This window comes from uncultured Ruminococcus sp. (assembly GCF_937915125.1).
Taxonomy (GTDB): Bacteria; Bacillota; Clostridia; order Oscillospirales; family Ruminococcaceae; genus Ruminococcus_C.
In genome coordinates this window covers 1-57,671 of record NZ_CALDMP010000042.1, presented here as the reverse complement: position 1 = coordinate 57,671, position 57,671 = coordinate 1, and the positions used below count along the sequence as shown (strand labels likewise).

Genomic DNA, 57,671 nt, shown 5'->3' with positions numbered 1-57,671 from the left:
TACTGCGCTGTGCGGAAAGCAGAGCGATGCCCATGAAGTATTCGTCCCAGGTGAGATAGTCCTTACGTTTCATTGGCAATGACCTCACTGAGGAAATGCATCGATGGCTTTGGAGAGTACCTGACGATAAAGTGCCAGGTCGATGCCGTTTACAATGCCATCTCCGTTGACATCCCCAGCCTGGATGTTTCCATCATCCGTTTTCTGCCCCAGCAGGAACTTGAGAAGCTGGATCAGATCTGCCATATCTGTGGTGCCATCCTGAGTAATATCCCCGATGACAGCCGGCTTTTCCGATGTTGTTACGGTAGTAGTGGTTTCTTCCTTTCCAGTGGTGGTGGAAACTCCTGTACCAGTTTCAACAGGCTTTGAAGATCCGGTTTTGCCATCCCAGATGGTTCCGCCGTCCAGGTTACTGCCTTCTTTGGAAGCGTAGGAACTGTAGAATTCGCTCAGAGAAATGCTGGAGCCATTTGTACCCAGTGCACGCTGGTGATCCAGGCTGATATATTTTCCGGTTTCCAGAGTCTGCCACAGGGATTCCTCAAACATATTGTATTTCTCATCATCCCATGTCGCAAAGTCATATCCCAGCAATCCGCCGGTATCGCCGGAGTTGGGGTTCAGTCCCCAGAAGGTGTGGTTGATGTGGTTGTTGATCATATAATCCCGGAGCAGCGTCATCCACTTTTCGTTGTCGCCGCCGTCCATATGACCGCCCCATTCGCCGATCAACAGCGGAGCAATTTCCTGGTCGTTGATATATGCCCAGGTGTCATACCAATAGTCATCCAGCAGTGTCTGGGTGGTGAAGTCCTTGTCAAACCAGGTCTGGTTATAAACGGACGGGCCGTAGTCGTGAGGAGAGTAAACGATCTGACTGGTGCCGGAATCCGGTTCGATGGGATAATCCTTTACACCACGCAGATTGCCGCCCCACCATGCACCATACCAGGGAGAAACATCTGCAGATGCCTGCCAGATATCCGGTGTATCATAGGTGTAACCCTTTTCTGTTTTGGGATACTGTTCTACGCCTTCGATAAAGATCAGTGCGTTGGGGTTGACGCTCAGCACAGAATTTGCGCATTCTGTTGCGGAATATGCCCAGTTATTCTGATCGGTAGAGTTGTCCCATTTTGCAATATCAGAGGGACAGGATGAACCGCTGTAGCCTCGTTTTCCGTGAGGCTCATTTTTCAGATCGTAGCCGATAATGGTATCGTCATTGCTGTATTTATCTGCCAGCCAGGTAATGGAATCCTTCCACATATCCCACGTGATCTGTTCGGAGGAGTAGAAACCCGTTGCCATATTGTCAGCATCTGCGGCGGAGCTTTCATAGTACCACAAATTGTAGTTATGACCGGAGTTATGAGAAGCCGGGCTGTGAACGTCAACCATGACCTTCAGACCGTATTTTTTCATTTTCTGCATGATAACATCGAAGATTTCCATGCTGTTTTTCAGAGTCTTGCCGTCCTCCAGGACAAAATCCGGGTTCACGACAAAGTATGGCGGATCGTTTCCGGCATTGACGCTGGAAACATCCAGCGGTTTACCCTCCATCCAGGACACCAGAAGCTCTGTGGAGATGGGCATACGGATCAGATTGATACCATGATTGGATACATTTTCCAGGAAGTCATCGACATCAGCAGCATAAAGTCCGTGGGCACAGTTTTCTGTGCAGTTGAAACCGAACCAGTTTGCGCCGGTGAGCCAGACTTCATGTCCTTCCGAGTCGTAGAGCCGGCTGCCTTCTGCATGAAGCCAGTCATCGTTGTTATCGTCTGCGGCAACAGCGTTCAGACTTGTCTGCACCGCAGGAATGCTTGCGGAAAAGCAGGTGATTGTCATCATCCCTGAGACAGCAAGTGCCATCATTTTTTTTCGTATTTTCATAGATATACGATCCCCTTTCCGGTGGAAATACCGTTTCTGACGATATTTCTTCGTTTTTTCTGCAATCAGCAGAATCTATTCTATATTATTATAGTATATTGTATCTAAAAAGTCAAGGGATTTTGCAAAAATTCTAGGCAATACAGTGTGACATTTTCATACGAATCCAGAATCCATACCAGCTGTACCAAAAACAATACAAAAATAACCGGAAACTGGAGAAAATTACATTCCCGGTTTCCGGTTGAATTACGTTAAAGAGAACAATTCGTTCAGATAGTGAATTCCTGTCTCTGTTCGGAAAATTTTATCCCGAAATGCCTGAATGTTACGCTTAGGCAGTCCGTCTTCATAAGCATTGACCATAAAATCTGCCTCAATCAGAATTTGCAAATCTACATCGTCGATCTGGTCATAGGTGTGGTGATGTGCCACCAGTTCGCAAACACGGTTAATGAGTGCCGGTTGAAATTCCAGCGCCATCAGCATGGCACGTGCAATAGGCGGTCCCTCGATCTCCTGATATTCACCAGCAGCAGACCGATATTTTTTCTCTGCCGCGTGGATGCCAATATCATGCACCAGTGCCGCTGCTTCGATCACCTCACGCTGCTTTGCACCGAGCTGTTCCTCTTCGGCGATCATTTTTGCAAACGCATACACCTTCATAAAATGCTGGATCCGCTTGGGGTCTCCGCTGTACAATGTGATCATAGCCATCGTCAGTTGACTCATGGATGCCATAATACTGCTCCTTTCACCGCACGGTTCTCTTTACCCTACTTATTTTCAGATCTGGTCAGCAATGTCATAGATCAGCCGTTCAGACTTTTCCCATCCCAGGCACGGATCTGTAATGGATTTACCATAGCAACCCTCGCCGATCTTCTGCGCACCGTCCTCAATATAGCTCTCTACCATGAAGCCCTTCACCAAAGAAGCGATTTCATTGCTGTGACGGCAGCTGTGGAGTACTTCATTGCAGATACGGATCTGTTCCAGATATTTCTTTCCGGAGTTTGCGTGATTTGCATCTACAATCACAGCTGGATTCTGGAAGTTTTTCTTCTGATACAGCTCATAAAGGGTAATCAGATCCTCATAGTGATAATTGGGGATGGTTCTGCCCAGAGGATCCACTGCACCGCGCAGAATTGCATGGGCATAAGGATTGCCTGTTGTCTGTACTTCCCAGCCACGGTACAGGAACACATGAGATGCCTGTGCTGCGACCAGGGAATTCATCATAACAGAAAGATCACCGCCGGTAGGATTTTTCATACCCACGGGAATGTCCAGACCACTAGCCGTCAGGCGGTGCTGCTGATTCTCCACAGAACGCGCACCCACTGCCACATAGGAAAGCAGATCAGACAGATACCGGTGATTTTCGGGATAGAGCATTTCATCTGCACAGGTCAGCCCGGTCTGTTCAATGGCACGGGTGTGCAGCTCACGAATGGAGATCAGACCCTGGAGCATATCCTCTTTTTTCTCCGGATCCGGCTGATGTACCATACCCTTATAGCCTTCGCCGGTTGTCCGAGGCTTATTGGTATAGATGCGAGGAATAATGATCAGCTTGTCTTTGACCTGCTCCTGAACTTTTGCCAGGCGTGCAGTATAATCCAGCACAGCATCCTCCCGGTCAGCGGAGCACGGTCCGATAATCAGCAGTTTTTTCTGGGACTCTCCGGTGAAAACGCTTTTGATTTCAGCATCTCGTTTTGCCTTTACTTCTGCCAATTTCTCTGACAGAGAAAACTGTTCTTTCAGCTCTTTTGGAATCGGGAGCTTTCGAATAAAATTCATATTCATTCTTTGCCATGTCCTTCCTTCTGAGAAACCTTTTTCACAAAAGATGTTTGCAAACATCCATGAAAACAGATTTCGGAGTTATCATATTAAGTATACTACATTTTTCGACAAATTGCAAGCCACATTCGGGAAATCATGAAAAGTTTACCGGTGTTGCCACAGGCGGCGAGGCAGAACCGGTGTGTTTATTCGGTATAGAAGGTGTCGTTTCTGATGCCGCATTTTCTTCTGTACTTGTCTCTGTCTCCTTCACTTTCGGTGTAACCAACTGAATGGTAAGATCTCCCTGAGAGGTATATGTGGTCAGCAGTGCCTTGGTCTGGGGCAATACTAGAACCCGTTCCACTTCCGCTTCATCCAATCCCAGATCATCCCAGGTGTAAAGCAGTTCCGGCGCAGCATTTTTTTCGGAGACACGGTACAGACTGTTTTCATCCCAGAAGCCATAGCAAATGCTTTCTTCTGTTTCTTCTGCCAGGACGCTGGCAGAGGTCAGAAGGTCTGAGGCTGAAATCTCTGTTTTCCACAGTGTATTATCTGCGATCACAAGACGAGACAACTGCGGTGTTTCTTCAGTATCCTTTTCCCAGAGCAGCATTCCGTCATCACCAAAACGAACCCACTGATAATCCGATTCCAGCGGTAGAATATTGAAGTCATTGCCCTGAATGGGAAGGAGATTGCCGCGGTCATCCAGGGTCATGAGACATTCCTGTTCATCAATGGTTGCTGTCAGATAAACATGATCCGATGCATCACTGCGGATACCAGTAAAAGCCATAGTCTGTCTTGCGGATTCATCCAGATCCAACAACGTAGACAGTCCCATTTTCCGGGTGATTTCACCATCGGCACTATACCACACCAGTCGATACTGGGTAGCGTAATTTTCATAATAGGATTCCCAGTCGAACTGTTCCGGATCAAAGGTCGGGTCTTCATAGGGGACGGCATTTGAATTTTCACATACCAATCCGCAGATCGTACCGTCAGATAAAATATCAAAATCCGTCAGTCCAATAAAATTTGTTTCGTCAGCAGCATGGAACAGCGGTGTGAAAACCGGTTCATCTTCTGCAGATGCACGAAAGAGAATGCTCTTTTGCTGCTGTGTTTCATCCTGCTGTATTCCAAGCAGATATACATCCCCATCGTAGACACGAACTGCCTGCAATGTTCCCAACTCCTCCGGCAATTTCCAGGCAGTCACATCTGCCTCAAATGCCGGTTCCGGTAAATCGGTTTCAGCAGAAAGCGTTGTTTCAGCAGTTGTCTGTGATGTTTCTGTCTGCAAATCTGTCACAAGCGGCGGCAGATCTGTCAGTGCAGATTGTTCTGGTTCATGATTTCCGCGACTGGCAGCACATCCCGTTGTACAAATACATATCCCCAATGCCAAAGCATACATCCGATACCTTCGATTTGATCGCATCGCACAGCCTCCATTCTCGGAACCTGTCTGACAGAATACATACCAACATCTATCAGACAGGTTTTTAAAATCTCTGTTCATTATAATACGAAATCTGCAAAAAGTCAAGCCCTGTTCAAAAATTGGATGGAATGCCTGCAAATGTCATGTTTTGTCTTTTTTCTTGACTGCCTGGAGAAGTTGTTCTGGTATCATAGGATCTGTAATGCAAAGATTCCCAGAGATGCCGGTACCCAGAGCGATATCCGGTTTGACCCCGGGACCATGAAAGTCTGAGCCGCAAGTATAGAGCAAATCGTATTTCTTTGCCAATGCCAGATAACACGCTGTCTGCTGGGGTGTATGACGGCTGTAATACGCTTCGATACCTTGCAAGCCCATTTCTTTCAACTGAACCAGCAGTGCATCCAAAGCCGGTTCCTCCAGTTTCAACTGATAGGGATGTGCCAGCACAGCAACGCCGCCGGCTTCTCGGATAACCCGGATCCCGTCAGCTGGCAGGGGCTTTGGCCGCTCCACCCGGTCATAAAATTCCGGTGTCGTCAGATAACGGTCAAACGCATCCTGTACAGAGGAAGCATAGTCCTTTGCTACTAGTGCACGTGCAAAATGGGGTCTTCCTGTTGTTTTCCCATTATTACAGCGGCGCACATCCTCCAGCGTTATCATTATGCCCCGTTCCTGGAGATATGCCAACATCTTGCTGCAGCGCACACTACGGTCTCTGGCATGCTTTGCACAAAAGTCCAGCAGTCCAGGGCTTGCCGGATCAATGCCATATCCTAAGATATGCAGTTCCTTTCCACCCTGTACACTGATCTCAATACCTGGAAAAAACAGTATACCAAATGCTGCCGCTGTTTTTGACGCTGAAGCAATACCGGAAACTGTGTCATGATCTGTGACAGCTGCCACTGTGATACCCGCCTCATATGCCATCCGGAGTGTTTCCTCCGGGGAAAACTCTCCATCAGAACAATTGGTATGAATATGCAGATCAATCATGCTTCTTCTCCTCTCCATTCTGGATGCCTTTAAAATATTTCGGTTCGGCAAAGGTATCGGCATCACAGAGCACAAGCACCTGAGTGTAGTCTGAGATTTCTGTCAATTCTTCTAAAGTATGTTCCATACATGTCACATCGATGATGCAGATCTCACTGTAATGCTGGAGCAAAAATGGAACCATACAGTCTGCATAGGAATCCTTGAGGAGCAGCAGTTTTTTCTGATTATCCAGATTCGTACGGATCACCAGTTTCTCGCAGTCCTCTCCCAGATAAAAGGCATATGGGTCTGTCTGGCTGTTCGTTGGTGTTTCATACAGCTGACGTTCCTCCTCTGTGCCGTCTCCCAGATATGCTGTCATTTCTGTGACGCTGCTGCCGGACTCACAGGTGTACACATCCAGAATATCCGGCGTGACTTGTTCATAGAGGCAATCATTGTACAAACTGCCCCGGAAAGAATCCACATGGATGACAGAATACTGGTCATAAGCAATGGGTGCAAATCCCATTTTCTGAATCGTGTTCCGATAGACGCAGTATGCGCCGTAGCCGCTCCATCTGGGATCGGTACGGTTATAAATATAATCCTTTGTTGCCGTAAACAATACATTGTATACATCGATTTTCCGAATAGAAGAGATGATCTGCTGATAGAACGCATCGATCTCAGGTCTCTGTGAAGGATAGGACATTCCCTCCAGAAGGGTATCCGCATAGAATTCTCCTGCTGACGGCACGGCAATGACACATGTAGGTATCTCATAGGCTGCATAGAACTGGTTCAAAAGCGCTGCCGTTTCGGACAACTGTTCAGCGTCCAGCTGTTCGGGGCACTCCAGAAGCCGTTCCTCTGTCAGATAAACATCCCCTACCCGGTTTCCGCCGGCTGCCGCAGTGCAGTTCGTCACAGTCCGCACCAGCGTATTCCGTCCGGGGACACGGTGGGAAAGTACATTGTCTGCCGCCTGTTGCAAAGACGGAGAACAGGTTTTCGGCATTGTATACGAACCGCTGCGTTGCCCGGAAAAGCAGGCGCATAGCAGCGCTGCAATGCCAAAAACAAAAAGAATCACCCAGAGGATACCCCCGATTATGCGCTGCGCAGCAGTCAGCTGCTGGGCGTTGGTCTGTTTCTTCCAGCGGCGAGATTGTTTGACTTTCATAAGCACACCGCCTTTCTCATAACATCAGCTGCATCTGAGCCGTACCGCTGGTACTGATCAGTACGGCAGTACAGCCTAACAGCAGCAACAGCACTGCTGCCACGGTCAACGGAATCCGCATCACCCGGAACCAGGGCTTTTCTTCGACGAAATGCAGTACCGTGCGCCAGTTGCCGGATGCGCAATAGACTGACACGAAAAGAATCAGACCATAGCTAAGCAGCAGATTCCTGTCTGCTTCACCAGGTGTAAAATGTCCCATTCCAAACATCACTCTCAGGTATTCCCACGCCGATGCCAGATCAGGCTGGATCAGAAGTACTGCGCAAACAGAGAGCAGCAGAACTGTGACGCCATAGCGAATGCCAATATACCGTCTTCCCTGTCCCATCAGATGTTCCATCCAGATACAGAATCCGATGCCTAGCCCGAAGATCAGAGTCGGCAAACGGAATCCGTACCACAAGCCCACACAGCCCCATGTAATCGTTACAGCAAACAGATGCAAGAATTTACTTTTCCCATGAAAACGTGTCCCCACATAGTGGGAAAACCACTGTACCACTGTACGGTTCCACTGGTCGGCAAATTTTGTGACAGAAGGGAAAAACAAGGATTTTCCATAGCTTTCCGGCAGACGTACTCCATAACAGAGCGCAAGGCCGATCGCCATATCTGCATAGCCGGATAATTCCAGATACAGGGATACCAGCTGTGCCAGTGCCCCAAGCCATACTGTGATGATGGAATAGCCTGAGGGATCCGCCTGGTTCACTGTCTGGAACAGCATTCCCACATTGTCTGCCAGGAGCAGTTTCTTTCCCAGTCCCACCAGAAACCGAGTCATGCCTGCGCCGATATGCTGCATGGAAAAAGTGGGGTTACAGAGAGATCTCAGTGCCACAGGATACGGCACCACAGGTCCCATGATCAGACGAGGATAAAACAGCATATACAGAGACAGCTGCCGCCAGTTTCGTTCTGCGCCATATTTTCCACGACGAACATCGGCACAGTAGCCGATTGCCTGCAGGACAAAGAATGCCAGTCCCAGAGGGAAGAGATCCTTGCCGTGCAGAAGAGAAAATTCCCACGACTGCATCCAGTCACTGCGCAGGAGGGTCAATGCTCCCAGATACACAAGAACCGTGCTCAGCAGCACCAGCCCGGACAATTTTCTTCGGGTATGCAGATGTTCCAGCAGGAGTCCGATGCCATATGTGGCTGCAGTGAGCACGAGCAGCACCAACGCCCCAAGCCATCCGCCGCTCAGCAAAAATAACATGCTGATAGCCAGCATGACTTCTCGTTTCCAACGCTGCGGCGTCAGGTGATAGATCCCAAGGGTTATGGGAAAAAATAAAAAAAGAAAGGTGAAAGATGCAAATTGCATGGATAATCTCCTGTGTTATATGGTTTCCAACAACTGTGACAATTCCTGTTTTGTCATCATAGTATTGAGTACTTCCAACAGCGAAGCCGCCGAAAGCAGATCCGGCAGTCCAAGCTTTTTCTGGAGTGCTTTCCGGCGGGATTTGCTGTCTGCGCTGCCGGAAAGACCCAGTTCATACAAATCGTAACGAGTGATGGGGTCTGTTTTTTCCGGTACCTCATTGGTCAGCACACCTGCCTTTGCAAAGGCATCCAGCAGACGTTTTTTGTCGATACCCTCGACTCCCAGCTTACCCTCCGCAGAAGGCTTTTCCTTGCGGCGTTCCTTGCCATAGATATCGGGAATGTATACATGAGAAATCGTCCCGTCATGGATAGCGCCTTTGAGGTAATTGCGGATCTTAAATCCGGCGGTGTCGGAATCCGTCAGGATAATGACACCTGTTGTCTTGGCATAATACCGAATCAGCGCCATTTTTTCCGGGTCGTGAAAGATACGGAATCCGTTTGTGACAAGGATCACGGCGTCCAGGATCGACGACAGCTTGATCTTGTCATATTTTCCCTCCACAATAATTGCCTGTGCGATGTGTATCATGTCAACCTCCTGCAATGGCAAGCATTTTTACAATTGTCGCCTCCAGCAAAGTGCGCTCCTCTGCGGAAGTGGAATTCAGTTCCACCTCCAGATCCCGGAGCACCCGGATACAGGCACGAAGCCGTTCCGGCGGCAGACGGCGGCAGTCCCGAAAGGCATTCTGCACCATAAAATCAAAGCGGTAGCCGAAATCCTGCTTCATATCCCCCGGCTGTTTTCCGGCACGCATTGCCGCCGATGCCCGATACAAGTCCAAAAAGGATGAGGCAATGGCATGGACAATAAACGTGCGGTTGGTACGCATGGCGTAGAGCTTGTCCAACTCTTCCATTGCCGCCTTGGGTCGCTGGGAAACGACAGCTCTGGCGAGATTAAAGACGGTAGTCTCCAGCTGCGGCGAAGTGACCTCCCGCACCATGGCAACTGTAATAGTATTTCCCTTGTCTGCATAAGCGCAGAGTTTTTCCAGTTCGCTGCGCAGAATCAGGGTATTTCCCATACAGAGCCGCACCAGTTCTTCCGCACTGTCCAGCGGTAGGATACAGCCTCGTTTTTCTGCCAGTCCAGAGAGTTCCTTTGCCAATACCAATGGTGTTCGTTGTACCGCTTCACAGACTGTGCCATGTTTCGCAATACAGTCTATGAGCTTTTTATTTTTGCCTTGAGGTGTTTTTTTGCCGTCCTTCGGGTCAAAACCGGTGATGTCGAAAATCAGCACCGTAGCACCGCCGATCTCCGGCAGCAGTTCCAGCAACTGCTTCATCTGATCCTCCCGGAGTGAATCGGCGTTCAAGTCATGTACCTGAATACAGTTATACGCCGCAAACATGGAAAACTGCCGGGAAGCATCCTCCAGTTCTTTCAGTTCCAGCTTCTGCCCATCAAATTTCGTCAGAGCCATATCCGCATTGCCGCCGGTGGCTTTTTTGATAAGTGCTGTCGTCAGCTGGCGCACCTGCACCAGATCCGCACCGTAGATGTAGTAGAGATTTTGCAGTTCCCCTTTGCGAATCTGGGCAGCAAGCTGTTTCGGGTCACAGGTTGGCATGGTGAATGCTCCTTTCTAAATAACATATGTTGTTTCTATCCCAGTTTCTCCGCATTCCAAGAGCCATCTTCCCTCACCCGGATACACAAAGATGTCTCCTTGCTATACGTCTCTTCCGGCAGTGTATCCGCCTCAACGTTCCACGCAGTACAGATGACACCATCCCATGTACCCTCGGGCAACTCCGACAGCTTCGTGCCAATGCAAAATCGCAGCGTTCCATACTCGATTTCCACAACGCCGTTTTCCAGCGTAATCGCATATTGCATATCCCTGAGCACCAGCGCATCTGTCTGCTGGGGTATCGTCCCCATCAAATCTGTATCCGGTGGAATCCAGCAGCCTGTGGGGACTGCCGTTTCCTCTGCTTCTACAAATCCCAGCGTCGTGGGATAGGCAAGGCGCATCTGGTCGGCACGTTTGGTCAGGCAGAGAGAATCCAGATGGCGAATGCCACGCTCCGACAGATACGCCTGCACATAATCCGGATTCTTATGATGCCCTGTCAGGTCAATGACATCCGTCTTTCCCTGATATGTCACCACCAGAACCATCTCCTGCTTCTGTCCCAGTACCGCTATAGTAAAAATATTGCGTTCGCCCAACCGGTACACCATTTGTCCTGCAAGAAGAATTACGAACGACAGTACGAAAGAACCTGCCACTGCCCGGCGACTATGCTTCTGGAAAAAGACCAACAATACAAAGGCAGTCAGTAGTCCTGTCAGCACCGGCAGCATGTCCCAGCCAGTGGGAAACATGACGGGTACCAATTCCCGTAAACCATAGGCAAGGAGCATCAACAGATCATACAGCCAGCGCAGCACCAGACATATGGGCTTCGCCACAAATCCCACGCCGCCGGTCAGAAAAATGCCAAGTGACAACGTCAGCATCAGGGAACAAATGGGAACCAGCAGCAGATTTGCCACCGGAGCAGCCACAGAGATTTCCCGAAAAAATAGCATGGTCACCGGAAAAATACACACGGAAACACACCCTAATGCCGTCAGATGCCGGAGCGTACTCATAGGAAATTTTTCCCGCCGTATTCTCTTTGTCAGCCAGGGTGCAAAAACACCGATGCCGAAAGTACCTGCCATAGACAGCAAAAAGGATGTGTCCAGAATGAGGTAAGGATTTCCTAAAGTAAGGAGAATCCCGGCGAAGCACAGGGAATTGCATGTGTCCCCACGTCGGAAAAAGAGCGGTGCACTCTGCATCAACAGATACATGATGCCAGCACGGACAATAGAAACAGGTGTTCCTACCATCAGCGCATACAGCAGCACCCATATGACAGAACTGCCGAAACTCAGCCAACGGTGTAGATGGAGTCGCTGACAAAACCACATCCAGACGCTGAGCAATAGTACCAGATGGAGACCGGATACGGAAACCACATGGCGGATGCCGTGATGGGTCATGAGCTGGTCGGTCTCGTCAGAAATGGTTTCCTTTGTCCCCAGAAGCATTGCACTGACCATACCGCCGGCATCTTTTCCAGCAAGAACGCAGATACGAGTGGAAATACGCTCCCGGTATGCCTGGAGTATGCGGATGAGCTTTCCGTTTTTCGTTGGGGTACACTGCACAAACGCATCCGAAGCTGCCTCCAGAAAAATACCCTTCGCCCGGTAATAGCCTTGGCTTTTCCAGAGGTAATCGTCCTCCGGTATAGAAAATCCGCCGGCGACATCCAGCTGGTCGCCATATCTCGCGCCCAGATCGCTGGTACAAACCAGGATCTTTGCAGAGGTACCGTCAGCAAATTTCCCTTTCACCTGATAGGACGCCAGATCATTGTCATAAACTGTGACAGAAGTCACCTTTCCGGAAAAGGTCGTCATAGTGCCGTCATGTGTGGCAACAGGTGCATAAACCAGTACTGAATATGCCAACACAGCGCAAATTCCCGTGGTCAGAGATATGCCGATACAGAGTGCCTGTCCGGTGGTAACACGCCGGAATAGACGGAATGCTCCCAGCAGCATAAGAGCCGCCGGAAGCAGACACATCGTCACGGATGTCCGGCATGTCGCTCCGAGAAACAGCCCCGCAAGCCACGGAATGCCGATCCATACCATCGTCCGTCTCATATCTGCCCTGTCCTTAGTCCTTGAAGAACAACGGCAGTTGTTCCAGATAAATCAAATCATCGCGGGAAACAGCATCACCTTCTGCCAGCGGTGCAGCATTGCCAACGATCTCACCGCCTGCTGCTTTTACCAGCTGCTGCAATGCACGCAGGGACTCCCCGGTGCTGACCACATCGTCCACGATCAGAACACGCTTCCCCTTCATCCACGCCGCTTTGTCGCCGTCCAGATAAAGAGTCTGAATCGCTGCCGTGGTAATGGACTTCACCTGCACAGACAGTACGTCCGTCATATATCCTTTCACAGATTTCCGTGCGACGATATAGGGCACGTGCATCTGCCTGGACATTTCATATGCAAGGGGAATGCCCTTGGATTCCGCCGTGAGAATATAATCGCACGCCGGCACCTTTTTCGCCAGTTCCCTGGCACATGCCTCTGTCAGCTCCACATCGGAGAACAGGATAAAGGCTGCAATGTCCAGCTTTTTGCTGATGGAGCAGATTTTCAGCTCCCGTGTCAGCCCGGCAATGTGCAGCGTATAATATGCCGCCACAGACAGCACCTCCTTATTCTTCTACCGGCTGTACTGCATCAGCACCCCAGCCCATCTTCACGCCTGCAAGCATATGGAAGTGCAGGTGGAATACGGTCTGACCGGCATTTTCACCGCAGTTTGTAACAATACGATAGCCATCTTTCAAGCCCTGTTCCTCAGCGATCTTTGCAGCAACTTCGTAAATATGCCCTACCACAATGGAATTTTCCGGAGTGATGGCTGCGGCGCAGCAGATGTGCTGCTTCGGAATCAGCAGATAGTGAATGGGGGTAATGGGGTTGATATCTTTGAACACAAAAACCGTGTCGTCCTCATATACCTTTGTGCTGGGAATCTCTCCAGCAATAATTTTACAAAACAGGCAATCCTCCATGATTGTTCCTCCTCAGATAAATTCCTTGACAATGCCTTCCAATGCCATGAGCGCTTCGTCTACCATATAGGTTTTTCCAACACCTGCCATGGCACTGTCAGGCTTTCCGCCGCCCTTGCCGCCGGTGACAGCAGCTACACGCTGTACGATCTTGCCGGCATGTGCACCCTTTTCACGGGCTGCCGCAGAGCAAGCGCAGACCAGATTACCCTTTTCGCCGTTGACGCTGGCGAGTACAGCAACGACCGGTTCTTTCATATCCTTGATGTTATCGCCCATCTTGCGCAGTACCTGCGGTGTTGTGCCGTTGAGCATTGCAGAAACAATCTTCACGCCGCTGATCACCTTGGCACTGTCGAAAATTGCTGCCATCTTTGCATCGGAGATCTTCTGGTTTAGAGATTCGATCTGGCGATCCTTTTCCTTGTTTTCAGCCACCAGCGAAGCGCAGTGTGCTGCCAGATCTGTGGTATTGCTCAGCTTCATTGCCTTTGCCGCAGAAGCCATTGTCTCCTCATAGGAAGCCAGCAGTTCCAGCACGCCAGTACCGGTAACAGCCTCAATACGGCGCACGCCAGATGCCACAGAGCTTTCCGACAGAATACGGAACAACCCCAGCTTTGCCGTATTGTCCACATGTGTACCACCGCAGAATTCTACGGAGTAATTTTCCACGCTGACAACCCGGACAATATCGCCGTACTTCTCACCGAACAGTGCCATGGCGCCGATCTTGCGTGCTTCTTCAATGGGCAGTTCCTGAGTCACAACCGGGATCGCCGCCAGGATCTTTTCGTTGACGATCGCTTCAACCTGCTTGATCTCCTCATGAGTCATCGCTGTAAAATGAGAGAAGTCGAATCGGCAGCGGGAATCGGTTACCAGCTGACCTGCCTGATGCACATGGTCACCCAATACGGTACGCAGAGCTGCCTGGAGCAGATGGGCTGCGGTATGGTTACGCATGGTCTTTGCACGCTTTTCTGCGTTAATTCTTGCAGAAACCGTATCGCCTACACGCAGTTCGCCCTCGGTCATAACACCCAGATGCAGGAAATGGCCATCCTCCGTCTTGCTGGTGGTCTCTGCCTGGAAGGTACTTTCCGGTGTGCTGATGACGCCGGAATCACCGATCTGTCCGCCGCTTTCTGCATAGAACGGTGTCTTGTCCAGAACAATGACTACGGGTTCACCCTCTGCGGCAGCTTCGATGGGCTGGCTGTCACGGAAAATGGCAACGACCTTAGCATCCTCTTCGGCAGTATGAGTATAGCCTGTGAAAACAGTAGCCGGTGCGTCGATCTGAACGCCGCCGTCTGCCCAGGAAGATCCTGCCTTGTTCATATAGTCCTCACGTGCTCTTGTACGCTGCTCATTAACCAATGCTGTGAAACGCTCCCGATCTACAGAAACGCCCTGTTCTGCGGCAATTTCTTCTGTCAGGTCGATGGGGAAACCGTAAGTATCGCTGAGCTTGAATGCATCCTCACCAGATACCATAGTATTGCCCTCTGCCTTCAGCTGTTCCAGAATACCGGACAGCATATCGAAGCCCTTGTCGATGGTCTTTGCAAAGGTCTTTTCCTCTTCCTCCACAATTTTGCGGATGTATGCCTTTTTCTCCTCCAGTTCCGGATATGCACAGGCATTTTCCTGAATCACAGTCTCTACGACTTCATAGAGAAACGGCTTTTCAATACCGATCAGTCTGCCATAACGTGCCGCACGGCGGAGCAGACGGCGGAGTACATAGCCACGGCCTGCGTTGGACGGCATAACGCCATCACCGATCATAAAGGTCGTGCTGCGGATATGGTCGGTAATGACACGCAGTGCAACATCAGTTTTTTCATCTGCGCCGTATGTCACATTGGCAATGCGGCACACATGCTTCATGATATTCTGTACGGTATCCACCTCAAACAGATTGTCTACGCCTTGCATCACACAAGCCAGACGTTCCAGACCCATACCTGTATCAATATTCTTGTGCTCCATCTCTGTGTAGTGACCATTGCCGTCACTGTCAAACTGGCTGAATACCAGATTCCAGACCTCTACGTAGCGGTCGCAGTCGCAGCCTACCTTGCAATCCGGCTTGCCGCAGCCCTTTTCCGGACCACGGTCGAAGTAAATTTCCGAACAGGGACCGCAGGGACCAGAGCCATGTTCCCAGAAGTTATCCTCTCTGCCCAGACGTACCATATGCTCCGGGGATACGCCGATTTTCTGCGTCCACATGTCATAGGCTTCGTCGTCATTCTCAAAGACGGAAACATAGAGTTTGTCCTCCGGCATTTCCAGTACCTTGGTGAAGAATTCCCATGCCCAGCTGATGGCTTCGATCTTGAAATAGTCACCGAAAGAGAAATTGCCCAGCATTTCGAAATAGGTACCGTGGCGGGCAGTCTGTCCCACACGCTCAATATCCGGGGTGCGGATGCACTTCTGACAAGTCGTCACACGGGTATTCGGCGGAACAGCCTGACCCAGGAAATACTTTTTCAGTGGTGCCATGCCGGAATTGATCAGCAGGAGGCTCTTGTCCCCCTGGGGGATCAGCGAGAAGCTGGGGAGACGAGTGTGCCCCTTGCTCTCAAAGAAAGACAGATATTTTTCTCTTAATTCGTTTACACCTTGCCACTTCATTTGAATAAAAACTCCTTTGATTAAAATAGAAAAAGACCCTCGCCGCCAAATGGGACGAAGGCCTTCGTGTTACCACCCAAGTTCGGAAATGCATTGCATTGCATTTCCCTCGATGCACCATAACGCAGTGCATGCGTTCTGATTTCTCAGAAAGGCTCACGGGGAGCACCTGTACCCTGCTGAGACGTTTCCACCAGACACGTCCTCTCTGCACAGCAGAAGCTACAGTTATTCCGTTCATCGCCGTAATATATTCATATGATTCAGTATAACAAATCCTTTGCGGAATGTCAACGATTTTTTTGTGAAAATCCCTTATGCGATCAGGAATTCTCCTGATTTCTCCGTTCCAGCAGCGCCTTGATCTTGGCATTGGGGTCAATGACATTGCCGATGGAAACATCGTGGTTGAGTGCGGCAATGAAGTAGGAAATATACTTCGAGCAGTCCACCTCGTGGAACCATTCCCGGGACAGAAGCGCTTCAGTGCGATATGTCAGATTGGTGCTGAATACTGCATTGATATAGCCGTCCTCATATGCCTTGTCGAATTTCTCCAGCCCATTGACAAAGAGACCATAGGTCGCATAGCAGAATACCCGGCGTGCCTTGCGCTCTTTCAGTGCATAGGCAATATCCAGCATGGATTCACCAGAAGAAATGATGTCATCTGCAATAAAGACATCCTTGCCCTCAACAGAATTACCCAGATACTCATGTGCCACGATGGGGTTGCGGCCGCTGATGATCTTGGAATAATCCCGGCGCTTATAAAACATGCCCATCTGTACGCCCAGCATGGAAGCGTAATACATGTTACGGTTCAGTGCACCCTCGTCCGGACTGATGACCATAAACTCGTCCGGCGTGGTCTTCAGGTGGGGCACGGTCTGGAACATGGTTTTCAGCACCTGATAGGACGGCATCATATTATCAAAGCCCATGAGCGGAATGGCATTATGCACTCTGGGGTCATGTGCGTCGACTGTCAGAATATTGGAAACGCCCATCTGCGCCAGCTCCTGCAATGCACAGGCACAGTCCAGAGATTCCCGGTAGTTCCGGCGATGCTGACGGCCGCCGTAGAGAATGGGCATGATCACATTGATACGGTGTGCCTTGCCGCTGGTCGCCTGAATGATGCGCTTCAGATCCTGATAGTGATCATCCGGGGACATGGCATTCATCTGGTCGAACATCTGATACTTAATGTTATAATTGCCCACGTCCACAATGATGAACAGATCCTTGCCGCGGATGGTGGACTTGATCAGTCCCTTTCCATCGCCGGAAGAAAAACGAGGACATTCACACTCGATCAGGAATGTGTCTACATCATAACCGCCTTTATGTGCCCATTCAACGAGATAATCATTGATTTTGTTTCCCAGTTCCTTTGCGCCGTCCATTGCGATCAGTCCCAGGGGGGCTACACTGTTTCCGTGGTTGAACAAAATGTCTGATGCTGATACCATAACTCAAATACCTCTTTCTATTTCAATCGCCGTGCCGGCTCAAATTCGTCCGGTTCCCGGTGAGATTATCCCTTGCAGAATTTGTCGATATAATGTTCGATATCCGCGGCAATGATTTCCTTTGCCGAGTAAACATCTTCGACCTCATCTACCGCTGTGGTCTTGTGCTCCAGTTCCTTGTACACCTGGAAGAAGTGTACGATCTCTTCGAAAATATGACGGGGCAGATCATCAATGTTATGATACGTGTTATAGGTCGGATCATTGCAAGGAATGGCAACAATCTTGTCATCACGCTGACCGTTGTCGATCATATGAATGACACCGATGGGATAACAGCGAACCAATGTCATAGGATGAATTGTCTGAGAACAAAGCACCAGCACATCCAGCGGGTCGCCGTCATCAGCAAAGGTTCTCGGAATAAAGCCGTAATTTGCCGGATAGTGAGTTGAAGTATAGAGAATGCGGTCCATTTCCAGAATGCCGGTCTCTTTGTTCAGCTCATACTTGACCTTGCTGTTTTTCGGGATCTCAATTACTGCAACGAACTCATCCACTGTAATGCGCTTCGGGTTGATATCATGCCAGATATTCATGGCTCTCTTTTTCCTTTCCGTCAGAAGCATTGTCCCTCAGCCGCACAGACTGCCGCCTGCTGAAAGACCTGTACCTATTTAGTATATCATTTTTTATGGCTTTGTCAATACAAGCCGCCCCGATTTTTTATGATTTTCTGTTTTTTTCGCCATTTTAACCGAAAGCAAACAAAAATTATGGAGCGGATTTTGCAGAAAAGTCATACCATATACTTGCCAAACGGAGAAAAAAATGATATAATGAAAAAATGTAAATGCCAGGGTTTCCGACCTGTAAAACAGAAAATAAGTTCCTATCCATTGCGTATCATATCAGGAGGTTCTCATGCCAACAGCTGCAACACAACCCAACACACTCCCTGCCGCCGTTCTTGCCGAGGTACGCAAGGCGGTAGTGGGAAAAGATCTGATCCTGACAAAAGTACTTATTGCATTTCTTGCCGGCGGACATGTTCTCATGGAGGACATGCCAGGTGTGGGAAAAACTACTCTCGCCATGGCATTTTCCCGGGCGCTGGGACTTTCCTGCCGGCGTGTGCAGTTCACACCGGATGTGCTGCCGTCGGATCTGACGGGCTTTTCTGTCTATGAGAAGAATACTGGTAAGTTTGTTTTTCAGCCTGGTGCACTGTTCTGTCACCTGTTTCTTGCAGACGAGATCAACCGCACTTCCAGCAAGACTCAGGCAGCACTTCTGGAGGCTATGGAAGAGGGCAATGTGACGGTAGAGGGAAAAACTTACACGCTGCCAAAACCTCATCTGGTCATTGCTACTCAGAATCCGCTGGGCTGCGTGGGTACGCAGTCCCTGCCGGAATCTCAGCTGGACCGTTTTCTGATGCGGCTGCAAATGGGTTATCCCCAGATACAAGAGGAAGTCGCCATTCTTCGGGGCAGAGCTGTTCAGAATCCGCTGGAGCAGATCCGCCCGGTGATCACTGCGGAACAGCTTCTGCTGTTACAGCAGGAGGCAGCTTCGATCTATGTGGACGATCGGCTCTATTATTATGCCGCTTCTATTTCCAAAGCCACCAGAGAGCATCCCCAGGTGACGCTTGGCGTCAGTCCCCGGGGAACTCTGGCGCTGGTGCAGGCTGCAAAAGCCATGGCAATGCTCCGTGGGAGAGATTATCTTCTGCCGGATGATATCGTCCCCCTCTGCGAGGACGTGCTGGCACATCGTCTCATTGTCAAAAGCGGTGCCTCGCCGAAGCAAATTCTCGAAGAGATTATCCGCCGGGTTCCTGTTCCGGCGCCGGACAGACGGTGACGCCCATGTGGTATGTAAAACTGCTGTACCTGCTCCTGACAGGCATTGTCTATTTGTTTTCCATGCTCTATCTCCCGGAATTTTCCGTCTATCTGCTGATTAGTATGCTGCTTCTTCCTCTGGGATTTTTTGCGGCGGCGCTTTTCACAGGACGGAAACTGACAGTGCAGCTGACAGTCCCTTCTGCACCCATACATCCCGGCGAAGTCTGTGCCTGTACCATTCTTCTGAAAAATCCTACCCGACTGCCCATTGGTACAGTGAAGCTGGTACTTCAGGGAGATAATATGGTACTTGGGGACGGAGAGGCGTGGGAATTCCAGACTTCTGTCCCGGCAAAAGGCACAGCACAGCTGACGGTCTCTGTGATACCAGAACACTGCGGAGAAATCTGCCTTACGTTGAGGGGATTTCGTGTATTTGATCTGCTGCAACTGTTTTCTTACCGGAATACTGCGGTGCAGTCACAAGACCTTCTGATTCTGCCCCTTGTTCCACCGCCCCACGGTGAAAAGATACTTCTTTCGGGGAATCCGGGGCAGGCGGCGCAGATGCAGCCCACCACAGAACCGGAAGAATTTATGGGCGTGCGAAATTACCGAAACGGCGACCGGATGCGTGCGATCCACTGGAAACTCAGCAGCCGTTTTCCAGAGCCGGTCGTCCGGGAATATGGCATTCCCATCAAAACGCCAGTGGTTCTGGGCTTTCTCTACGCTCTGCATCCGCAGCTGACAGCGCCTGGGGACAGGCTGGATGCCATGCTGGAAGCGCTGACCGCCTTTGTGGAGATGGTTTGCAGCAGCGGTGATTCTATGACGCTGCTGATCTGTTGTGAAAATCAGTACCGACATCACGTGTTGTCCGCACCGGAAGAGCTGATACCCATACTCCGTTCCCTGCTGGTATCGGCGCCGGGAACGAACCCTTCCGCCTGCTGGAACACACTGGAACAAACCGGGGAACATGTCCCTTTCTGCATCACCGATAGTATCACTGCATCGCCGGAAAATATGACGATCTTTACGGCAGATGCGGCATCTGCCGGGAACGGCGGATGGGCAATCTCGCCGCGAAGTGCTGCGGAAACCGTATACCATGTTCTCACAGAATCCCTCACATAAAAAGGACGGTGCCATGATACATACAACGACTTCCATTTCTCTGCATATTCAGCCTGACCCGGCGTATGCCATGTCCGGACCCAGGCGAAACGGCTGGAATCTGCTGACGCTACTGTTGGCACTGCTGGGATTCGCCGGCACTTTGACGGTATTATTTTCCCTGTACCAGCCGGAATGCCGCACCGGAATGGTATGCATCATTGCCATAGCTGGTTTTTTCCTCGGAACGTTCTCCCAGCTTCTGCCCAGATACGGCGGCAGGATCTCCGGAATCTGTTTGCTTCTGGTGCTTGCTGTGCTGGTGCTGCGTGTCAGTCACACCACCGCCGGCATACAATACATCATCAATGCCATTTACAGTAATGCCCATCACACGGACATTCCCTATTACACAGTTTCCGCCGTATATGACCCTGTTTCCTGTGTTACACTGGTTGTCTGCTGCTTTACTGTCCTGCTGGCATATTTCATTGCCTTTTTCACCATAAAGCATCCGCATTTCACACTGACCGTTGGAGTGACATTCCTGCTCCTGGAGCCGGGGTTGTATCTGGGACTTTCTGTAAAACCGATTGTCATGGCACCGCTTCTGGCGTATTGGTGCGGTATGTTGGCGCTGTGTCTGGCGATGCCGTGCGGCAATGCACAGCCGAAAGCTGCCAGGCACACGGCAGCCGTTTGCGGTTCTGTCACGGCATTGTTTGTGCTGGCGGTGTATACTGCCGTTGTTCTGCTTGGAACGCTGGGCGGATACACACGCTCCGATGCAGACAGACAGCGTAAAAATGACCTGAGCCACAGTCTTTCCGACTTCGATATTCAGAATCTCCCGGAAAGTTTCCGGATGCTGGGTGCTTCACTGGGGTTTAAGAATACATCCCATGTGTCAAAATTGGGCACAAAATCCAGTCTGCATTTTCGGGATGAACCGGAACTGACGCTGACCTTTGACACGCTCCCGGACAGCACCATGTATCTCAAAGGTTATACAGGCGGCGAATACAAGGACAACAGCTGGACAGCTCCTGCGAAGGATACAAATGCTGCCCATGAGAAAACGGTGTATGATATTATCGAGAAATACGATTGTGCTCCACAGAATTTTTCCTTTTTGTTCCAGCGTTCTCTCCTGCCGGATACAGGAACATTCACCTGTACAATTACCCCGGAAAAACGGGATTCTCGGTATTATCAGCCCTATGTCTCCTTTTCCTCCGACGTATCATTTTTCGATGATTGGGACATAAGACCTGATGACCGGGAAATGTATTCCTGGACGGTCTCCGACCCACAGACCTGGGTAATTGCCACGCTGGCAGATGCCGATCTCCAGGAATACCAGATGAAAATGAAAAATATCGGAGAGAATACGTCCATACAAACGTTTCTGGAAACCCTGGGATTTTCAGATACTGGAACAGAAATCAGCGCACGTTTCAAGGAATCCCAGGCGGCGGTTTCTCCGGAGGAGATTCGGGGAAAAGTGATTCCGTCAATGCTTCTGGAATCCCTGGCATACCGTGATTATGCAAAGGATGCTTACAAAAAACTGCCTGATGAAGGGGCACTGGACGATGTTTATGAAGCACTTCCGGCATCTCTCACAGAAAAACATCCGGAAACGGCGGAGGAACAGTATGAGGCACTCTGTGAGATCCGGGCATGGATGGCGGAGCGTACGGAATACACCACTGCCCCCGGCAAAACGCCCAGCACGCGAGATTTCATTAGCTTTTTTCTCATGGAAAACCACAAGGGCTATTGCATGCACTATGCTTCTGCCGGAACGATTCTGGCGCGGTATCTGGGCATTCCGGCACGATATTGTGAGGGCTATCTTGTAGGAAATGATATGCTGAAAAGTGCTGAGGTCAGCGATGATGGATACACTATAACATTGACAGACCGACAGGCTCATGCCTGGTGTGAGTTTTACATTGACGGATACGGATGGATGCCCTTTGAAATGACGCCGGGCTATTACGGCACAAACGCTTCGGCGCAATCGACTGAGCCGTCTGATCCAAAAACCACAACTGCTACAGCAGAAAGCGCAGCGACAATAGCCAGTCAGGCATCGCTGACATCCACAACAAAAGCGGCAGAAACGATTTCCGGCAGCAGCGCAGCAACGATGCCAGACGGTGCAGAGAATTCCGAGAGCAACAATTCCCTGCCGCCGGAAGCTGCGCACAGCATATTTCCCCCATGGCTGATGCGAATACTGCTGGGCATTCTGATTGTTGGAATTCTGATCGGTGCTATTGTGCTTCTGCGGCTATGGCATATTCGGCGGCGAAATCGGATTATGCTGGATTCCCTGCATCCTCGACAAGCGGTCCTGACAGCATACCGGTATCTTTTCCATTTGCTGCGGTGGAGCGGACTGCGGTATAACGGGCAGCTGCTCATGGACTTCTGCGAAGAAGCCGTGGGGCATCTGGAGAAAAAACATCTGCCGTCTGAGGCTGCCGCTCAAATTATTCCTATGGCGCTGGCAATGGATCTGGGGCGAAAATACCCGGAAAAATCTGCACAGACAGAAGCAGTAACATCTGTCCAGGCGCTGGCACAATCCATTTATGCATCCTGCGATCCGCTGAAACGGATCTGCATGAAATATATACTGCATCTGTTCTGATGCGAAAGGAGTCTATTATGAAATCAAAATCCCTGAAATCCAAATCATCCAAGCGCACCCTTTATATACTGCTCCCCTTTGTTCTGCCCCTCTGTCTTATTGGCATGGGTATCCTGCTGCTTGTCAACGAAAATCTGTTCAACAAGATTTTCTTGTCCTTCGGCATACTGATCGCACTTATCGGTCTCATTGAAGTGGTCATTTATGCATCTCGCCGCAAGTTTGAGGTGCAGACGCAGTATCTGGTGACCGGTGTCGTACTTATGGTAATCGGCGCCGTCCTCATCATCGTTCCCTTTACGGTGAACACTTTGATCCCTGTACTTATCGGCATCTGTGTTCTGGCAAGCGGCATTTCCGGTGCAGTGAACACCATGACTTTCCGAAAAGAAAATTCTAACATTCTCATTCCCATAATCTTTGCCATCACAAACTGCCTGCTGGGCGTGTTCATTCTCATCTATGTGCTGTTTGTGAACCAGAATGCCGGCTGGAACATCATCGGCATTCTGATGATCATCAGCGGTGTTCTGCGTATGGTCAACGAAGTGCTCGCACGGATCTCCGTACCAAAATCCTCTGCTACTGTAGTGGAAACGGTTTGCGCAGACGATGCTGATAAGGCGAATTCTACAGAAGAACAGTGAGGAACCATTGATATGATCGCAAATTATCACACGCACACTGCCCGATGCCAGCATGCATGGGGCGAGGATAAAGAATATGTGGAACAGGCAATTGCTGCCGGCATGAAAGTGCTGGGGTTTTCGGATCACTGCCCCTGGGTATTTCCGGAGGGTTATGTTTCCCGCACCCGTATGTTCCCGGAACAGCTGGATGATTACTTTTATTCTTTGGAAGATCTGAAACGGGAATATGCAAGGGATATCACCATTTATGCTGGATTCGAGGCGGAGTATATCCCGGAACTGATGGAGGATCAGGAAAAGCTTCTGGAGGGTTATCCCGTTGACTATATGATCCTGGGGCAGCATTTCACAGCGAACGAAATGACTGCGCCGTATACAGGATTTCCCACGAATTCCAAGGCGGAACTGAAAAAATATGTTGACACGGTCATTTCCGGTATGGAAACGGGAAAATATGCTTATGTGGCGCATCCTGATTTATTCCACTTCACGGGACCAGACGAAGTATACGAGGAATATTTTCTCCGGCTATGCCAGTATCTGAAAGCTCATGACATTCCCGTGGAGATCAACCTGTTGGGTGTGGTAGAAAACCGGCACTACACCTCGGAGCGATTCCTAAAAATTGCCAAGAAAGCTGGGAATTCTGTGATTATCGGCTGCGATGCTCACACGCCGGATCGGCTGTCCAATGCGGAGTATGTCAATGCTTGCCGCAAGATGGCAGAGAAGCTTGAATTGCCAATCGTGGATTTCTTACCGGGATTGGGCGTAATTGAGCGATAATCCCTCCAGAAACAAATTTTTTTCTTGACAACCGCACTTAACTGTGGTATAATAATAATGAACTGAAAAAGCGTAAGAAAATGGGGTGCACCACCACGGGTGCAGCCCATTTTCTGTCTATATGCTGAAAATGCGTCGTTTTTTTGGATCCGGCGATGGAATTTGACGACAATTTGACGACATTTCTCGCCGTTTATTAACACTTCAAAGGAGGATGTATGATGCACGTGAACGGAAAAGAACTCTCCCTGGATAAACCCCGGACGCTGCTGGAATTTTTACAGGAACAGGGATATCAGATACAGCGGATCGCAGTGGAGCGAAACGGTGAAATCGTTCCCAAAGCAGATTATGGAACAGTACAGCTCAGCGACAGCGATGTCATTGAGGTGGTCGCATTTATGGGAGGGGGCTAAGAGCCAGAAAAAATGTGTACCGCTTCTTGCAAATCAGGTTTTGCTGCACTTTATGTTTGGCAAGCCGGATTTCGATTATACTGCGACAAATGATATAACGAAAGGTGATTCTTATGCAAACAATACAAAATGATCCGCTGATTCTCGGCGGAAAAGAATTTCATTCCCGGTTTATTCTCGGCTCCGGGAAGTTTTCTCTCCAGCTCATCCGGGATGTTATGGAGTACGGCGGCAGCGAAATTGCCACCATTGCCCTGCGGCGTGCCAATGCCGACAGCCCGGAGAATATTCTGGACTTTCTCCCGGAGCATCTGACGCTGCTGCCCAATACTTCCGGCGCCAGAAATGCTGAAGAGGCTGTCCGTATCGCACGGCTGTCCCGAGAACTGGGCTGCGGTGACTTTGTCAAGATCGAAGTCATTCCCGATGCAAAATACCTCCTGCCGGACAATGCGGAGACCATCCGTGCCACGGAAATTCTTGCAAAGGAGGGCTTCCATGTGCTACCTTATATGTACCCGGACTTGATCGCTGCACGTCGCCTTGCTGACGCAGGTGCAGCTGCCATTATGCCACTTGGTGCGCCCATCGGCAGCAACAAGGGTCTGCGCACCAAGGATTTCATCCAGATTCTCATTGACGAAATCGACCTGCCCATTATTGTAGATGCTGGCATCGGTGCGCCCTCTCAGGCATGTGAAGCCATGGAAATGGGTGCTGCTGCGGTAATGGCAAATACTGCTGTGGCAACGGCAGACAACTGTCCTATGATGGCACACGCTTTCAAGCTTGCCATTGAAGCCGGACGAGCAGCCTATCTGGCAAAGCTGGGACGTGTGCTGGATTCCGGCGCTGAGGCATCCAGCCCCCTGACCGGTTTTTTGCAGGACTGAGAAAGGAGCTGTTTACATGCGAAAAATCTATGACCCCATGGAATTTCAGCCGGGTATGCAGCAGATTGAATCAGATATTTTTGATCGGGTCATCCAGGCTCGAGAGCAATACCAGCCGGAATCCTATACCGCCAAGGATGTCCAGACTGCACTCCGCAAGGATGCCCTTTCCTTCGAGGATTTTGCGGCACTGCTCTCCCCTGCGGCAGAGCCCCTTCTGGAACAAATGGCACAGCGTGCCAAGTCGGAACGGGAAAAGCACTTCGGCAACAATGTACTCCTGTTCACACCCCTGTATATTTCCAACTACTGTGAAAACCAGTGCGTTTACTGCGGCTTCAACTGCAAAAATCCCATTGCGCGCTGCAAGCTGAATGCGGAAGAAATTGAAGCTGAAATGCAGGCAATTGCCAAAACCGGTATGCGTGAAGTATTGCTTCTGACTGGAGAAAGCCGCAGCGTTTCTGGTCCGGAGTATATTGCAGAAGCCGTCAGAATTGCCAAAAAATACTTTTCCACCATTGGGCTGGAAGTCTATCCCATGAATGCGGATGAATACGACATGCTCCGTCAGGCTGGTGCCGATTTTGTAACAGTGTTCCAGGAGACATATGATCTGGAACGCTATGGGGAAATGCACCTTGCCGGTGCAAAACGCTGTTTTCCGTACCGTGTCTCTGCACAGGAGCGTGCACTGATGGGCGGTATGCGTGGTGTAGGCTTTGGCGTTCTGCTGGGGCTTGCAGATTTTCGAAGAGATATGTTTGCTGCTGGTGTCCATGCAGCAATGCTGCAAAAAAAATATCCCCATGCTGAAATTGCACTGTCATTCCCACGGCTCCGTCCCTACAAGAACCATGAGGAGACCAATCCCCATGATGTACACGAGACCCAGTTACTGCAAATGATGTTGGCGTGCCGGATTTTCCTGCCCTTTGCCAGCTTTACCATTTCCACCCGGGAGCGTGCCGGATTTCGTGACCATGTGCTGCCACTTGCTGCCACGAAGATTTCCGCCGGCGTCAATGTGGGAATCGGCGGTCATAATGACCAGGGAGAACAAAAGGGTGACGCCCAGTTTGAGATTTCAGACCCACGCACGCTGGCAGAGATTCACGACGCCATTCTTGCCCAGGGAATGCAGCCGGTCTACACCGACTACATCAACACAAATACACTATGCTGATCTGTGTGACAAACCGACGTCTCTGTCGGGATGATTTTTTCCAGCGGCTTGACCAAATCGCAGCTGCCGGCGCAGATGCTGTTCTGCTCCGGGAAAAGGATTTGTCCGAGCCAGAATATGCTGATATGGCGATCTGCTGCCTGAAAATCTGTGAAAAATATGGGACAACACTTCTCCTGAACACCTTTGTGCACACGGCGATACAGCTACATCTGCCTGTGCAATTGCCAGTGCGAACGCTGTTGGAACTGCCCTGTACTATCCGGGAACAGCTGCTGGCAGTTGGTGCATCGGTGCACAGCCGGGAAGAAGCGGTACAAGCCCAAGCACATGGGGCAGACTGGCTCATTGCCGGGCATATCTTCCCCACCGCCTGCAAACCTGACCTGCCGCCCAGAGGGCTGACATTTCTCCGAGATATCTGCCAGAGTGTGACCATTCCAGTCTATGCCATCGGCGGAATTACGGCAGACAAGCAGGGCGCAGTATGTCAGGCAGGCGCTGCTGGATGCTGCGTGATGTCGGAGTGGATGCAGTGCGAAAGTCCGGAAAATACCATTTCTATTTGGAAACAAAATTCATGAAAGAAGAGGATTATAAGATGCATGAATGGACAACACCACCGAAGCACGTGAACTTTCAGGCAAAAAAGCTGTTCGGGGTTATGGGTCATATCATGGATGGGGCAATTGCCTATATGGATCTGGAAGGCGGTGGTCCCACGGAACCCCATACGCATGAGCATGATCATCTGTTTATCGTCACAGAAGGTGAAGCGAAAATTCTTCTGGGCGAGGAAACAGTGATCATTAAAAAAGATGAAGCATTTTTGGTGCAGGGAAAAATTCCGCACGCAGTCTGGAACAACGCTAACAGAAAAACCGTTATGATCGGTATTTCCGTAACAAATTAACCAATGGTCAGAGGTTTCCGACATGAACAAACATAAATTCGAACTGACAAAACGCTACATCTTATTTATTGTCAGCCTACTTTTCAGTGCATTGGGTGTGGCAATCACAAAAAAAGGAGAACTTGGGGTATCCCCCATCTCCTCAGTCGCAAATGTCATGAGCTTTCAGTTCTCACAGCTGTCGCTGGGCAGCTGGCTCATCATCTGGAACTGTGTGCTAATTCTTGGACAGATCCTGCTGCTGCGGAAAAAATACCAGTGGATCCAGCTGCTGCAAGTGCCACTGTCATTTCTGTTCGGCTGGTTCACGGATTTTGGAACATGGATGCTGTCCCTTTTTGAACCGAATCATTATCTGCTGCGTCTTGGACTTGTTCTCGCAGGAACAATTGTGCTTGGCTTCGGGATTTCCCTTGCTGTCATTGCAGACGTGATCATGAACTCCGGCGAAGCCTTTGTGAAGGCAATCTCGGACACCATTCACAAGGAATTCGGCAATGTTAAGATTGCCTTTGACATCAGCTGCGTGGTTCTGGCAGTGATACTTTCCTTCCTGTTTTTCCATACCCTTGTGGGCACACGGGAAGGAACAGTCATTGCGGCACTGTGTACCGGATTTGTTGTGAAATTTTTCAATGGACTGCTGCGAAAGCCAGTGGAAAAACTATTAATTGCGAAAACAAAAGAGTAGCACAAAACCTGTCTTGTGGAGGTTCCACTAAGACAGGTTTTTTCGCATTTATTCTGCTGCATCCGGTTCAGTATGTTCCGATTGCAGTTCTTCTATGAAAGCATCGATCAACTGAATGGCATGTTCCGTCTCGCCGCATTCCAAAAGAATTTTCAGAGAATCCAGCATGAAACGGACATTTTTGACATCCATCATACTCTGCTCAGCCATCAGGCACTCACCTCGGCCGGCGGTACATTGTCGATCTCTTTACCATCTGCGTCGTAGAATTTGGGGCGTGCAGTACCATTGACACAGTCTGCATCCACCACGATTGTCTTGACATGCTCCACAGACGGCGTGGTATACATGGTGTCCATAAGCGTGCCCTCCATAATGGAACGCAGACCACGAGCACCGGTTTTTCTGGAAATGGCTTCCTTTGCCACAGCTGTCAGCGCATCGTCCGTCAGTTTCAGCTGGATATCATCGAAGTCAAATAGCTTCTGATACTGTTTCACCAGTGCATTTTTCGGCTCTGTCAGAATACGGATGAGTGCCTCTTCGTCCAGATCATCCAGCGTCGTGATAACCGGCAGTCTGCCTACCAGTTCCGGCACCAGACCGAACTTCACCAGATCCTGCGGCGTTACCTGGCGGAAAATATTCACCAGATCCTTTTTCTGCTGAGCGATAGGTGCATCGAAGCCCAGAGATGCAGGCGCCATACGCTTCTGTATCAGCTTTTCCAGTCCGTCAAAAGCACCGCCGCAAATAAACAAGATATTCCGGGTATCCACGTGAATAAACTCCTGATTGGGATGCTTTCTGCCTCCCTGAGGCGGCACGTTGGATACAGTCCCCTCGATGATCTTCAGCAATGCCTGCTGCACGCCTTCGCCGCTGACATCTCTTGTCAGGGAAACATTCTCCGACTTTCGGGAGATTTTGTCGATCTCATCGATGTAGATAATGCCTCGTTCTGCCGCTTCTACGTCAAAATCTGCCGCCTGTAACAGACGCTGGAGTACGTTTTCCACGTCATCACCTACATAACCGGCTTCGGTGATGGTTGTTGCATCGGCAATAGCAAAGGGCACATCCAGAATTTTCGCCAGCGTCTGCGCCAGATACGTTTTTCCCACACCGGTGGGACCCAACAGCAGAACATTACTCTTTTGCAGTTCCACATCACGGGATTCCTCATCCTTGGACTGGTTCAGGATACGCTTGTAGTGGTTGTAAACGGAAACGGAGAGGGTAATTTTCGCCAGATCCTGACCCACCACATATTCGTCCAATGTCTTTTTGATCTCAGCCGGCTTCAGGAGACGGATCTGTGCCGGCTGCTTTGCGGATTTTTTCTTTGCCTTTGCGGCTGATGCCGGATTCACCGGACCGTACAGCATCTCATAGCAATATGTCACGCATTCACTGCATATATTGACATCTGCCGCAGAAATCATGCCCTCGACCATGTGCTCCGGTTTACCGCAGAAATTGCATCGTTTTTCTTTTTTCTCATCCATGCTCGGTTCCCCTTATCTGTGTGCGATCACCTTGTCAATCAAACCGTATTCCTTTGCCTCTGCCGCATACATATAGTTATCACGTTCTGTATCCCGTTCGATGACCTCCAAAGGCTTTCCGGTATTCTCTGCAAGAATCTCGTTCATCTTCTGACGAACACGTACCAGGTGATCAGAAGCGATCTTGATATCGGTGCACTGACCAGACAGACCGCCGGAGATCAGTGGCTGGTGGATCATGATCTCACTGTTGGGCAGAGCGATACGCTTTCCCTTTGCACCGGAGGACAGCAGAAATGCACCCATAGATGCTGCCATGCCGATGCAGATGGTAGAAACATCGCACTTGATATACTGCATGGTGTCATAGATCGCCATGCCGGCAGTGATGGAACCGCCCGGGCTGTTGATATACAGGGAGATATCCTTTTCGTTGTCCTGACCCTCCAGGTATAGCAGCTGCGCTACGACAAGACTTGCTGTTGCATCGTTTACCTGATCAGACAGCATAATGATGCGGTCATTCAGCAAGCGGGAGAAAATGTCGTAGGAACGTTCTCCGCGGCTGGTTTGTTCAACAACGTACGGTACTAAACTACTCATGTTTATCATCCTTTCTCCTTGCGGCTTTGCCGCAGCTCTGGATTTGCACTTCAGAGCATTTCTGTTTTTCGTCATAATTCGAAAATAGTGCAGATATCACAGTGGGCGAACACTACTGTTCGCCCAACTGCAAATGCCATGTATCAAACGGCATCATTTACTTCATTCGTTATTCTGCAGAAACAGCCTCTTCTGCCGGAGCCTCTTCTGTCTCTTCCGGTGCGTCTGTCGGAACAGCAGCTTCCTTGACCAGATCCATTGCCTTGGTAGCCAGCATGTCGCCGCGCAGTTCTTCTACATAAATGCGCTTCTTGACATCTTCCGGTGTCAAGCCGTTTTCTTCAGCCAGTCTTACAACCTCAGCCTCCAGATCTTCATCGGAAACTTCCAGTTTTTCCAGTGCAGCAATCTTTTCCAGTGCGAGACGCAGCTTCACTTCGTTCTCTGCACGATCCAGATATGTTGCCTTCAGGGAATCCTGATCCATGCCTGTATACTGGAGATACAGATCCAGAGAAACGCCCTGTGCCTTCAGCTGATTTGCAAACTGATTCATCAGTGCGTCTGCACGATGCTCAAACATGCAGTGCGGAATCGGATCCTCAACCTTTTCAATGAGCTTCATGATAACAGCATTCTCAAATGCATTGTCAGCTGCATTCTCTGCGCTCTCTTCCAGCTTCTTGCGGACATCAGCCTTCAGCTCATCTACTGTGTCAAACTCAGAAGTATCCTTGACGAATTCGTCATCCAGTTCCGGCAGTTCTTCACGAGAAATGCTGTTGATGCTGCACTTGAAGACAGCCTCCTTGCCGGCATAATCTTCCATCTGGTAATTTTCCGGGAATGTGACAGTCACATCGAAATCTTCGCCGATGTTGTGACCTGCAACCTGTTCCTCAAAGCCCGGGATGAACTGACCGCTACCCAGCTTCAGCTGATAATTTTCGCCCTTACCGCCTTCGAAAGCCTCATCACCGAAGAAGCCCTCAAAGTTGAAGTTTACTTCATCACCCATTTCAGCAGCACGATCATCGACAGAAACCACACGTGCATTGCGCTGACGCATTGCTTCGATCTGCTGATCCACATCTTCGTCAGTTACTTCCTTGACAACCTTCGGTGCCTCGATGCCCTTATAGTCAACCAGATTGATCTCCGGCTTGGTCACGCAGATCACCTTCAGGGAAACGCCCTCTTCCTTGCTAATAGAAGTCACTTCTACCTTGGGGGTATCCACAATTTCCAGCTCAGCATCTACGATCAGAGCCGGAAGTTCTACGTTCAGCAGAGCGTTGATGGCATCCTCGTAGAATACGTTTTCGCCATAGGTTCTCTCGCACATTTTTCGCGGCACCTTGCCCTTGCGGAAGCCCGGCATAGAGATGTTCTTCTTCTGACGCTGATATGCAGCCTCTACTGCGTTTTCAAAGCTTTCTGCATCAATTTCCACAACCAGTTCGGTCATGTTTACATCGGTTTTTGCTGATGATTTCAAATTCATAGTTGATGTCCTCCAATTATTGCATTTCCTGTACAGCGTGCACAGGAATTTATTTCATGCACACTGCTTTATTATAGCATATTCGTGCAGGTTTGACCAGAGTATTTTTGCACTTCTCTATTTTGACCAAATCACATTACCAATTCCGGTACAAATTGTAGATAATCACTAGAAATTAAGTGCATTTCCGTCTCTTCATAGCGTCCCTGGAACGCATTATAATGTCCCTTGCCATGTACATGGCCATAGTAGCACTGCTTGATCTGATACTGGTGCAGCACCTCTAAAATATCATAATTCATAGACGAACCATAGATGGGTGGATAGTGGAGAAAGACGATTGGTTCCAGCCCGGCATTGACAGCTGACTGAATGGAAACCTGAAGCCGCTGCACTTCGCGTGCCAGGATCTTCGCATCTGCCGCCTCGCCTTGCATACTCACCCAGCCGCGGGTACCGCAAATGCCGTACTGCCCGAAGGCGTAGTGGTTATTGTGAAGGATGTGCAGCGTATCGAAGCCGAGGAATGTGAAAAAGTCCTCCATTTTCTTCAGGGAAGTCCACCAGTAATCATGATTGCCTTTCAAAAGGATCTTTTTTCCCGGCAGTTTCTGCACAAAAGCAAAATCCGCTTCCGCCTGCTGCAAATTCATGCCCCAGGAAAAGTCTCCGGCAAGTACTACAGTATCTTCTTCGGTGATCTTATCCCGCCAGCTTTGTTCCAACAGTGTCTGATAATCCTTCCAACCGCCAAAAATGTCCATAGGCTTTTCCGGCACGCCGAAGGAAAGATGCAGATCGCCAATGGTAAATAACCGCATGGTCACCTCGTTCAGGACAGGTGCAGCTCGCTGAGTACGAACTGCTGCATCTCCGACTTGTCGATGCTGCCTGTGAAACGGCGGGGCTTTGTTTTCAGCGCTGCCAGCGACTGGGGAATTTCCAGAGAAGAAGCCTCGTGGAGTAGTTCCACCATATCGTATTCGTCAGTGCTGTCGGCAGGCATTTTGCCCAGTGCATCCAGCACACTTGCACTGAACTTGAAGGGGCTTGCCGTGGATGCGATCAAAGTCTTTGTGGTATCGCCGGTCTCCTTCTGATAGTCCTGATATACCTTTACAGCTACTGCGGTATGGGTATCACAGGTGTAACCGTACTTCTGATAGATGTCATGGATGGTTGCCTTTGTTGCATCATCATCGCAGAATCCGCCGTAGAACAGGTCGGACAGCTTTGCCTTTACTGCATCCGAAACCTCGTACTTACCGGTTTCAGCCAGTGCAGTGAACCACTGCCGGATTTGTGCATCATCCTCACCTGTCAGCAGGTAGAGCAGACGCTCCAGATTGCTGGAAATGAGGATATCCATGGACGGCGAAGTGGTTGCATAAAACTGGCGGTTGCGGTCATAGACACCGGTACGAATAAAGTCTGTGAGAACCTTGTTGATGTTCGAAGCGCAGATCAGCTTCCCGAGAGGCACACCCATCATCTTTGCATAATAAGCAGCCAGAATGTTGCCGAAGTTTCCTGTAGGAACAACGACATTCAAGGGATCGCCATAGGCAATCTCGCCGGATTCTGCCAGGGAAACATAGGAAGAAACATAGTACACGATTTGCGGCACCAGCCGTCCCCAATTAATGGAATTGGCGCTGGAGAATGTCATACCGCCCTTTTCCAGAGCATTCAGTATATCATGATCGGTGAAAATTTTCTTGACACCACTCTGGCAGTCGTCGAAATTGCCCTTTACAGCACAGACAGTCACATTTTCGCCTTCCTGAGTCACCATCTGGCGCTTTTGCATATCGCTAACGCCTTCCTCCGGGTAGAACACCATGATCTCTGTTCCCGGCACATCCTTGAAGCCCTCCAGGGCTGCCTTTCCGGTATCGCCGGAGGTTGCCACGAGAATGACAACTTTCTTATCCATATGGAGCTTCTTGACCGCAGTAGTCAGGAAGTACGGCAGGATCTGCAATGCCATGTCTTTGAAAGCGCAGGTCGGACCATGCCACAGTTCCAGCATGTATGTTCCCTCGAACAGATGGGCAATTTCTGCAATGTTTGCCGTCTCAAACGCCTTTGTGGTATAAGCGCTCTCGGTGCAGTAGCGAAGCTCAGCCTCTGTGAAATCTGTCAGATACTTGGAAAACACATATGCTGCACGCTGTGCATACGTCATAGGAGCGAGCGACTTCAGCTCGTCCATGGAAAGCGCCGGAATGGATTCCGGTACAAACAGACCGCCTTCTTCTGAAATTCCCTTTGCAATTGCAGCCGCGCTCTCTACACGGATGCTGCTGTCTCTGGTGCTCTTGTAAAACACTGTTACCACCCTTTTCCCGGCAGAAATCCTGCCTAAAATATAAAATCACTGCCCGTCGTATCGAACGCATTTTCCAGATAATCCACCGAAAGAATCCGCTTTCCCTGCATTACAACGCAGGCAATATCGAACCTTGGCTGTAACTGCGTGGGGTGCGCTGCACACCAGACAGCGGCAGTCTGGATAAGACGAGCCTGTTTTTTCTCCGTCACTGCATCATAGCCGGATGAGAGACTCCCCGGCTTCCGGGTCTTTACCTCCACAAAAGCGAGGTATTCCCCGTTTTCTGCAATAATATCAATTTCGCCGCCACGAATGCAGAAGTTCTGCTGCACCACCACATACCCATGGGTACGCAGCCAGTCGCAGACTGCCGCTTCACCCCGGCGGCCGATCTCAGTTGTTTTCATATAACTTTCTCAAAAAGCTGGGACGATGCGCTGGGCAAGGACCGTACTGCAAGATTGCCTCACAGTGTGCCTTTGTGCCATATCCCTTATGCTTTGCGAAGCCATACTGGGGATACTGGGCATCCAGATCTCGCAGCATCCTGTCCCTGGAAACTTTTGCCAGAATGGATGCCGCTGCAATTGACGCAGAAGTCGCATCACCCTTGACCACCGTCTCCGCCGGCACATTCAGTTCTGGCAGGCGGTTTCCGTCGACCAGTACCAGCTCCGGCATAGCGGACAATCCAGCGACAGCACGCTGCATGGCAAGCATGGTTGCACCGAGAATATTCCGTTCTTCGATTTCCTCCACTGTTGCAAATGCCACGCAATAAGCCAGGCACGCACCTGTCACTGAATCGAAGAGAGATTCCCGCTTTTTTTCAGTCATCTTTTTGCTGTCATTGAGTCCCGGAATTAGCGGTTTCTCAGGGTCAAGAATTACTGCCGCCGCATAGACATCTCCGGCAAGAGGTCCTCTGCCGGCTTCATCCACACCGCACAGCAGCAGTCCACCAGCTGATTTTTCTGCATCCCAGGCATATAATTCCTCTGTTGTCTTTTTTGGCGCAGGTTTTGTCATACTCACGCCTCCTGTTCCGGCAGCTCCAGGGTAATTCGACCCAGCTTGCCGCTTCGGAATTCATCCAGAAGTGTGATAGCTGCCCGTTCCGTATTGACTTCGCCGCCGGAAATGAGCATGCCACGTTTTCTGCCCAGCTGCTCCAGCATTGCAAAACCGTCCGATGCGATCTCGTCCAGTTCTGTCATGCGGTAACGCTGTTCCAATGCCTTCGGATAGGATGCCGCCAGCTTTTGCAGCAGCAGACCGGCAAGAGCTTCCAGATCCATAATGTCGTCATTGATTGCACCAGTAAAAGCAAGCTTCTGCGCCACGCTCTGGTCATCGAATTTCGGCCAGAGCACACCAGGCATGTCCAGCAATTCCATGTTGCTGCCGATCTTCACCCATTGTTTGGTACGGGTGACGCCAGGACGATCCTCCACCTTTGCACGTTTTGATTGTGCCATGCGATTGATAAAGGAGGACTTCCCCACATTGGGAATTCCTACCACCATCAGGCGGATGGGTGCGCCAACCATACCCTGGGCTTCCCGTTTTGCAAGAAGATCCTTCAGCAGTTGTTCCCGGACAGCAGGTGCAAATCCGGACACACCTTTTCCGCTGCGGCAGTCCATACTCAGCGCCACGTAACCTTGTTTCCGGTACGCAGCAATCCAGCGTGAAGTTGCCGCCGCATCTGCCATATCCGCCTTATTAAGCAACAACAAACGAGGCTTTGAGCCAACCATCCGATCCATTTCTGGATTACGGCTGCTCTGGGGAATCCGGGCATCCAGGATCTCCACCACGGCATCCACAAGGGACAGATTTGCTGCAATCATGCGCCTTGTTTTTGTCATATGTCCCGGAAACCACTGAATATTCCGCATGACTTCTTCTGCCATAATTTCCTCCGATTTTCAGTTGTCTGGAATCATTTCAAAAAGCGGTTCATTCCATATTATCGTAGATCCCGCCGAAATGCTCCGGAGAGATCCGGAATACTGCCTTGCCGAGAATTGCATCTCTGGGGACAAAACCCACATATTTCGATCGACTGTCCGTCGAATTGTTGCGGTTATCACCCATGACAAAATAGTATCCCTCTGGAACAGTGACCGGATAGGAATCAAAACCGTCCTCCGGTGCCATTGTCAGATCCTTAATGTATGGTTCATCGAGCACCTCACCGTCCACCGTTACAGTTCCGGTATAAAAATCAATATCCACTTTCTGACCGCCAGTTGCAATGACACGCTTAATGAGACGTTTTTCCTGAGGCAGACCATTGCCTTCTACCAGTGTACCATTTTCATCAAACAGATAGGAATGAGAATTATCTACTATGACAATATCCCCGTATTCCGGCGTATAGAAAAAATCCGACATTAGAAGGCGATCGCCATTCTGAAGGGTATTGTTCATGGAATCACCTTCAACTGTCACTGGACGAATCACATAGGCAAACAACATGATCACAACAAAAACCGAAACAAACACGGTTTCAAAGACTTCCGCCAGATCACTCAGAAATGAACTTTTTTTCGGTTCCTGTTTCTGTGCCTGTTCCAGTTCCTGATTATCCATCGACTGTTGTTCCATATTATCACTCTCCATTCCTTGGTCCTTATGTTCATTGGTAATCCGCCGATAATAAAAAAAGGACAATACTGTCCCCTTTTTACTGCCGGCAGGCAGGCGTCATGAAGCAAAAACGACATGCGCACGGATCCCGCCTGTCTTTGCCTTGTGCAATTGCCTTGCAGGGCATGCTGCTTGTGAGATAATACTGCTGCCTTATCGGATCTGTTCCTTAACCTTAGCAGCCTTACCAACTCTGTCACGCAGATAGTACAGCTTTGCTCTGCGAACCTTACCCTTGCGGACGATCTCTACACGGTCAACAACCGGAGAGTGCAGCGGGAAAACACGCTCAATGCCGCAGCCGTGTGCGACACGACGAACAGTAAAGGTCTCGCTGATGCCGCCGTGCTTCTTGGCAATGACTGTGCCCTCGAAAACCTGGATACGGCTCTTGTCGCCTTCCTTGATACGTACGTGTACCTTTACGGTATCACCGATACCGAATTCCGGTACTTCCTGCTTCAGGCTTGCGTCGCTGATCTTCTTCAATGCATCCATTTTAATATCCTCCTAAAATTTGCGGACATTCATAAACGTGTTCCTGCGCTCCCGTTCAGCGTCAGAAGCCGGAACATACGCCAATTCCTTCCCATGGCGAACGTCAGCGGACTGTCCGATTTAATGTCGTACTGCCGAGCCGCCGATTCCCATCGGGCGCCCGACCGGCATTAACCTCACACGAAAAACGTGCGGATTTTCAAATGCTTTTATATCATACCATATTCCGAGAAAAAATGCAAGTGTTTTTTCAAAAAAATTTTGATCTTTCTGCTGTCAGCAGTGCTGTCCGGCAGATTTTAGGCGATTTCACCGTATTTCCCGTGGGATTCTGCCATGCATCCAACAAAAGCATGGGATTGAGATTGGCGGCGCTGCCTGCCGGAAGGCACAATTCCAGCACCAAACAGCCTGTCTCCTCCCGGATATCTGTCACTTCAGTCATAGGCTTCAGGTCGATCTCTTTCATACCCTTTTTTGTCTTTTTCTGTACCAGAATCTCCGGCTGCGCCAGAAACTGTTCCAGATCTGCCCGGATCTGTGCCGGATCATCACAGGGCAGCTCCACGGTGTACAGCGCATGGGTCAGTTCCTTGAATGCAAACCGTGGTGCACCGGCTTCCAGAATCCGAATAACTTTCGGCAGAACCGCATTCAGCCGTTCCATCACTTCGCTGCCGGACACGTCTTCTGTCAGTCCAAGTTCCAGAATCTCCGCTGTACTGGTAAAACCCAGGGGCAGAGTTGCCGCAAAAGAGGTCTGCATATGGGGATGGAATCCGCCGGAATATGCCGCCGGAAGTCCTGCACGGCAGACTGCGCGCTGGAGACAGCGGATCAGATCCAGATGGGAAATATATTTTGCTCTGCCGGTTTTGGCAAAGCGCATCCGTATGGTATTATTCAAAGCAAGCCCTCCCGATCTTCCGATTTACGCCGCAGCCTGCACATTTGGCACGGCAGTGAGGCGTAGTCTGTGATTTGTGCGCCGTCTGGTTCTCCCGGATGAAAAAGGATTTGTCCACCAGATAATCCAGGTGATCCCAGGGAAATACTTCGTCATAGCTGCGTGTCCGGTTGGCATAAAACGCCGGATCAATGCCACAGGCATCAAAGGCACGCTGCCAGTTTTCATAATTGAAATATTCGCTCCAGCTGTCAAATTTACTGCCGTTGCGCCATGCCTGTTCAATGACAGGCGCAAGCCGTCTGTCACCCCGTGCCAGCACTGCCTCCAGCAGACTGATCTCATAGGCATGCCAGCTGACTTTGATTTTTTTCCGGTTCCTGGGCTGAATGGACTCGATGAGATACTGCTGGCGTTCGTTCAGCTGTTCCCGGTCGATCTGCGGTTCGAATTCGAAGGGCGTAAAAGGCTTCGGCACAAATGTTGCAACACTGATGGAAATCTGAATCGACTTCCCCTTGGGACGTTCAGGTGTCTCATAAAACAAGGCGATCATGCGCTCTGCAAGCTGTGCGATGCCGGCAATGTCATCCTTGTCTTCAGTCGGCAGTCCCATCATAAAGTAGAGCTTCACATTGGTAAAGCCGCCGGAAAAGGCAATCTGTGCGGTACGCATCAGTTCTTCCTCAGTGACATTTTTATTGATGACATCACGCAGCCGCTGGGTACCAGCTTCGGGCGCAAAGGTCAGACTGCTTTTGCGGACGCCCTGAATACGATCCATCAGTTCCTTGGAAAAGTTATCCACACGCAGAGACGGCAGCGTCAGGTTAATGCGATGGGATTCCAGATAGGGCAGCAGTCCGTTCAGCGTTTCTTCCAGGTGGCTGTGATCGCTGGTGCTCAGGGAAGAAAGGGAGATTTCCTGATACCCGGTGGAATCGCAGAGATCACGGCACTGGCGCTGGATAGTTTCCGGAGATTTTTCCCGGAAAGGACGATACAGAAAGCCTGCCTGACAGAACCGGCAGCCACGGATACAGCCACGGAGCACCTCCTCCACCGCACGGTCATGTACCGTTTCCACAAAGGGCACCACAAATGTCTCCGGGTAAAATACCTTGTCCATATCGTCCACAATCCGCTTCTGTACGGTTGTCGGTGCATCGTCTTTGGACGATACCGTACAAACAGTACCGTCCTCGTGATAGGTGACATCATACAGCGATGGCACATAAATACCGGGAATCTGTGCCGCAGCACGCAGAAATTCCGAACGGGAAGCACCGGCCTGTTTCATGCTATGATACAGATCCATCATTTCCAGATTGACCTCTTCCCCCTCGCCCAGAATGAACAGGTCGAAGAAATCTGCCAGAGGTTCTGGATTGCACACGCAGGGGCCGCCGGCAAAAATAATGGGCGAAAGGCTCTCGCCCCGGTCTTTTGCGTACAGCGGGATTCCGGCAAGGTCCAGCATATTCAAAATGTTGGTATATGACAGCTCATATTGCAGCGTAAAGCCTACCATATCAAAGGTATTAATGGCATCAAGGCTTTCCAGTGCGTACAGCGGAATATCATGTTCCCGCATAAGGGCTTCAAAATCGGCACATGGCGCAAAAACACGCTCGCACCAGTAATTCTCCCGGATATTGATGAGACTGTACAGGATCTTCATGCCCAGATGGGACATACCGATCTCATAGGTGTCGGGAAAGCAAAAGGCAAAGCGGACATCGATTTTGTCCCGTTCCTTTACAATGCTCCCCACCTCGCCGCCGATATACTGTGCCGGCTTCTGCACCTGCATCAGCAGGGGTTCAATTTTGGATAATACGTTCATAAGGTATTTTGTCCTCTTTCTTTTAATTAGGAATGAGGAGTAAGGAATGACGGTGTTCACTTCGCTCACAAAATTATATTTTCAATTTATCGCCGCAGGCAATACCATCATTCCTAATTCCTAACTCCTCATTCCTCATTTCAAATTAAAAAATCTCCGGCGCTTCATTCGCCTTACAATAATATGCTTTATCATTATACATGATTTTCTGATAAATTGCAAGTGTACATAAAAAATGGGAGCAAAACGCTCCCACATCTCTATTCCAGTGATTGCCGCAGCTGTGCCAGCAGCTTTTTCTCCCGCCGAGAGACCTGCACCTGAGACATGCCTAGCACTGCCGCCGTCTTGCTCTGGGTCATCTCCCGATAATAACGCAGTTCCAGAAGCATCCGGTCTTTTGGTTCCAGCGCCGCCATAGACTGCCGCAGGGACAGCAGATCTCCGATCTGCCGATCCGGCGCCTCAACAGGAATATCAAACTGGCTGTCCTCGTCGTCCTCATCGCTACGTGTCAGAGAAAGCGGTGCCTGTGTCACGCAAAGGGCTTCGGCGCATTCCTCTATGGTATCACCGCTGGCTTCACTCAGTTCAGAGACCGTAGGCGATCTGCCGTTCTGCTGCTCGAACTGTTCCTGTAATCGCTGCAGCTTCATGGCACGTTCCCGGAGACTCCGGCTGATATGCACCACGCCGCCGTCACGGAACAGCCGCTTAATTTCCCCCAGTATCACCGGAACAGCGTAAGTGGAAAACTGTACCCCGCGGCTGCTGTCGAAGGCTTTGACTGCTTTCAGAAGTCCCACACACCCAGCGGAATATAGCTCGTCATATTCGATACCCCGGTTCCGGAACCGATTGGCGCAGAGATGCACCAGTCCCAGATGATCCTCTGCACGAGGTGCCGTCACTTCACCCGGCATGGCGGTTCTCCCAGCTTTTTGCGCATGGTCACTGTGGTACCCTGTCCCGGCTTGCTCTTCACCTGGAGCTTGTCCATAAAGCTTTCCATAACAGCAAATCCCAGCCCGGCACGTTCTTCCTCTGGTGCCGTAGTGAAAAGGGGTTGCATTGCCTGTTCCACATCAGGAATGCCGCAGCCACGGTCTTTGATGCGCAGATATATTTCTCGGTTTTCCAGCAATTTCATATGTAACTCCACGTCACCGCTGCCGTTCCGGTAGCCGTGTACAATGGCATTTGTAACAGCTTCAGAAACGGCAGTGCGGATGTCCGCAAGTTCCTCTACTGTAGGATCCAACTGCACCAGAAATGCCGAAACAACGGCACGAGCGGTGCGCTCATTTTCCGAGATACCCGGGAATATGAATTTGACTGCATTGATGATTTTCATACGTCCTGCCTCCCTTCCGGTGCGTCCATCTGGATGTGTGCGATCCGTTCCATGCCTGAGATACGCATGACACGCCGGATATGCGCCGGCGGATTCCGGATAATCACTTCGCCGCCGATCTCCTCCATACAGCGGTGCCGTCCCATAATGAGACCGATCCCGGAGCTGTCCATAAATGTCACCCCGGCAAAGTCCAGCACCAGTACTTCCGGCTGGCACTGTTCGATCTTTTCGTCAATTTCCCCACGCATGGGTCGTGCACAATGGTGGTCGATTTCGCCGCTTAATATGGCGATCAGCGTTTTTTCCTGCGTTTGCAGTACAACAGCCATAACTTTTTTTCATCCTTTCTGCTCAGAGAACTCTATTGCTATTGTACGACATTTCAAAAAGCTTTTCTGTCAAACGGCGGCGATTGCCGGAAAAAGTATCGCAAAACCCGACAAATAAGGCAATACCGCACAAAGATTGTACGTCAGATGCTCTTTGTGCGGTGTTGCCATAAGTGTACCGCATCATTTATTCCCGTTTCCGCTCCATGCACGCATTTTTTTAATGGCACGCTGTTCCAGCTGGCGAACACGTTCTTTTGTCACCTGGAGCCGTTCGCCCACCTGCACCAGAGTCAGCTCCGGATAGCCGTCCAGCCCATAGCGCATGGCAATCACATCCCGTTCCCTGCCGGAAAGCTGCGCCAGGCACTGCTCCAGAAGGATACGACTGCTGACGATCTCATCCGGCGTCTGTTCCTCCGGGTCTGCAAGCATCTCCTGCCGTTCCGTTTCTCCGTCCAATGTCAGCGTCTCATTGAGACTGCGCATGGTAGAAAGGGGTTCCACCTTGCAGAGATATTCTCTGACTTCCTCTTCTGTCACGCCATGTCCCTCTGGCTCTTCTTCTGTTACCCGCTGAGCCAATGCCTGATAATTGACCATGGTAAAGGGTTCCCGATAGATGGACAGTTTGTGCATACGGTCGTGGAGATGCACCGGGATACGGATGGTCGTTCCGCCGTTCATGATCTCACGCTGTACCGCCTGACGCACGTGGAGCCATGCATATGTGGCGAACTGATTTCCTGTTTCCACACGGAACATGTTCGCTGCACGAAGCAGTCCGATCTGTCCGGCTGCCCAAAGATCCTCCAGTTCCAGGGACAGATAGGCATAGCGCCGCCGTTCACGCCATGCCACGGTATGGATCATGCCTTCATTCTGCAATAAAAGAAGCTCCTTTGCCCTTGCTTCACCCTGTTGGATCCGCACGCACAGATTCTCGTTGCTGTCTATATTGACATTTGTTGTTTTCCTGTATCCTGTGATGCATGTTTGTTCTTCCATATTGTAAAAGTTCCTCCTTTGACGATTTTCGATCTGGTACGTCTTATTATAGCAGTTTAGTTTTTCAGAACTAGAACAACTGGAATATTTTTCAAAACATAAATCTGAACATTGTTCTATCAAGTTGCACAGTTTTTGCACGAGCGCATTTGTGGAAAATACCCCTGGCATTTACGCGAAAAATATGATATAATATAACATAATATGATGTAGGAATCAAATCATATGGAACGCACTGCGTTCTGTTGGCAGGAGGTCATAATGCAAATGTCACAACAAACGCCGGATGAAGCAGCCACGGAGTGTATCTGGCTGGCAGAGGGATCGGTCTGCGAACTGATGAAATCTTGCCGATGCTGTGGAACAGACTGTTCCTTCCGGCGAACGCCTGCACAGGATCGCAGAGCGGCGGCAGTCTGGCAGTCACACATGGCATCTCTGCCTGAGGAACAACAGCGCAGGATCGCAAAAAAATACTACGGAGGAAATATGCCATGGAAATGACACACAGTATAGCAAACGAAAAATTTCAGCCCAATGAATATGTTTCCTACGGCAGCTCCGGCGTGTGCCAGGTTGTCGCCCTTGAAAACCGTTCCTTTGACGGAGAACACGAAGAAGCTTACTACAAGCTGCGTCCCATGGACGGTTCTCACTCTACATATTATGTGCCTGTGGAACGTGCACCAGAACGGCTGCGACGCCTTCTGACAAAGGATCAGATCTACAGCCTTATTGACGAAATGGCAAAGGGAACCGAACAGGAATGGTGCAGTGACAGCCGGGAACGCCGGGGCATCTTTCAGTCCATTCTCCACAGCGATGATTACCGGGAAATGATTCAGATGATGCGCACCCTGCATCAGCAGCAGGAACGCAAACGCAGTACCGGTCACAAACTGGCTGCAGCAGACGAAGCGGCAATGCACGCTGCGGAATCCCGGATGTATCAGGAATTTGGCATTGTCCTGGACATCAAACCGGATCAGGTGCACAGCTTTATTGTCAACCGTCTGAAATCTGTATAAAACCACATGAAAAAAACGGACAGCTTCGGGGAAATCCCTTGAAACTGTCCGTTTTCGTATTATATCAGGCATTGTGCCAGAAGTCTCGGATCACATCTAAGATGGCATCTCCTACGGCTTCTTTCGACAGCAGGGGCAATTCCCGTTCGCTGTCCTTTTGAATCAGTGTCACCACATTAGTGTCTGTCCCGAAACCGGCACCGGATACCTTGAGATTGTTGGCGCAGATCATATCGAGATGCTTTCGTTTCAGCTTTTCTCTGGAATTCTCCAGCATATTCTGGGTCTCCATAGAAAAGCCGCAGAGGAATTGCCCATCCCGTTTATGCTCGCCCAGATAAGCCAGAATATCCTGCGTCCTTGTCAGAGGAATCTGCATTTCCCCATCATGTTTTTTCTGCTTTTCCGATGCAATTTCCGCCGGGCGATAATCTGCAACCGCTGCGGATTTAATAATCGCATCCTGATCCGGCGCACGGGAAGTCACTGCGTCAAACATTTCCGCTGCCGAAGTCACAGGCACGACCTCCACAAAAGGCGGCGGCGCCAGCGAAGTCGGCCCCGTCACAAGGGTCACTTCTGCACCGCGCAGCATAGCACGCCGTGCAATGGCATAGCCCATTTTTCCGGTGGAATGGTTTGTCAGATACCGCACCGGATCCAGTGCCTCCTGGGTCGGTCCTGCCGTCACCAGAAGCTTTTTCCCTTTCAGATCCTTTTCACAGGCGATCTCCCGGAGAATATAGTCCAGCAGTACTTCTGGTTCCGGCATTTTTCCGGCACCCACATCCCGACAGGCAAGCATCCCCACTGCCGGTTCGATCACCGTATACCCGAATCGGCGCAGCTTGTCCAGATTGTCCTGGACAATGGGATTTTCGTACATATGGGTATTCATCGCCGGCGAAATCAGCACCGGCGCAGTACATGCCATTACCGTCGTGGTCAGCATATCATCTGCAATGCCGTTTGCAATCTTGCCGATGACATTAGCCGAAGCAGGCGCAATCAGCATGATATCCGCACGCTGCGCCAGACTCACATGCGCCACATGAAACTGGAAATTCCGGTCAAAAGTATCCACCAGACACTTGTTTCCCGTCAGTGTCTCGAAGGTAATGGGCGTGATAAAATGAGTGGCGTTCTGGGTCATAATGACGTGCACATCCGCATGAAGCTTCACCAGACTGCTTGCCAGCGTGGCGATCTTATAGGCGGCAATACTGCCCGTCACGCCGAGAATCACGGTTTTTCCCTGCAGCATCTGCTCACCTCACGCCAGTTCGCCGTGCTTCTCGTAATGGGAGATCTGCCGCACGGCATTGTTGTCATCCACCAGCACCACACGGGGCTGCATCTGCGCTGCCTCTTCGGGGGTTACTTGTGCATATGCCATGAGGATCACCTTGTCCCCGGTCTGCGCCTGACGTGCAGCCGCACCGTTGAGACAAATGACACCGCTGCCCCGTTCTCCGGCAATGGTATAGGTCATAAAGCGGTTGCCGTTGGCAATATTGACCACCTGCACCGCTTCATACTCCAGAATCCCGGCGGCATCCAGCAGGTCTGCATCTACGGTAATACTGCCCACATAATTCAGCTCTGCCTGGGTCACTGTGGCACGATGAATTTTCCCTTTGAGCATCGTGATGGTCACTGCACAGCACCTCCTGCCTGCATCATAAAGTTATCAATGAGTCGGGTCTTGCCGATATACACAGCCATTGCCGCCAGAAAAGGACGATCAAGTGTTTCGATCTGTTGCATGGTCATGAGGTCAACCACTTTCACATAATCAATTTTCGCCAGTGGCTCGGCTTCGATGATCTCTGTCATTTTCTGTACCAGCTTTTTCGCATCCGTCTCGCCCTGTTCCGCCAGTTCTTTTCCGACAAATATACTCCGGCTGAGTACCAATGCCGCCTTGCGTTCCTCCGGACTGAGGTAGGTATTGCGGGAGCTTTTGGCAAGTCCGTCTGCCTCCCGGACAATGGGACAGCCCACGATCTCAATATCCATATTCAGATCCAGCACCATGCGACGGATCACTGCCAGCTGTTGTGCATCCTTTTCGCCGAAATAGGCACGATCCGGCTGGACAATATGGAACAGCTTGGAAACCACTGTGCAGACACCCCGGAAATGTACCGGACGACTCAGTCCGCACAGTTCCTTTGTGAGCACATCCATATCCACAAAGCTGCAAAAGCCCTTAGGATACATTTCCTCCGGCGTGGGGTGAAAGATCAGATCTGCCCCTGTGCTTTCGCAAAGTGCCGCATCATGTTGTAAATCTCTGGGATAGCTGGCAAGATCTTCGTTAGGACCGAACTGAGTGGGATTCACAAACACGCTGACGACAACACGGTCATTTTCCTGACAGGCACGAGCGATAAGACTCTGGTGTCCCTCGTGAAGATAGCCCATAGTAGGCACCAGTCCTACGGTCAGCCCTTCCTTGCGCCATGCTTTTACCTGGTTCCGTACTTCTGCAACGGTTTCTACTATATTCATGATCATTCAACCTCCTGTTCCAACTGTGCCATCACTTCATCTGAAATCGAAAAGGTATGTTCCTGCGACGGGAAATTGCCCTTTTGCAGTTCTTCCTGATACAGTGCAAATGCATCCCGCATCACAGTACCCACATCGGCGAATTTCCGGACGAATTTCGGGCAATAGTCCGAAAACATCCCCAGCATATCCTGATATACCAGCACCTGTCCGTCACAGCCTGCCCCTGCACCGATACCAATAGTAGGAATGGACAGTTTTCTGGAGACCAGCTCTGCCAGCTTTGCCGGAACGCATTCCAGCACTACGGCAAAAGCGCCGGCTTCTTCCACGGCTTTTGCATCGGAAAGAAGCTTACGTGCTGCATCCAGGGATTTTCCCTGAACCTTGAAGCCGCCCAGAGTATTGACGGACTGGGGTGTCATGCCCAGATGGGCAACCACGGGGATCGAAGCGTTCACGATGGCACGGATCTGTTCGCAGACCACTTCGCCGCCTTCCAGCTTCACCGCACCGGCTCTGCCCTCTTTCATGAGCCGACCGGCGTTGACCACGGCATCGTAGACCGAGGTCTGGTATGACAAAAACGGCATATCCGCAACAACGAGGGCATTTTTTGTTCCTCTTGCAACTGCTGCTGTATGGTGGATCATATCCTCCATAGTGACGGAAATGGTATCCTCATAGCCGAGGATCACATTGCCCAAAGAATCTCCCACCAACAGCATATCCAGTCCGGCGGCATCCATCAGTTTTGCTGTGGAATAGTCATAGCAGGTGAGCATTGCGATCTTTTCTCCCTGCTGTTTCTTTGCCTGAAGCGTCTGTACCGTTTGTTTCATATTCAATTCCTCCTGTACAGCTGCCGGTATGACAGCTGCGCAAAAAATAGTACAATTTCCACTGGGGGAATACTGTCCTCTAGTATCATACCAAAAAGAAAAGGGATTGTCAAGACATATGTTTGTTTTTCAATTTGTAATGAGGAATTTAGGAATGCTGATGTTCGCTTCGTAAAAGTATTGAAACCTCAAATTTGAATTCGAAAGTTCCTTATTTCAAAAAAACACACGTTTTCTCGTAAATTTTAGGCAAAAACACGAAAATTCCACAGCCGTTGACAAACCATTTTCTTTTGCGTATAATGATAAGTGGGGTAAAAGCAGTGCCGCATTCTATTTTGCAGCGCTGCGGATCAAAAAGCGGCTGCACACACCATGATGCACGCCGTAGAAAGGACATCTTATAATATGCAGCATTTATGGAAATCTCTCACTGGTGCTGGCACCATTGCCGCAGCAGTGGTCAGCTTTGCACTAATGACGACGCCGGCTTCCGCAGAAGAAGTGTCCGTCCCGGTTGCCACAAATACACCTGTTGCAACAGATACGCCGGTGGCTACTGAAACGCCCGTCGCCACAGGAACACCTGTAGCCACAGACACAACTGAGCCGGAACCAGGCGAAGCCGGCTGGCATTATACCGAAAAAGGCGCTATCCGCTATTACGATGAAACAGGAACACCGTATACTGGTTATCAGGAAATTGATGGGATACCTTATCTGTTTTCTTCCGACGGCGTTCTGAAAACCGGATGGCAGACTGTAAACGGAAAACGATATTACTACGATCCGGCAACTGGTACGCCACAGTTCGGCTGGTTTTCCTGGCATGGCGGCAGATATTATATCCAGAAAGACAGCGGCAAAGCAGTCGGTTGGATTACGCTGGAGGAAAATGGCACAGCATCCCGGTATTATTTCGATACGGACGGTGTGCTCCAGACCGGTTTTTTCCGCACAGATGCCTCCGGCGGTCTGTATTATGCCGATGAAACCGGTGCGGCGATGGTCGGGGGTGTACATGAAATCGATGGTATCCCCTACTGGTTTTACGATGACGGCATAATACATACCGGCTGGCAGACCATCAACGGACAGCGGCTCTATTTTCACCCGATCACCGGAAAAGCGGAGTACGGCTGGGTCATCTGGCATGATCAGTATTATTATGTATCACCGGAAACAGGAAAATACACCGGCTTACAGCAAATTGACGGTGAATATTATCCTTTTTCGGAGACATCCGGCGCTGTTGATTCCGGTTTTTGCACACTGCCCGATGAAACCGTCCGCTATTATTACCATGATGGCAGCTATCAGAAAGGCTGGCTCTCTCTGAAAGGCGTATCCTACTACTTCTCCGAAGCTGGAGCCATGCAGACCGGATGGCAATCCATCGGCGGAAATATCTATTACCTGGGAACAGACGGCGCAATGGCTGTGGGATTTACGGAAATTGAGGATGAAACCTATTATTTTGATCCTTCCGGTGCACAGCAGTTCGGCTTACAGAAAATCGACCGGAAATGGTATTATCTTGATACGGATACCGGGATTATGCACTATGGCTGGATCAACCTGAATAACAATACATATTATTTCCAGGAGGACGGTTCAGCCAGAACAGGATGGATGGATCTGAGCGGAAAACGTTACTATTTCGGTGCGGATGGACTGCTAAACACTGGCTGGCAGACCATTGGCGGAAAGCGTTACTGTTTCCGCAGTGATGGCTCTATGGTAACCGGATGGCAAACTGCTGCAGACGGAAACCGCTATTATTTCAATGATGATGGCGTTATGGCAACGGGATGGCAGAATATCGGTGGAAACACATATTATTTCCGTGACAATGGGACAGACACCCGCGGCATTGTCTCTATCGGAAGCTATAAATATTACTTTGATCCAGAAAGCGGCGTTCTTCTGCGCAGTCAGACAAAAAACGGCATAACTACCAACGCTGACGGTGCAGTGACAAAGGTCGTTCTGTCTACGCCCTATCTGAGCCAAAGCGGATTCCCTACGGGATGCGAAAGCGCCAGCGCAGTCATGCTTTTGCGTGATGCTGGCTATTCTATCAGCATCGGCACGTTCATTGATACGGCGTTGGATATCGGCTATCTCTACTACGAAGGCGGCATTTTATACGGTCCCGATCCCAACAAGGCATTCATTGGTGATCCCCGTTCTTCCCATGGATACGGCTGTTATGCACCTGTTATTACCAATGCGCTGAACCGTGTTCTCACCGGCGGAGATGTTGCGAAAAATATCACTGGTACATCTATGTCCAGGCTCTTGACGGATTATATTGACAACGGCACACCGGTTGCTATTTGGGCGACCATCAACATGATGGTGCCGGACAATGGAACACAGTGGATCGTACCGGAAACCGGCGGGCTTTTCACCTGGAAACGTCATGAGCATTGCCTGGTACTGGTGGGCTATGACAATAACTATTATTACATGAACGACCCATATAATAGCAATGGTCTGAAAGCCTATTCTCGTGCTGTGGTCGATGCACGCTATGCAGCTATGGGTTATCAGGCAGTGGTTATCGAACAGAACTAAGGAGATGCACTCTATGAAGATCCTGTTTATCCGGCACGGCGACCCCGATTATGACATAGATTCTCTGACTGAAAAAGGCTGGCGTGAGGCAAAGCTTCTCGCAGAACGCATTTCCCGGCTGGATGTAAAAGCGTTCTATGTCTCTCCGCTGGGACGGGCAAAGGATACAGCTTCGCTGACCCTGAAAGCAATGGGACGGAATGCTGAGGAATTGCCCTGGCTCCGGGAATTCCATGCGCCCATTCCGGATTTTCACACGGGGGAGCTGCGCATTCCATGGGATCAGCTGCCGGCAGACTGGACTACAGAGCCGAAATATTACGACAAAACACGCTGGGCAGAAACGCTCCCCATGTTGCAGGGGCATGTTATAGAAGAGGCAAAGCGTGTCTGGGACGGAGTGGACAGTATTCTGGAGCGGCACGGCTATGTGCGCAAAGGGAATTATTATGAAGCTGTCTCCCCAAACGAGGATACCATAGTCTTTTTCTGTCATTTCGGCGTCACCTGCATCATGCTGTCTCATCTGCTGGGCGTTTCACCCATGATTCTCTGGCACGGATGCTGTGCAGCGCCCACTTCAGTCACTTCACTCATTTCTGAGGAACGCCGGGAGGGCGTGGCACTATTCCGGATGAATGCATTCGGAGATACGGCGCACCTTTATGCTAACGGTGAAGAACCAGCGTTTGCTGCACGATTTTGTGAGACCTTTGGGAATACAGAACAACGGCATGATTGAGGAGAACAGATTGGCATTTTCAGCATTTCTCGCGTAAATTTTTCAAAAAAACTTGAAATTTGACAAATTCTATGTTATAATAGTCATATTATGATACATAGGAGGATGTTATTATGTCTACAACATGCAGTCACTGCGGCGCAGTGAATGACGACAACACCCAGTTTTGCAGCCAATGTGGTGCGCAGCTTCAGCAGCCGGCACCCCAGCCGCAGCAGACACCGCCGCCTCAACCCCAGACTTATTATCAGGCACCGCCCGTGCAGCAGACCACGATTTATCAGCAGGGCGAAAAGCCTGTTTCTATTCTGGGTTGGATCGGCTATTTCCTGCTGTTCTCCATTCCCGTGGTGAACATTATCGCTCTCATTGCGATTCTGTGCTCATCTCAGAATAAGACGCTGAAAAACTGGATTCTCGCACAGATTATTATGGTTGTAATTGCCGTGATTATCTGCATTCTGATTTTTGTTGTTGCCGGTGTTTCTCTGGGTGAAGCGTACAGCCACTATTCATACTAATCCGCAAAACAAAATCGACAAAATTGCAGTATAACCACAACGCCAAGAATATTGAATGACCGCCTTTTCCATTACGGAGAAGGCGTTTTTTTATTGTGATTTTGGGCAACACTGCACAAAAATTGTGTGGTATTGCCCTTGGTTCTTTCATGGCAGCAAAAATATTTTTCAAAAACCCCTTGACAAACGGAGAAAAATAGTGTACTATATAGCTAGTGCACTAGCAATCTAAAAATACAATACGCAGGAAAGGAGGAGACGCAATGGATTTTCAGGCAAATTATCCCATTTATCTGCAAATTGCAGAAGATCTGAAGCGACGGATCGTCATCGGCGAACTAAAACCGGGAGATAAACTGCCATCCAATGCGGAACTGGCCATGTCCTATCAGGTCAATCCAAACACCGTACAGCGGATCTACCGCCAGCTGGAAACCGACAGGATCTCCTATGCAAAGCGAGGTATCGGCACCTTTATTGTGGAAGATCCCGGACTGCCGGAACGGCTTCGTCAAGAGATCGGCGAGCGGCTGAGTGCAAATTATATTGCACAAATGAAAACCTATCATTTTTCCAAAGAAGAAATCATTGCACTGCTGGAAACGCAGACACAAGAAAAGAAAGAGGGAGACATATGCTGAAATTTGAACACGTTACAAAAATTTACGGCGGAAAAAAGGCACTGAACGACCTTAGCCTTTCTTTCCTCCCGGGACACGTTTATGCTCTCGTGGGACCGAACGGCAGCGGAAAAAGCACCATGATGAAGGCAGCTGCCGGACTGGTAAAACCCACAACGGGCACTGTCACCTACCGTGACATGCCCATCGGCGTGGAGACAAAAAAGCACATTTCCTACATGTGCACAGAACCATTCTACTACGACTATATGAAGATCCAGGACGTGGGGCAGTTCTATGCGGACTTTTTTGAAGATTTTGACGCGTCGAAATTTGCGACATTGCTGCAATTTATGGAACTGACGCCGGATCTGAAGGTGCGTGCGTTGTCCTCTGGTATGGCAGCAAAGTTGAAAATTGCCGCAACGCTGGCAAGAAATGCTGAGGTTTGTATGCTGGACGAACCGCTGAACGGCATCGACCTCATCGGTCGTGACCAGATCATCCAGAGCATTCTGCGTGCCGCCAATCCGGACGCAACGATTCTCATTTCCAGCCACTTGTTTGACGAGCTGGAGCCGATTGTGGATCATATTGTCATGATGGAAAACGGCAGTCTGGTCATGGAGGGAGAACTGGAGGATATCCGCACGCAGTACGGCAAATCCATTTCTGATCTCTATCGGGAACGTTTTGCATCTCAATATCCGCCGACTGCACCGAAATTTTAACACAATAAAAGGAGACTATGATTATGGGTACGTTATTGAAATATGAATTCCGCCGTTCCAGAATGATCTTTCTGGGAATTGCGGCGATCACGTTCTTTGTTGAAATACTTTATCTGATCGGATGGGGCTTCGATATCAAGCCATTGTTTACCATTGGCTTAATCGGCGGTATTCTCTGTCTATGCCTGGGAACTACCGCAGTGCTCCTGTACGGTGTCATTATGTTCAATGATGACATTTCCAAAAAGCCGGGCTATCTGCTCTTCTCTACACCGCGCAGTGCTGCACAAATCGTGGGTGCAAAGCTGCTCATGACGCTTTTCGCTCTGCTGGGCGTTTCCATTCTGTTTTTCCTGCTGATCGGTCTGGATGTCATTCTGTTTTTGAAAGAATCTGGCATGACCATTGTTTCGCTGATTTCTCTGATTGATTCCAGCGTTACAGAAGCTGGTCTGAAAGATGCCATTTTCAATAGCTATAACATCTTCGGCCTTTGCATGTACATATTCAGCTCTGTCATTTCGTTCCTGTTTAATGTTATCATTGCATATGTGGTCATTGTCATGCTGAAAACCGTTATGGGTCAGCAGAAAGGGCGCACGATCCTGGGCATCATTCTCTGGTTCGTGATTACCAACGCTATCAGTTCTCTTGCCGGATTTATCAGCTTGTGGACCGCACCAGACGGCATGCTGGAAAGTGAAGTTTCATTTTCCTCTGCGCAGATGATTCAAGAATTTCTCCACACCTTCTTCCACCCGGCAATGTACCTTCCCACAATGCTCATTAGCTTGATCTTCGGTGTGGGCGGCTATCTGCTCACCACCTGGATGATCGAGAAAAAGCTGAGTGTATAAGGAGCTTTCCATGGAACAAGAAAAAGACGAACAAGAGGAGATCCAGGACACGGACTCCTCTGAGTCGGAGAAGGAATCCAACTTCCTTGTCGAAGGCATGTGTCTGGGTCTCGGCATCGGCATGGCGCTTAGTTCACTACTCTTTGACAACATGGCAATAGGCATGTGTGTTGAGATGTGCCTGGGCATGGCAATCGGATCTGCCATTCCGAAAAAAACAAAATAAACCAAATCCGCCGGTTCTGTCTGAATTTAACAGAACCGGCGGATTCTTTTTAGTTACCTCTAAAAACCCACTCACCCGTTGACAGATTTGAGGTATTTAGAGGGCTCTTTATATTTTCTGTTATTCCTGACGAAACGGAAGTTCAGTCAGCCTCCGTACCAAAAACTTTTGCAGAACAATAGCATCCGCCCCGTTGACAATGGTGTCCGCATTACAGTCTGCGTTGCGTCTGCCATAATAGTCCAGCTTGACGCTTCCTGTCACGTATTTAAACAGATAGATCAGATCATCCAGTTCAACTTTGTTGTCCTGATTCAAATCACCATACAACAGCGGCACATCACGTTCCAACACTGTAATCTCACAAGGAATCGCTTTACCGCCTACAACAGCGTACACAGTTGTCACACCGGGCTTTTTTCCAAGAAGCCATGAAATGGAGCCTAAGGTATCCTCTACAACAACAGTAGACTGATCTGCTGAGATCCATGCGATCTGATCGTCAGAAGAGGTGTTGAATAGATCCAGCTGAAACAGCTCGTCCACGTATATGGTCTCACTGGAATTGAGAAATACAGGCTGCAACTTTTTCACGGTAGTGGTCTGCGTCTGAACCGTATGATTTGTTGTTTGAACGCTGGAAGAAGCAGTAGACGTCGTCTCAGATGTAACCGTTGTACTTTCGTTGACTGTTGTTGTGGTGGTCTCCGGCAGCGTTGTTGTCACCGGCGGCTCTGTCATGCGAGGCGCATTGTCGTCCACAATAATGGTAAAACCATTTGTGGATGCAGGCATGTGCAGCTTGGATTCCTTTCCGGACAGAAATGTCTTATATGTATCTGTGGGAAAATCCACTGTGTACATGCCGGATGGTGTCCCCTGTTCTATCGTAATATCAAATGTAACAAGGGGGAATTCGTCAGATGAGCTTCCGAAAAAGCTGGTGGGAGAAGAACCGCTGTACATCCACAGGAAATAATCAGCTGTGCCGGGAACGATTTCCCCAACAGGCAGAGACGGATCGTATTCCGGCAGATAGCCGATTGCTGTGTCCATTTCATAGGTGTCCTGCCGCAAATAATCATATTCATAATAGGCAGAACCATCACTGTTATATTTCACATCACACAGACAATCCTTTTTCTTCATCCGGCTCTTGGAATTCTCCGCCACATCGGCTTCTACGTCCTCATAAGATTCGTAATAAGAGAAGGAAAACTGTACCTGATTTTCCCCTGCCTGGTAGATTTCAGCGCCAAAAACAGGGTCATATGCCAACTCCGTTGTTGTAACGCTGATGGGACGGCTCAGTTCCCGGAGTCCATACTTTTTGCTTTCTACGGCATTGAGCAGACAGTACGGAGCATAGCGGGAAAGGAATGTACCGCCGCTGAAGGGAATGGAGCGCTGATCCTGGGTAGCGATCAGATCCAGAATATTGCCAAAAGAAATATGGGATGGATCACTTGTCGCCCAGTTGACTGATGCAATTTCAATATAATCATCTGTACTCCACTGCTCTGATGTAATATAAACACCAACTGTAAGTGTCACGTCTTTTTCAGCTGTGTCCAGCGAAGAAATCGTCACAACATCTTTTCTTGTATCTGGAGTTAAAATAGACATCTCATAGTTGTCTGCTGCCGGGTTTTCTGCATAGACTGCATCCAGCGGAAGAGATACCGCTGTCATAACAGCTGCCAGTACAATTCCCGTTAACTTTGTGATATTCTTCATAAAAACAACCTCTTTTCTCATTCAGAGATCGGTCTTTTTCTCCTGTACGATGCCAGAAGTCATGTCACGAAATCCCATACCCAAAAGGAACCAGAACATGGGGGCATGATATACCAGACTGTCATTGAGCATCGCCGTCAGACAATATGTCAGAACGGAGAAGAACAGACCTGTACGAAAGACATTCCATTCTGACCGTTTTGAAAAGCTTTTGCAGAATCCGCAGACTGCAAACAGAACAAGCATTCCCAATATCATGATCAGGGAAAGGATCCCGGTGTCCTGAGCGATCTGGAGATACCAGCTGTGGGGTTTGTTATACAAAACATAAGTACCAAAAATATTCAGAAGTGCCGGGAGATCTTCCTGATTCAAATAGAAGATGGTGGTGGCTGCACCATGTCCCACCAGCCAGCAGTCTTTTAGTGCAGAGATCGTATTCGCCCAGACAAAGACACGTCCGTTCAGATAGGGATAGCACATTTGAAGTGCTCTGGAATCACTGACCTTGGGCACATCTTTCAGAATGTCACCGCCGATGCTGATCACATGCCAGCCATCCGATTCACGCACAGTCTCCACCGGCGTTGCATAGCCCAACTGAAATTGCAGCCGATCTGTCAGAATCTGTACCTGACAGTGTTCCAATGCTGGTTCAGAAAAACTGCACAAGCCTTCCTCATGCACCTGAGGTTCTACAATTGTCCCATTATAGCGGAAAGTCAGATTGTCTGCGGAAAGGGTCTCTCCTGACGCCTCTGCCGCAAATACAGTATCTGCATTTTCCAGGATAACAGTATTCCCATCCAGGTCAATGGAAAGCAGCTGGAAGGTATCCTCCTGTTCCATGCCGATCATGGTATGCCGCAGCTTTTCTGACAATGTATCACCGCTTCTTGTGCCAATAAATCCGCATCCGCCGGCAATCACCGCAGCAATCGTCACACCGCAAAAGCTGAGTTTTGCTGTACGTTTCCAATTCGTATGAAAAGCCCACACCATCAGCAGAATCAATGTCATGCCGAATCCCAGCAAAATGGCATTCATAACCTTTGTCAGCAGCAACGCTGTGCCAAGGAGTACTGCCGCTGTGATCTGCACCAGCATCCGCTTTGTCGATGCTTCAAAAGAGATCATGGAAACCATCAGCGGCAGCAGCATGGCACAAAACATACCCATATAGTCTGCATTGCCGAAGGTCAGCACAACAGCATCGCCAACGCCCACAGAGCCGCCCAGATTCCCCAGAAGCTGCACCAGATAATTGTTGTAATAACAAATCCCAGTTCGCTCCAGAAGTGCCAGAACGCCAATGACGATGGCAAGACCGGTCAGGCAGTTTTTCACGAACTGCACCACTTCTTCCCGGTCGATCCAGTACCATGCAGCTGCAAAGATCACAGCATAGCCCACCAGGGCAAAATATCCCTCGTACAGCATATAAATGCCAAGCCACGTCTCAGAGCGATGCTCCGACAGAAGCGATGAGAGCAGACCCAGCAACAGATAAAGTCCCAGGAAAAGGAACATCACCACTGTGATCCTCGTCACAGGCAAAGCACGTCTGGGCCGCACGGTCAGCCTTTCAAAACAAAACCAGATGACAGCAGCGACAGCAATCACCAGCAGACCGATTTCCCGGCAATACTGTTCAAAATCACCTATCATTCCTGCGCTGAGATAATACGCATTCCGTACCGCCTCTGAAACCGTAAGTTCCATCCGTCTTGTCAAAAACGGAAGCAAGCAGATACAAAGCACCAGAATTTTTCCAGGAAGTGTCAGCTTCCATGGTGAGACGGACACCTTCACTGGTGTTCTTCCCTGTTTCTTTTCCATACACATACACCTTTCCAATTATCACAGATTGAGTTACATAACTCCAGATAATATTATAATGGAAAGTAACGGAAAAGTCAACTTATTTTTATGGCAATACCGTGCAAAGACACCGTGCTCTTTGTCCGGTGTTATCCTATGGCAACACCGCACAAAGAGCGCCTGACGGCTTTGCACGTCATATGCTTGCATAT

General features: G+C 49.8%; 59 protein-coding genes (1 of these 59 running past the window's edge). 20 read left to right on the top strand and 39 right to left on the bottom strand.

Annotation, left to right across the window (positions count from 1 at the left end):
- From Q0418_RS04740 to Q0418_RS04665, 16 genes are all read right to left on the bottom strand, one after another.
- Positions 1-73: the 5' portion of a dCMP deaminase family protein gene (locus Q0418_RS04740; RefSeq protein WP_298482736.1), read on the bottom strand. Its footprint begins 407 nt before the window's first position; the window shows 73 of its 480 coding nt (coding positions 1-73); its start codon is at positions 71-73; the stop codon falls past the left edge of the window.
- 11 nt (positions 74-84) lie between these two features.
- Complete coding sequence (locus tag Q0418_RS04735) at positions 85-1,905, bottom strand: cellulase family glycosylhydrolase (RefSeq protein WP_298482735.1); 1,821 nt, start codon at positions 1,903-1,905, stop codon at positions 85-87.
- A gap of 249 nt (positions 1,906-2,154) precedes the next feature.
- Positions 2,155-2,649, bottom strand: coding sequence for an HD domain-containing protein (locus tag Q0418_RS04730; protein WP_298482733.1), 495 nt, complete (start codon positions 2,647-2,649; stop codon positions 2,155-2,157).
- Between the two features lie 45 nt (positions 2,650-2,694).
- Positions 2,695-3,723: a 3-deoxy-7-phosphoheptulonate synthase gene (locus Q0418_RS04725; protein WP_298482731.1), complete on the bottom strand. Its 1,029-nt coding sequence runs from the start codon at positions 3,721-3,723 to the stop codon at positions 2,695-2,697.
- A 133-nt stretch (positions 3,724-3,856) separates the two neighbouring features.
- Positions 3,857-5,155: a hypothetical protein gene (locus Q0418_RS04720; protein ID WP_298482728.1), complete on the bottom strand. Its 1,299-nt coding sequence runs from the start codon at positions 5,153-5,155 to the stop codon at positions 3,857-3,859.
- Between the two features lie 144 nt (positions 5,156-5,299).
- Positions 5,300-6,160 (bottom strand): PHP domain-containing protein, encoded by an 861-nt coding sequence (locus Q0418_RS04715; protein ID WP_298482726.1) that lies wholly within the window; start codon positions 6,158-6,160, stop codon positions 5,300-5,302.
- On the bottom strand, positions 6,153-7,328 hold the full coding sequence (locus tag Q0418_RS04710) for a DHHW family protein (protein WP_298482725.1): 1,176 nt from the start codon (positions 7,326-7,328) through the stop codon (positions 6,153-6,155). The genes Q0418_RS04715 and Q0418_RS04710 overlap by 8 nt, the downstream gene beginning before the upstream one ends.
- A gap of 16 nt (positions 7,329-7,344) precedes the next feature.
- Entirely contained in the window at positions 7,345-8,628 is a 1,284-nt protein-coding gene (locus Q0418_RS04705; RefSeq protein ID WP_298482723.1) for an MBOAT family O-acyltransferase, read from the bottom strand.
- Positions 8,629-8,736: 108 nt separating this feature from the next.
- Positions 8,737-9,318: a toprim domain-containing protein gene (locus Q0418_RS04700; RefSeq protein WP_298482721.1), complete on the bottom strand. Its 582-nt coding sequence runs from the start codon at positions 9,316-9,318 to the stop codon at positions 8,737-8,739.
- A 1-nt stretch (position 9,319) separates the two neighbouring features.
- On the bottom strand, positions 9,320-10,366 hold the full coding sequence (holA, locus tag Q0418_RS04695) for a DNA polymerase III subunit delta (protein WP_298482719.1): 1,047 nt from the start codon (positions 10,364-10,366) through the stop codon (positions 9,320-9,322).
- Between the two features lie 35 nt (positions 10,367-10,401).
- Positions 10,402-12,465, bottom strand: a complete 2,064-nt coding sequence (locus Q0418_RS04690) for a ComEC/Rec2 family competence protein (protein ID WP_298482717.1) — start codon at positions 12,463-12,465, stop codon at positions 10,402-10,404.
- Between the two features lie 13 nt (positions 12,466-12,478).
- The gene (locus Q0418_RS04685) at positions 12,479-13,021 is read right to left on the bottom strand and encodes a phosphoribosyltransferase family protein (protein ID WP_298482716.1); all 543 of its coding nucleotides are present in this window, start codon (positions 13,019-13,021) and stop codon (positions 12,479-12,481) included.
- A gap of 13 nt (positions 13,022-13,034) precedes the next feature.
- A complete protein-coding gene (locus tag Q0418_RS04680) occupies positions 13,035-13,397 on the bottom strand; it encodes a histidine triad nucleotide-binding protein (protein ID WP_298482714.1) in 363 nt (120 codons plus the stop codon).
- A 12-nt stretch (positions 13,398-13,409) separates the two neighbouring features.
- Positions 13,410-16,046, bottom strand: coding sequence for an alanine--tRNA ligase (alaS, locus tag Q0418_RS04675; RefSeq protein WP_298482712.1), 2,637 nt, complete (start codon positions 16,044-16,046; stop codon positions 13,410-13,412).
- A 323-nt stretch (positions 16,047-16,369) separates the two neighbouring features.
- Positions 16,370-17,521: a ribose-phosphate pyrophosphokinase gene (locus Q0418_RS04670; protein WP_298482710.1), complete on the bottom strand. Its 1,152-nt coding sequence runs from the start codon at positions 17,519-17,521 to the stop codon at positions 16,370-16,372.
- A 65-nt stretch (positions 17,522-17,586) separates the two neighbouring features.
- Positions 17,587-18,120: an inorganic diphosphatase gene (locus tag Q0418_RS04665; protein ID WP_298482708.1), complete on the bottom strand. Its 534-nt coding sequence runs from the start codon at positions 18,118-18,120 to the stop codon at positions 17,587-17,589.
- A 325-nt stretch (positions 18,121-18,445) separates the two neighbouring features.
- Here Q0418_RS04665 and Q0418_RS04660 point away from each other — a divergent pair, with 325 nt between their 5' ends.
- The 11 genes from Q0418_RS04660 (at position 18,446) to Q0418_RS04610 (ending at position 28,690) form a co-directional block, all read left to right on the top strand.
- Complete coding sequence (locus tag Q0418_RS04660; RefSeq protein WP_298482706.1) at positions 18,446-19,390, top strand: MoxR family ATPase; 945 nt, start codon at positions 18,446-18,448, stop codon at positions 19,388-19,390.
- Positions 19,391-19,395: 5 nt separating this feature from the next.
- Complete coding sequence (locus tag Q0418_RS04655; RefSeq protein ID WP_298482704.1) at positions 19,396-20,514, top strand: DUF58 domain-containing protein; 1,119 nt, start codon at positions 19,396-19,398, stop codon at positions 20,512-20,514.
- 13 nt (positions 20,515-20,527) lie between these two features.
- Complete coding sequence (locus Q0418_RS04650) at positions 20,528-23,155, top strand: transglutaminase family protein (protein ID WP_298482702.1); 2,628 nt, start codon at positions 20,528-20,530, stop codon at positions 23,153-23,155.
- 17 nt (positions 23,156-23,172) lie between these two features.
- Positions 23,173-23,802, top strand: coding sequence for a DUF308 domain-containing protein (locus Q0418_RS04645; RefSeq protein ID WP_298482700.1), 630 nt, complete (start codon positions 23,173-23,175; stop codon positions 23,800-23,802).
- A gap of 12 nt (positions 23,803-23,814) precedes the next feature.
- On the top strand, positions 23,815-24,591 hold the full coding sequence (locus Q0418_RS04640) for a histidinol-phosphatase (protein ID WP_298482698.1): 777 nt from the start codon (positions 23,815-23,817) through the stop codon (positions 24,589-24,591).
- Between the two features lie 218 nt (positions 24,592-24,809).
- Entirely contained in the window at positions 24,810-25,007 is a 198-nt protein-coding gene (gene thiS / locus Q0418_RS04635) for a sulfur carrier protein ThiS (protein WP_298482696.1), read from the top strand.
- Between the two features lie 113 nt (positions 25,008-25,120).
- A complete protein-coding gene (locus tag Q0418_RS04630; protein WP_298482694.1) occupies positions 25,121-25,900 on the top strand; it encodes a thiazole synthase in 780 nt (259 codons plus the stop codon).
- A 16-nt stretch (positions 25,901-25,916) separates the two neighbouring features.
- Complete coding sequence (gene thiH, locus Q0418_RS04625) at positions 25,917-27,086, top strand: 2-iminoacetate synthase ThiH (RefSeq protein WP_298482692.1); 1,170 nt, start codon at positions 25,917-25,919, stop codon at positions 27,084-27,086.
- Between the two features lie 5 nt (positions 27,087-27,091).
- On the top strand, positions 27,092-27,670 hold the full coding sequence (locus tag Q0418_RS04620; RefSeq protein ID WP_298482690.1) for a thiamine phosphate synthase: 579 nt from the start codon (positions 27,092-27,094) through the stop codon (positions 27,668-27,670).
- A gap of 17 nt (positions 27,671-27,687) precedes the next feature.
- Positions 27,688-27,999 (top strand): cupin domain-containing protein, encoded by a 312-nt coding sequence (locus Q0418_RS04615; RefSeq protein ID WP_298482688.1) that lies wholly within the window; start codon positions 27,688-27,690, stop codon positions 27,997-27,999.
- A gap of 22 nt (positions 28,000-28,021) precedes the next feature.
- Entirely contained in the window at positions 28,022-28,690 is a 669-nt protein-coding gene (locus Q0418_RS04610) for a YitT family protein (protein ID WP_298482686.1), read from the top strand.
- Between the two features lie 48 nt (positions 28,691-28,738).
- On the opposite strand, the gene Q0418_RS04605 is transcribed toward Q0418_RS04610, so the two are convergent.
- The 17 genes from Q0418_RS04605 to Q0418_RS04525 all read right to left on the bottom strand — a co-directional run bounded on the left by Q0418_RS04605 (position 28,739) and on the right by Q0418_RS04525 (position 43,240).
- Entirely contained in the window at positions 28,739-28,900 is a 162-nt protein-coding gene (locus tag Q0418_RS04605) for a hypothetical protein (RefSeq protein WP_298482684.1), read from the bottom strand.
- Entirely contained in the window at positions 28,900-30,198 is a 1,299-nt protein-coding gene (gene clpX, locus Q0418_RS04600; protein WP_298482683.1) for an ATP-dependent Clp protease ATP-binding subunit ClpX, read from the bottom strand. The genes Q0418_RS04605 and clpX overlap by 1 nt, the downstream gene beginning before the upstream one ends.
- Before the next feature lie 12 nt (positions 30,199-30,210).
- On the bottom strand, positions 30,211-30,801 hold the full coding sequence (gene clpP / locus Q0418_RS04595; protein WP_046436983.1) for an ATP-dependent Clp endopeptidase proteolytic subunit ClpP: 591 nt from the start codon (positions 30,799-30,801) through the stop codon (positions 30,211-30,213).
- 169 nt (positions 30,802-30,970) lie between these two features.
- Positions 30,971-32,305, bottom strand: coding sequence for a trigger factor (gene tig / locus Q0418_RS04590; RefSeq protein WP_298482681.1), 1,335 nt, complete (start codon positions 32,303-32,305; stop codon positions 30,971-30,973).
- 131 nt (positions 32,306-32,436) lie between these two features.
- Positions 32,437-33,126 (bottom strand): metallophosphoesterase, encoded by a 690-nt coding sequence (locus tag Q0418_RS04585; protein ID WP_298482679.1) that lies wholly within the window; start codon positions 33,124-33,126, stop codon positions 32,437-32,439.
- Positions 33,127-33,137: 11 nt separating this feature from the next.
- Positions 33,138-34,637 (bottom strand): threonine synthase, encoded by a 1,500-nt coding sequence (gene thrC, locus Q0418_RS04580; protein WP_298482677.1) that lies wholly within the window; start codon positions 34,635-34,637, stop codon positions 33,138-33,140.
- 32 nt (positions 34,638-34,669) lie between these two features.
- On the bottom strand, positions 34,670-35,047 hold the full coding sequence (locus Q0418_RS04575; RefSeq protein ID WP_298482675.1) for a YraN family protein: 378 nt from the start codon (positions 35,045-35,047) through the stop codon (positions 34,670-34,672).
- Entirely contained in the window at positions 35,034-35,669 is a 636-nt protein-coding gene (gene rnhB / locus Q0418_RS04570; protein ID WP_298482673.1) for a ribonuclease HII, read from the bottom strand. The genes Q0418_RS04575 and rnhB overlap by 14 nt, the downstream gene beginning before the upstream one ends.
- A 2-nt stretch (positions 35,670-35,671) precedes the next feature.
- A complete protein-coding gene (ylqF, locus tag Q0418_RS04565) occupies positions 35,672-36,556 on the bottom strand; it encodes a ribosome biogenesis GTPase YlqF (RefSeq protein WP_298482671.1) in 885 nt (294 codons plus the stop codon).
- Positions 36,557-36,602: 46 nt separating this feature from the next.
- On the bottom strand, positions 36,603-37,253 hold the full coding sequence (gene lepB, locus Q0418_RS04560) for a signal peptidase I (RefSeq protein ID WP_298482669.1): 651 nt from the start codon (positions 37,251-37,253) through the stop codon (positions 36,603-36,605).
- A gap of 195 nt (positions 37,254-37,448) precedes the next feature.
- Positions 37,449-37,793, bottom strand: coding sequence for a 50S ribosomal protein L19 (gene rplS, locus Q0418_RS04555; protein WP_298482667.1), 345 nt, complete (start codon positions 37,791-37,793; stop codon positions 37,449-37,451).
- A gap of 250 nt (positions 37,794-38,043) precedes the next feature.
- Positions 38,044-38,700 carry a TIGR03936 family radical SAM-associated protein gene (locus tag Q0418_RS04550; protein ID WP_298482665.1) on the bottom strand — a complete coding sequence of 219 codons (657 nt, stop codon included), beginning with the start codon at positions 38,698-38,700 and terminating at the stop codon, positions 38,044-38,046.
- On the bottom strand, positions 38,693-40,546 hold the full coding sequence (locus Q0418_RS04545) for a TIGR03960 family B12-binding radical SAM protein (protein WP_298482663.1): 1,854 nt from the start codon (positions 40,544-40,546) through the stop codon (positions 38,693-38,695). The genes Q0418_RS04550 and Q0418_RS04545 overlap by 8 nt, the downstream gene beginning before the upstream one ends.
- A gap of 260 nt (positions 40,547-40,806) precedes the next feature.
- Positions 40,807-41,469, bottom strand: coding sequence for a sigma-70 family RNA polymerase sigma factor (locus Q0418_RS04540; RefSeq protein WP_298482661.1), 663 nt, complete (start codon positions 41,467-41,469; stop codon positions 40,807-40,809).
- On the bottom strand, positions 41,454-41,900 hold the full coding sequence (spoIIAB, locus tag Q0418_RS04535) for an anti-sigma F factor (RefSeq protein ID WP_298482659.1): 447 nt from the start codon (positions 41,898-41,900) through the stop codon (positions 41,454-41,456). The genes Q0418_RS04540 and spoIIAB overlap by 16 nt, the downstream gene beginning before the upstream one ends.
- Positions 41,897-42,232 (bottom strand): anti-sigma factor antagonist, encoded by a 336-nt coding sequence (locus tag Q0418_RS04530; RefSeq protein ID WP_298482657.1) that lies wholly within the window; start codon positions 42,230-42,232, stop codon positions 41,897-41,899. Before Q0418_RS04530 ends, spoIIAB begins: the two co-directional genes overlap by 4 nt.
- A gap of 183 nt (positions 42,233-42,415) precedes the next feature.
- The gene (locus Q0418_RS04525; RefSeq protein ID WP_298482656.1) at positions 42,416-43,240 is read right to left on the bottom strand and encodes a sigma-70 family RNA polymerase sigma factor; all 825 of its coding nucleotides are present in this window, start codon (positions 43,238-43,240) and stop codon (positions 42,416-42,418) included.
- Positions 43,241-43,507: 267 nt separating this feature from the next.
- Here Q0418_RS04525 and Q0418_RS04520 point away from each other — a divergent pair, with 267 nt between their 5' ends.
- Both Q0418_RS04520 and Q0418_RS04515 read left to right on the top strand, forming a co-directional pair.
- Entirely contained in the window at positions 43,508-43,744 is a 237-nt protein-coding gene (locus Q0418_RS04520; RefSeq protein ID WP_298482654.1) for a hypothetical protein, read from the top strand.
- Positions 43,735-44,268, top strand: coding sequence for a CarD family transcriptional regulator (locus Q0418_RS04515; RefSeq protein ID WP_298482652.1), 534 nt, complete (start codon positions 43,735-43,737; stop codon positions 44,266-44,268). The genes Q0418_RS04520 and Q0418_RS04515 overlap by 10 nt, the downstream gene beginning before the upstream one ends.
- A gap of 64 nt (positions 44,269-44,332) precedes the next feature.
- Here the strand turns inward: Q0418_RS04515 and coaBC are convergent, their stop codons facing one another.
- The 4 genes from coaBC to panB are packed head-to-tail and all read right to left on the bottom strand — an operon-like array spanning position 44,333 to position 47,624.
- Positions 44,333-45,532, bottom strand: a complete 1,200-nt coding sequence (gene coaBC / locus Q0418_RS04510) for a bifunctional phosphopantothenoylcysteine decarboxylase/phosphopantothenate--cysteine ligase CoaBC (RefSeq protein ID WP_298482650.1) — start codon at positions 45,530-45,532, stop codon at positions 44,333-44,335.
- Positions 45,533-45,541: 9 nt separating this feature from the next.
- Positions 45,542-45,925 (bottom strand): aspartate 1-decarboxylase, encoded by a 384-nt coding sequence (gene panD, locus Q0418_RS04505; protein WP_298482648.1) that lies wholly within the window; start codon positions 45,923-45,925, stop codon positions 45,542-45,544.
- Entirely contained in the window at positions 45,922-46,782 is an 861-nt protein-coding gene (gene panC / locus Q0418_RS04500) for a pantoate--beta-alanine ligase (RefSeq protein WP_298482646.1), read from the bottom strand. The genes panD and panC overlap by 4 nt, the downstream gene beginning before the upstream one ends.
- A gap of 2 nt (positions 46,783-46,784) precedes the next feature.
- A complete protein-coding gene (gene panB, locus Q0418_RS04495) occupies positions 46,785-47,624 on the bottom strand; it encodes a 3-methyl-2-oxobutanoate hydroxymethyltransferase (protein WP_298482644.1) in 840 nt (279 codons plus the stop codon).
- A 408-nt stretch (positions 47,625-48,032) separates the two neighbouring features.
- Here panB and Q0418_RS04490 point away from each other — a divergent pair, with 408 nt between their 5' ends.
- The 7 genes from Q0418_RS04490 to Q0418_RS04460 all read left to right on the top strand — a co-directional run bounded on the left by Q0418_RS04490 (position 48,033) and on the right by Q0418_RS04460 (position 53,901).
- On the top strand, positions 48,033-50,204 hold the full coding sequence (locus Q0418_RS04490) for a C39 family peptidase (protein ID WP_298482642.1): 2,172 nt from the start codon (positions 48,033-48,035) through the stop codon (positions 50,202-50,204).
- 13 nt (positions 50,205-50,217) lie between these two features.
- Positions 50,218-50,946: a histidine phosphatase family protein gene (locus Q0418_RS04485; protein WP_298482641.1), complete on the top strand. Its 729-nt coding sequence runs from the start codon at positions 50,218-50,220 to the stop codon at positions 50,944-50,946.
- A 113-nt stretch (positions 50,947-51,059) separates the two neighbouring features.
- On the top strand, positions 51,060-51,467 hold the full coding sequence (locus Q0418_RS04480; RefSeq protein WP_298482639.1) for a zinc ribbon domain-containing protein: 408 nt from the start codon (positions 51,060-51,062) through the stop codon (positions 51,465-51,467).
- Positions 51,468-51,730: 263 nt separating this feature from the next.
- On the top strand, positions 51,731-52,108 hold the full coding sequence (locus Q0418_RS04475) for a GntR family transcriptional regulator (RefSeq protein WP_298482638.1): 378 nt from the start codon (positions 51,731-51,733) through the stop codon (positions 52,106-52,108).
- Entirely contained in the window at positions 52,102-52,818 is a 717-nt protein-coding gene (locus Q0418_RS04470; RefSeq protein WP_298482637.1) for an ABC transporter ATP-binding protein, read from the top strand. The genes Q0418_RS04475 and Q0418_RS04470 overlap by 7 nt, the downstream gene beginning before the upstream one ends.
- A gap of 23 nt (positions 52,819-52,841) precedes the next feature.
- Positions 52,842-53,675 carry a hypothetical protein gene (locus tag Q0418_RS04465; protein WP_298482635.1) on the top strand — a complete coding sequence of 278 codons (834 nt, stop codon included), beginning with the start codon at positions 52,842-52,844 and terminating at the stop codon, positions 53,673-53,675.
- Positions 53,676-53,685: 10 nt separating this feature from the next.
- Positions 53,686-53,901 carry a hypothetical protein gene (locus tag Q0418_RS04460; protein ID WP_298482633.1) on the top strand — a complete coding sequence of 72 codons (216 nt, stop codon included), beginning with the start codon at positions 53,686-53,688 and terminating at the stop codon, positions 53,899-53,901.
- Between the two features lie 120 nt (positions 53,902-54,021).
- Here the strand turns inward: Q0418_RS04460 and Q0418_RS04455 are convergent, their stop codons facing one another.
- The gene (locus tag Q0418_RS04455) at positions 54,022-55,638 is read right to left on the bottom strand and encodes a dockerin type I repeat-containing protein (protein ID WP_298482631.1); all 1,617 of its coding nucleotides are present in this window, start codon (positions 55,636-55,638) and stop codon (positions 54,022-54,024) included.
- 21 nt (positions 55,639-55,659) lie between these two features.
- Complete coding sequence (locus Q0418_RS04450; protein ID WP_298482629.1) at positions 55,660-57,477, bottom strand: O-antigen ligase family protein; 1,818 nt, start codon at positions 57,475-57,477, stop codon at positions 55,660-55,662.
- Positions 57,478-57,671: the final 194 nt, after the last annotated feature.

What these genes read in the sequence shown, in the direction of transcription:
- panC (WP_298482646.1), bottom strand. Translation starts at nt 46,782, where the DNA reads ATGAATATAGTAGAAACCGTTGCAGAAGTACGGAACCAGGTAAAAGCA.
- Q0418_RS04540 (WP_298482661.1), bottom strand. Translation starts at nt 41,469, where the DNA reads ATGCCGGGTGAAGTGACGGCACCTCGTGCAGAGGATCATCTGGGACTG.
- alaS (WP_298482712.1), bottom strand. Translation starts at nt 16,046, where the DNA reads ATGAAGTGGCAAGGTGTAAACGAATTAAGAGAAAAATATCTGTCTTTC.
- coaBC (WP_298482650.1), bottom strand. Translation starts at nt 45,532, where the DNA reads ATGCTGCAGGGAAAAACCGTGATTCTCGGCGTGACGGGCAGTATTGCC.
- Q0418_RS04490 (WP_298482642.1), top strand. Translation starts at nt 48,033, where the DNA reads ATGCAGCATTTATGGAAATCTCTCACTGGTGCTGGCACCATTGCCGCA.
- tig (WP_298482681.1), bottom strand. Translation starts at nt 32,305, where the DNA reads ATGAATTTGAAATCATCAGCAAAAACCGATGTAAACATGACCGAACTG.
- Q0418_RS04465 (WP_298482635.1), top strand. Translation starts at nt 52,842, where the DNA reads ATGGGTACGTTATTGAAATATGAATTCCGCCGTTCCAGAATGATCTTT.
- holA (WP_298482719.1), bottom strand. Translation starts at nt 10,366, where the DNA reads ATGCCAACCTGTGACCCGAAACAGCTTGCTGCCCAGATTCGCAAAGGG.
- Q0418_RS04515 (WP_298482652.1), top strand. Translation starts at nt 43,735, where the DNA reads ATGGAAATGACACACAGTATAGCAAACGAAAAATTTCAGCCCAATGAA.
- Q0418_RS04450 (WP_298482629.1), bottom strand. Translation starts at nt 57,477, where the DNA reads ATGGAAAAGAAACAGGGAAGAACACCAGTGAAGGTGTCCGTCTCACCA.
- Q0418_RS04665 (WP_298482708.1), bottom strand. Translation starts at nt 18,120, where the DNA reads ATGAATATCTGGCATGATATCAACCCGAAGCGCATTACAGTGGATGAG.
- Q0418_RS04640 (WP_298482698.1), top strand. Translation starts at nt 23,815, where the DNA reads ATGATCGCAAATTATCACACGCACACTGCCCGATGCCAGCATGCATGG.
- Q0418_RS04610 (WP_298482686.1), top strand. Translation starts at nt 28,022, where the DNA reads ATGAACAAACATAAATTCGAACTGACAAAACGCTACATCTTATTTATT.
- Q0418_RS04735 (WP_298482735.1), bottom strand. Translation starts at nt 1,905, where the DNA reads ATGAAAATACGAAAAAAAATGATGGCACTTGCTGTCTCAGGGATGATG.
- Q0418_RS04470 (WP_298482637.1), top strand. Translation starts at nt 52,102, where the DNA reads ATGCTGAAATTTGAACACGTTACAAAAATTTACGGCGGAAAAAAGGCA.
- Q0418_RS04650 (WP_298482702.1), top strand. Translation starts at nt 20,528, where the DNA reads ATGATACATACAACGACTTCCATTTCTCTGCATATTCAGCCTGACCCG.
- Q0418_RS04670 (WP_298482710.1), bottom strand. Translation starts at nt 17,521, where the DNA reads ATGGTATCAGCATCAGACATTTTGTTCAACCACGGAAACAGTGTAGCC.
- Q0418_RS04690 (WP_298482717.1), bottom strand. Translation starts at nt 12,465, where the DNA reads ATGAGACGGACGATGGTATGGATCGGCATTCCGTGGCTTGCGGGGCTG.
- Q0418_RS04715 (WP_298482726.1), bottom strand. Translation starts at nt 6,160, where the DNA reads ATGATTGATCTGCATATTCATACCAATTGTTCTGATGGAGAGTTTTCC.
- Q0418_RS04585 (WP_298482679.1), bottom strand. Translation starts at nt 33,126, where the DNA reads ATGCGGTTATTTACCATTGGCGATCTGCATCTTTCCTTCGGCGTGCCG.
- rplS (WP_298482667.1), bottom strand. Translation starts at nt 37,793, where the DNA reads ATGGATGCATTGAAGAAGATCAGCGACGCAAGCCTGAAGCAGGAAGTA.
- Q0418_RS04700 (WP_298482721.1), bottom strand. Translation starts at nt 9,318, where the DNA reads ATGATACACATCGCACAGGCAATTATTGTGGAGGGAAAATATGACAAG.
- Q0418_RS04475 (WP_298482638.1), top strand. Translation starts at nt 51,731, where the DNA reads ATGGATTTTCAGGCAAATTATCCCATTTATCTGCAAATTGCAGAAGAT.
- lepB (WP_298482669.1), bottom strand. Translation starts at nt 37,253, where the DNA reads ATGGAACAACAGTCGATGGATAATCAGGAACTGGAACAGGCACAGAAA.
- Q0418_RS04705 (WP_298482723.1), bottom strand. Translation starts at nt 8,628, where the DNA reads ATGCTGGCTATCAGCATGTTATTTTTGCTGAGCGGCGGATGGCTTGGG.
- Q0418_RS04485 (WP_298482641.1), top strand. Translation starts at nt 50,218, where the DNA reads ATGAAGATCCTGTTTATCCGGCACGGCGACCCCGATTATGACATAGAT.
- clpX (WP_298482683.1), bottom strand. Translation starts at nt 30,198, where the DNA reads ATGGATGAGAAAAAAGAAAAACGATGCAATTTCTGCGGTAAACCGGAG.
- Q0418_RS04680 (WP_298482714.1), bottom strand. Translation starts at nt 13,397, where the DNA reads ATGGAGGATTGCCTGTTTTGTAAAATTATTGCTGGAGAGATTCCCAGC.
- Q0418_RS04575 (WP_298482675.1), bottom strand. Translation starts at nt 35,047, where the DNA reads ATGAAAACAACTGAGATCGGCCGCCGGGGTGAAGCGGCAGTCTGCGAC.
- clpP (WP_046436983.1), bottom strand. Translation starts at nt 30,801, where the DNA reads ATGAGTAGTTTAGTACCGTACGTTGTTGAACAAACCAGCCGCGGAGAA.
- panB (WP_298482644.1), bottom strand. Translation starts at nt 47,624, where the DNA reads ATGAAACAAACGGTACAGACGCTTCAGGCAAAGAAACAGCAGGGAGAA.
- ylqF (WP_298482671.1), bottom strand. Translation starts at nt 36,556, where the DNA reads ATGGCAGAAGAAGTCATGCGGAATATTCAGTGGTTTCCGGGACATATG.
- Q0418_RS04460 (WP_298482633.1), top strand. Translation starts at nt 53,686, where the DNA reads ATGGAACAAGAAAAAGACGAACAAGAGGAGATCCAGGACACGGACTCC.
- Q0418_RS04525 (WP_298482656.1), bottom strand. Translation starts at nt 43,240, where the DNA reads ATGGAAGAACAAACATGCATCACAGGATACAGGAAAACAACAAATGTC.
- Q0418_RS04720 (WP_298482728.1), bottom strand. Translation starts at nt 5,155, where the DNA reads ATGCGATCAAATCGAAGGTATCGGATGTATGCTTTGGCATTGGGGATA.
- Q0418_RS04730 (WP_298482733.1), bottom strand. Translation starts at nt 2,649, where the DNA reads ATGGCATCCATGAGTCAACTGACGATGGCTATGATCACATTGTACAGC.
- Q0418_RS04545 (WP_298482663.1), bottom strand. Translation starts at nt 40,546, where the DNA reads ATGAACGTATTATCCAAAATTGAACCCCTGCTGATGCAGGTGCAGAAG.
- spoIIAB (WP_298482659.1), bottom strand. Translation starts at nt 41,900, where the DNA reads ATGAAAATCATCAATGCAGTCAAATTCATATTCCCGGGTATCTCGGAA.
- Q0418_RS04725 (WP_298482731.1), bottom strand. Translation starts at nt 3,723, where the DNA reads ATGAATATGAATTTTATTCGAAAGCTCCCGATTCCAAAAGAGCTGAAA.
- rnhB (WP_298482673.1), bottom strand. Translation starts at nt 35,669, where the DNA reads ATGACAAAACCTGCGCCAAAAAAGACAACAGAGGAATTATATGCCTGG.
- Q0418_RS04605 (WP_298482684.1), bottom strand. Translation starts at nt 28,900, where the DNA reads ATGGCTGAGCAGAGTATGATGGATGTCAAAAATGTCCGTTTCATGCTG.
- Q0418_RS04630 (WP_298482694.1), top strand. Translation starts at nt 25,121, where the DNA reads ATGCAAACAATACAAAATGATCCGCTGATTCTCGGCGGAAAAGAATTT.
- Q0418_RS04660 (WP_298482706.1), top strand. Translation starts at nt 18,446, where the DNA reads ATGCCAACAGCTGCAACACAACCCAACACACTCCCTGCCGCCGTTCTT.
- thiH (WP_298482692.1), top strand. Translation starts at nt 25,917, where the DNA reads ATGCGAAAAATCTATGACCCCATGGAATTTCAGCCGGGTATGCAGCAG.
- thiS (WP_298482696.1), top strand. Translation starts at nt 24,810, where the DNA reads ATGATGCACGTGAACGGAAAAGAACTCTCCCTGGATAAACCCCGGACG.
- Q0418_RS04520 (WP_298482654.1), top strand. Translation starts at nt 43,508, where the DNA reads ATGTCACAACAAACGCCGGATGAAGCAGCCACGGAGTGTATCTGGCTG.
- Q0418_RS04530 (WP_298482657.1), bottom strand. Translation starts at nt 42,232, where the DNA reads ATGGCTGTTGTACTGCAAACGCAGGAAAAAACGCTGATCGCCATATTA.
- Q0418_RS04655 (WP_298482704.1), top strand. Translation starts at nt 19,396, where the DNA reads ATGTGGTATGTAAAACTGCTGTACCTGCTCCTGACAGGCATTGTCTAT.
- Q0418_RS04645 (WP_298482700.1), top strand. Translation starts at nt 23,173, where the DNA reads ATGAAATCAAAATCCCTGAAATCCAAATCATCCAAGCGCACCCTTTAT.
- Q0418_RS04710 (WP_298482725.1), bottom strand. Translation starts at nt 7,328, where the DNA reads ATGAAAGTCAAACAATCTCGCCGCTGGAAGAAACAGACCAACGCCCAG.
- Q0418_RS04480 (WP_298482639.1), top strand. Translation starts at nt 51,060, where the DNA reads ATGTCTACAACATGCAGTCACTGCGGCGCAGTGAATGACGACAACACC.
- Q0418_RS04455 (WP_298482631.1), bottom strand. Translation starts at nt 55,638, where the DNA reads ATGAAGAATATCACAAAGTTAACGGGAATTGTACTGGCAGCTGTTATG.
- Q0418_RS04615 (WP_298482688.1), top strand. Translation starts at nt 27,688, where the DNA reads ATGCATGAATGGACAACACCACCGAAGCACGTGAACTTTCAGGCAAAA.